40 protein-coding genes and 1 pseudogene (1 of these 41 running past the window's edge) are annotated in these 57,671 nt (G+C 43.2%); 21 read left to right on the top strand and 20 right to left on the bottom strand.

Annotation, left to right across the window (positions count from 1 at the left end):
• The 14 genes from AAEY72_RS13240 to AAEY72_RS13305 form a co-directional block, all read left to right on the top strand.
• On the top strand, positions 1–2,738 hold a 2,738-nt coding region (locus AAEY72_RS13240; RefSeq protein ID WP_352310869.1), incomplete at its 5' end, for an Ig-like domain-containing protein.
• Between the two features lie 155 nt (positions 2,739–2,893).
• Positions 2,894–7,075, top strand: a complete 4,182-nt coding sequence (locus AAEY72_RS13245) for a Mur ligase family protein (RefSeq protein ID WP_352310871.1) — start codon at positions 2,894–2,896, stop codon at positions 7,073–7,075.
• A 236-nt stretch (positions 7,076–7,311) separates the two neighbouring features.
• Positions 7,312–8,847, top strand: a complete 1,536-nt coding sequence (locus tag AAEY72_RS13250; RefSeq protein WP_352310873.1) for a TolC family protein — start codon at positions 7,312–7,314, stop codon at positions 8,845–8,847.
• A 147-nt stretch (positions 8,848–8,994) separates the two neighbouring features.
• Complete coding sequence (locus AAEY72_RS13255; protein WP_352310875.1) at positions 8,995–11,319, top strand: type I secretion system permease/ATPase; 2,325 nt, start codon at positions 8,995–8,997, stop codon at positions 11,317–11,319.
• A 2-nt stretch (positions 11,320–11,321) separates the two neighbouring features.
• Positions 11,322–12,491 (top strand): beta-barrel domain-containing protein, encoded by a 1,170-nt coding sequence (locus AAEY72_RS13260; RefSeq protein ID WP_201591805.1) that lies wholly within the window; start codon positions 11,322–11,324, stop codon positions 12,489–12,491.
• Positions 12,492–12,927: 436 nt separating this feature from the next.
• Positions 12,928–13,542 carry a YceI family protein gene (locus AAEY72_RS13265; protein ID WP_352310877.1) on the top strand — a complete coding sequence of 205 codons (615 nt, stop codon included), beginning with the start codon at positions 12,928–12,930 and terminating at the stop codon, positions 13,540–13,542.
• A 118-nt stretch (positions 13,543–13,660) separates the two neighbouring features.
• Positions 13,661–15,058, top strand: a complete 1,398-nt coding sequence (locus AAEY72_RS13270; protein WP_352310879.1) for a c-type cytochrome — start codon at positions 13,661–13,663, stop codon at positions 15,056–15,058.
• 353 nt (positions 15,059–15,411) lie between these two features.
• Positions 15,412–17,028: a flavin monoamine oxidase family protein gene (locus AAEY72_RS13275; RefSeq protein WP_352310881.1), complete on the top strand. Its 1,617-nt coding sequence runs from the start codon at positions 15,412–15,414 to the stop codon at positions 17,026–17,028.
• A gap of 82 nt (positions 17,029–17,110) precedes the next feature.
• On the top strand, positions 17,111–17,773 hold the full coding sequence (locus tag AAEY72_RS13280) for a c-type cytochrome (protein ID WP_352310883.1): 663 nt from the start codon (positions 17,111–17,113) through the stop codon (positions 17,771–17,773).
• A 141-nt stretch (positions 17,774–17,914) separates the two neighbouring features.
• Positions 17,915–19,591, top strand: a complete 1,677-nt coding sequence (locus AAEY72_RS13285; RefSeq protein ID WP_352310885.1) for a phosphoethanolamine transferase — start codon at positions 17,915–17,917, stop codon at positions 19,589–19,591.
• Positions 19,592–19,662: 71 nt separating this feature from the next.
• Complete coding sequence (locus AAEY72_RS13290; RefSeq protein WP_352310887.1) at positions 19,663–20,352, top strand: response regulator transcription factor; 690 nt, start codon at positions 19,663–19,665, stop codon at positions 20,350–20,352.
• A 129-nt stretch (positions 20,353–20,481) separates the two neighbouring features.
• The gene (locus tag AAEY72_RS13295) at positions 20,482–21,828 is read left to right on the top strand and encodes a sensor histidine kinase (RefSeq protein WP_352310889.1); all 1,347 of its coding nucleotides are present in this window, start codon (positions 20,482–20,484) and stop codon (positions 21,826–21,828) included.
• Positions 21,829–21,959: 131 nt separating this feature from the next.
• Positions 21,960–22,433, top strand: a complete 474-nt coding sequence (locus AAEY72_RS13300) for a diacylglycerol kinase (RefSeq protein WP_502945381.1) — start codon at positions 21,960–21,962, stop codon at positions 22,431–22,433.
• A 22-nt stretch (positions 22,434–22,455) separates the two neighbouring features.
• Positions 22,456–23,181 (top strand): PAP2 family lipid A phosphatase, encoded by a 726-nt coding sequence (locus AAEY72_RS13305; protein WP_352310891.1) that lies wholly within the window; start codon positions 22,456–22,458, stop codon positions 23,179–23,181.
• 21 nt (positions 23,182–23,202) lie between these two features.
• Here AAEY72_RS13305 and AAEY72_RS13310 read toward each other — a convergent pair whose 3' ends face one another.
• Positions 23,203–24,897 carry a phosphatase PAP2 family protein gene (locus AAEY72_RS13310; protein WP_352310893.1) on the bottom strand — a complete coding sequence of 565 codons (1,695 nt, stop codon included), beginning with the start codon at positions 24,895–24,897 and terminating at the stop codon, positions 23,203–23,205.
• Positions 24,898–25,359: 462 nt separating this feature from the next.
• Here AAEY72_RS13310 and AAEY72_RS13315 point away from each other — a divergent pair, with 462 nt between their 5' ends.
• Positions 25,360–25,992 (top strand): DedA family protein, encoded by a 633-nt coding sequence (locus AAEY72_RS13315; protein WP_240215823.1) that lies wholly within the window; start codon positions 25,360–25,362, stop codon positions 25,990–25,992.
• A gap of 344 nt (positions 25,993–26,336) precedes the next feature.
• Entirely contained in the window at positions 26,337–27,620 is a 1,284-nt protein-coding gene (locus AAEY72_RS13320; protein WP_227669942.1) for an adenylate/guanylate cyclase domain-containing protein, read from the top strand.
• Positions 27,621–27,713: 93 nt separating this feature from the next.
• Here AAEY72_RS13320 and fdx read toward each other — a convergent pair whose 3' ends face one another.
• The 8 genes from fdx to AAEY72_RS13360 form a co-directional block, all read right to left on the bottom strand.
• Positions 27,714–28,052, bottom strand: a complete 339-nt coding sequence (gene fdx, locus AAEY72_RS13325; RefSeq protein ID WP_010199366.1) for an ISC system 2Fe-2S type ferredoxin — start codon at positions 28,050–28,052, stop codon at positions 27,714–27,716.
• A 92-nt stretch (positions 28,053–28,144) separates the two neighbouring features.
• The gene (gene hscA / locus AAEY72_RS13330) at positions 28,145–30,025 is read right to left on the bottom strand and encodes a Fe-S protein assembly chaperone HscA (protein WP_352310895.1); all 1,881 of its coding nucleotides are present in this window, start codon (positions 30,023–30,025) and stop codon (positions 28,145–28,147) included.
• 248 nt (positions 30,026–30,273) lie between these two features.
• Positions 30,274–30,855: a Fe-S protein assembly co-chaperone HscB gene (gene hscB / locus AAEY72_RS13335; protein ID WP_352310896.1), complete on the bottom strand. Its 582-nt coding sequence runs from the start codon at positions 30,853–30,855 to the stop codon at positions 30,274–30,276.
• A gap of 149 nt (positions 30,856–31,004) precedes the next feature.
• The gene (gene iscA, locus AAEY72_RS13340) at positions 31,005–31,325 is read right to left on the bottom strand and encodes an iron-sulfur cluster assembly protein IscA (RefSeq protein WP_025653020.1); all 321 of its coding nucleotides are present in this window, start codon (positions 31,323–31,325) and stop codon (positions 31,005–31,007) included.
• A 395-nt stretch (positions 31,326–31,720) separates the two neighbouring features.
• Positions 31,721–32,131, bottom strand: coding sequence for a Fe-S cluster assembly scaffold IscU (gene iscU, locus AAEY72_RS13345; RefSeq protein WP_010199375.1), 411 nt, complete (start codon positions 32,129–32,131; stop codon positions 31,721–31,723).
• A 169-nt stretch (positions 32,132–32,300) separates the two neighbouring features.
• Complete coding sequence (locus AAEY72_RS13350) at positions 32,301–33,527, bottom strand: IscS subfamily cysteine desulfurase (protein ID WP_010199377.1); 1,227 nt, start codon at positions 33,525–33,527, stop codon at positions 32,301–32,303.
• Entirely contained in the window at positions 33,524–34,033 is a 510-nt protein-coding gene (locus tag AAEY72_RS13355; protein ID WP_010199379.1) for an Rrf2 family transcriptional regulator, read from the bottom strand. Before AAEY72_RS13355 ends, AAEY72_RS13350 begins: the two co-directional genes overlap by 4 nt.
• Positions 34,034–34,515: 482 nt before the next feature.
• Complete coding sequence (locus AAEY72_RS13360; RefSeq protein ID WP_189584330.1) at positions 34,516–35,160, bottom strand: hypothetical protein; 645 nt, start codon at positions 35,158–35,160, stop codon at positions 34,516–34,518.
• A gap of 510 nt (positions 35,161–35,670) precedes the next feature.
• Between AAEY72_RS13360 and AAEY72_RS13365 the strand changes: the two genes are divergently transcribed.
• Together AAEY72_RS13365 and AAEY72_RS13370 are read left to right on the top strand one after the other, a co-directional pair.
• Complete coding sequence (locus AAEY72_RS13365; protein ID WP_045445077.1) at positions 35,671–35,943, top strand: HU family DNA-binding protein; 273 nt, start codon at positions 35,671–35,673, stop codon at positions 35,941–35,943.
• A gap of 407 nt (positions 35,944–36,350) precedes the next feature.
• Positions 36,351–38,225, top strand: coding sequence for a SurA N-terminal domain-containing protein (locus AAEY72_RS13370; protein ID WP_352310898.1), 1,875 nt, complete (start codon positions 36,351–36,353; stop codon positions 38,223–38,225).
• 216 nt (positions 38,226–38,441) lie between these two features.
• Here the strand turns inward: AAEY72_RS13370 and purH are convergent, their stop codons facing one another.
• From purH to mrcB, 6 genes are all read right to left on the bottom strand, one after another.
• Positions 38,442–40,022: a bifunctional phosphoribosylaminoimidazolecarboxamide formyltransferase/IMP cyclohydrolase gene (purH, locus tag AAEY72_RS13375; protein ID WP_352310900.1), complete on the bottom strand. Its 1,581-nt coding sequence runs from the start codon at positions 40,020–40,022 to the stop codon at positions 38,442–38,444.
• 152 nt (positions 40,023–40,174) lie between these two features.
• On the bottom strand, positions 40,175–40,420 hold the full coding sequence (locus AAEY72_RS13380) for a helix-turn-helix domain-containing protein (protein ID WP_189585244.1): 246 nt from the start codon (positions 40,418–40,420) through the stop codon (positions 40,175–40,177).
• A 306-nt stretch (positions 40,421–40,726) separates the two neighbouring features.
• Positions 40,727–41,875 (bottom strand): DUF3426 domain-containing protein, encoded by a 1,149-nt coding sequence (locus AAEY72_RS13385; protein WP_352310902.1) that lies wholly within the window; start codon positions 41,873–41,875, stop codon positions 40,727–40,729.
• A gap of 197 nt (positions 41,876–42,072) precedes the next feature.
• Positions 42,073–42,999 carry a 50S ribosomal protein L11 methyltransferase gene (prmA, locus tag AAEY72_RS13390; protein ID WP_352310904.1) on the bottom strand — a complete coding sequence of 309 codons (927 nt, stop codon included), beginning with the start codon at positions 42,997–42,999 and terminating at the stop codon, positions 42,073–42,075.
• A gap of 198 nt (positions 43,000–43,197) precedes the next feature.
• A complete protein-coding gene (locus AAEY72_RS13395; protein WP_352310906.1) occupies positions 43,198–44,043 on the bottom strand; it encodes a tetratricopeptide repeat protein in 846 nt (281 codons plus the stop codon).
• A 33-nt stretch (positions 44,044–44,076) separates the two neighbouring features.
• Positions 44,077–46,554, bottom strand: a complete 2,478-nt coding sequence (mrcB, locus tag AAEY72_RS13400; protein ID WP_352310908.1) for a penicillin-binding protein 1B — start codon at positions 46,552–46,554, stop codon at positions 44,077–44,079.
• 404 nt (positions 46,555–46,958) lie between these two features.
• Between mrcB and AAEY72_RS13405 the strand changes: the two genes are divergently transcribed.
• Complete coding sequence (locus AAEY72_RS13405) at positions 46,959–49,808, top strand: heavy metal translocating P-type ATPase (protein WP_352310910.1); 2,850 nt, start codon at positions 46,959–46,961, stop codon at positions 49,806–49,808.
• A 225-nt stretch (positions 49,809–50,033) separates the two neighbouring features.
• On the opposite strand, the gene AAEY72_RS13410 is transcribed toward AAEY72_RS13405, so the two are convergent.
• Positions 50,034–50,756 (bottom strand): Bax inhibitor-1/YccA family protein, encoded by a 723-nt coding sequence (locus AAEY72_RS13410; protein ID WP_010199412.1) that lies wholly within the window; start codon positions 50,754–50,756, stop codon positions 50,034–50,036.
• Between the two features lie 331 nt (positions 50,757–51,087).
• Here AAEY72_RS13410 and AAEY72_RS13415 point away from each other — a divergent pair, with 331 nt between their 5' ends.
• Both AAEY72_RS13415 and AAEY72_RS13420 read left to right on the top strand, forming a co-directional pair.
• Entirely contained in the window at positions 51,088–52,092 is a 1,005-nt protein-coding gene (locus AAEY72_RS13415; protein WP_010199415.1) for an NAD(+) kinase, read from the top strand.
• 38 nt (positions 52,093–52,130) lie between these two features.
• The gene (locus tag AAEY72_RS13420; RefSeq protein WP_010199419.1) at positions 52,131–52,442 is read left to right on the top strand and encodes a YeaC family protein; all 312 of its coding nucleotides are present in this window, start codon (positions 52,131–52,133) and stop codon (positions 52,440–52,442) included.
• Between the two features lie 104 nt (positions 52,443–52,546).
• Here the strand turns inward: AAEY72_RS13420 and AAEY72_RS13425 are convergent, their stop codons facing one another.
• The 4 genes and pseudogenes from AAEY72_RS13425 to alaS form a co-directional block, all read right to left on the bottom strand.
• Complete coding sequence (locus tag AAEY72_RS13425; protein WP_352310912.1) at positions 52,547–52,921, bottom strand: HopJ type III effector protein; 375 nt, start codon at positions 52,919–52,921, stop codon at positions 52,547–52,549.
• 201 nt (positions 52,922–53,122) lie between these two features.
• Positions 53,123–53,290, bottom strand: a pseudogene (gene csrA / locus AAEY72_RS13430) (carbon storage regulator CsrA); the annotation flags it as partial.
• A gap of 360 nt (positions 53,291–53,650) precedes the next feature.
• Positions 53,651–54,937, bottom strand: a complete 1,287-nt coding sequence (locus AAEY72_RS13435) for an aspartate kinase (RefSeq protein WP_352310914.1) — start codon at positions 54,935–54,937, stop codon at positions 53,651–53,653.
• A gap of 310 nt (positions 54,938–55,247) precedes the next feature.
• A protein-coding gene (alaS, locus tag AAEY72_RS13440; protein ID WP_352310916.1) for an alanine--tRNA ligase crosses the window boundary here: on the bottom strand, positions 55,248–57,671 show its 3' portion. 249 nt of this gene lie beyond the right edge of the window; the window shows 2,424 of its 2,673 coding nt (coding positions 250–2,673); its start codon lies off the right edge, out of view; it ends in the stop codon at positions 55,248–55,250.

Here is a 57,671-nt window from a genome sequence, read left to right on the forward strand (position 1 = left end):
ACAGTGGTGGCACCTTACCAGCCCCCGTGGTCAATGCCACCGATGGCACACTCGACAGTGCGTCAACGACCGGCACAGTACCAACAATCATTGTGCCACCGCTCGTCGCTCGTAACGATTCAGATGATCTAGATCTAGGTAGTTTACAAGTCACTTATTATGATCCAATCAGTGATTCAGATTTAGATATACTTGGTGTTGCTGAAGGTACTGGTGGCGCAGATAGTAATCTTAACTTTACAGTGAGTGAAGGTGCGAGTGGTACTGTCAGCATTGAAGTTAAACAGACAGCGTTAGTCGCAGTAGCGGATGCAGTTAATATAGAGATTTATAATAGTAATGGCGAACGTGTTTACGTTGGTACTACTGGTGACAATCCACTGGTAGGTGATGTAATAGGTCTAGAGTTATTAGGACTAACTGGTAACGATACATTGACCGCAACAGTATCTGGTTTAGAGCCGGGTGACTATACGATCGTGGTACGTAATGATCGTAGCGTTCTAGAAGCTCTGGTCGCCGATATTACGTTAACGGAGTTGGGTGAGGCTGGCGTTGTTTTGGGACCTGATAACCAAGCGTCAGTTCTAAGTGCAGTAGAGACTGCACTGAACTCTGATTATCCTATTTTGCAATTAGGAACCACCGTTAGGGGCATTCTTGAAGTTGCATTACAGGCAACTGATGAATTAGGTGCTGGTGAATTGGTCGGTTTGCTTCAAGGAAATGTATTATTAAATACATTACTTGGCGGGGTGATTGATCCTGTGCTCGATGCAGTAGCCGAAGCACTACTGAGTAATACTTTGACATTACTCCAAACGACGGATATCACTGCTACAGTGACTGAGTTCGATTATGCTAATGATACTGTAATAACAGGCAATGTCATTGATCCTGATTCATTGGTCACAGATGAGCCAGGTGAAGATACGATTACTTTTAATACAACAGTTACTGACATAGACAGTAACAGCAATCCGTTAGTGCCGACAATTGAGGTAGTCGATGGCATAACGGTATTTACGATACAGGGTCAGTATGGTGTCTTAGTTATCGATGAAAATGGTGACTATACTTATACTGCAAACGGTGATTTTGCATCATCAGGTCAGTCAGAGACATTTACTTATACTATTTCTGATGGCGTCACTAGTGATACGGCAGAGTTGGTGATCAATATCGATACTGTCATTGATACGACTCCACCAGATGCTCCAACGATCGATGATCCTATTGCTGGCGATAACATCGTTAATGGTACTGAGGCAGCGGCAAGTTTTGCGGTAACAGGTACAGGGGTTTCAGGTGATACTATCACATTGACTGACGGCTCGAATAATGTCCTAGGTACGGCCATTGTTGATGCTGCTGGTAACTGGAGCGTGAACGTTGATAGAGCAGAAGTTAACGCAATGGCTGAGGGTGCTGAGCAATTGAGCGCTACAGCAACTGACTACGCTGGTAACGTAAGCGTTGCTGCGACTGCAACTATCACTGTGGATACGACTGTGCCAGTGGCTATTGATAATGAAGTTGCACTGGATATAGGTTTCCAGACATCAACTACTAATGCCGCTCTACAGAGTACTTCTGTAGGCGGACTTCTCAATGTTGGTGTTCTTGCGGGCACAATTGACGTAAGTCTACTTAGTGGTGGTAATGCACTTTCTTTCAACATAGCTGAAAACACAACTCGGCAGGTAACGGTGGATGGTAGTGGCTCTGCTCTCTTGAGTCTATCAGTTGTTTTAGGTCTAGGAGATATCGATTTTGATCTTCTAGTCTATAGAGTAGAAGAAGGTAGCTCTCAGGCCATACTTGTTTATGAACAAGCTAACTGGCTCGATGGAACAGGTATTTTACCTACCACATGGAACGCAAATGATCTACCATTACCAGAGTTTGAAGGTGGTGGAACTTACTATGTCACTCTCGGTAACAACGGTGGACTTTTAAACGCCTCATTACTGAGTGACCTTACGATTCGTACCACGTCTGATGTCATCACAAGCTACAACCCACCTGCAACGGTTAGTGCCTCCGTAAATGGGAATGTCATTACTGATTCAGGTACTGATGGCACAGACGTTATTACAGCCGGAACGGTCGTGTCGGCAGTGAATAATTCGCCTGTAGAGACTGGCGGCAGTATTATCAATGGAACGTATGGCACACTAACCATAAATCCAGACGGTAGTTATAACTATGTTGCCAGTCCTAATTTCACGGGTACGTTTGGTGATATTGATAGCTTCGAGTATACAGTTACTGCACCAAATGGCGAATCATCTACTGCAAGTCTCGATATTACGCTTGACTACAATGCTGATATTGGGGCGTTTTCTGCACGTAGCATGCTGCTAGATGAAAGCTTCACAATTGCTACTGATGACACTATCGAACTTCCTGATACATCCCTAACCACCTCAAGCGATGGTCTCGATACTCTTAGCTTTGAGGGTGCAGATCAAGTTATTAGCCTGTCTGATATGATGCAGCTTGATATCATTGATATCAGCGGCATTGGTGCTAATACTTTAAACGTAGCAGCTAAAGACGTTAATTCCGCTATTTATGTTAGAGGTGATAGCGATGATACAGTCAATCTAGAAGGTGATAGTTGGTCAAATGTTGAACAGGTTACCTCAGACGGTGAGATGTTCAATGTATGGCAAGCAGGTAGTGATATCTCTACACAGATCTATATTGATACTGATATCACTAATATTATCTAATACCAACTAATCTCATTGCAATTTTAAAACGCTTCCGAAATGGAAGCGTTTTTTACAATGTCTATCTGATTTTTTAAGATATAGTGAATAAAGTTAAAAATATATGCTTAATATAAGTGCTGTATGTTTATATTTAAAATATGACAAAGTGAAAGATGCTACAGGACAATAAAGACATGGATGAAGATATAAACTCGAAACTCTTAGTGAGCTGTTTAGAAAAAAATTTACCAGCTATTTATGATAACTGGACGCAATCACATCTCACGAAACTGAATGACGAAAAAGAAAGTGATTTAAACAACATTGCGTCAGATACTTTGGTAAATACCTTTGTATTGTCGGTATCAGATGGTCATAAAAGAGCCAAGACGATTACTTTTATCATTGATGATTTAGTTGAAAGTGATGCCTTGGATAGTATTAATCGCTTTGCTTATTTTGAAAAAATACTGCCCATTATTATTGAAAAAATCAGTACATTATCGCAAAAGTTTGATGCCCCCATTATTTGGCTAAGATTTGAGTGGCTTAATCAAATGTTACCTACTACTTGGTCAAGTTTTCAGCAAAGCTTAAAAGGGTTTAAGAGAAACTATTACCGCTCGGGTATTGCATTTGAAGGAGTGCGCGAGCCTTGGTTGTTGCTTACCGAAATGGAGCTAAATGCTAACGCTTGTTTGTATATGGGCAATACAGTATCTCACGCAGGGGTAAATGTTAAAAATCTGAATGTATATGTAAAGGCGCGTCACGGTAGTAGCCAAATCCCAATTTTCAGCGATGACCTAGCTGTCATTAGCTTTAACACAGCAGGTGTATTTATTGATGCAACCACAGGAGCGTGCCATAACCTCGATACTCAGCCACGTTTTAAAGGTCATCGTAAATTATTGCCCTTATCGGCAAATAGCACACAACCTATTATTGAGCAGGCCACGAACTATCTTGCCAAACAAGTCACGCCTTCGGGTCAATATGTGTATGGGTATTTTCCTTGTTTTGATCGCACCATCGACACTTATAACAGCCTGCGCCATGCCAGTAGCACTTATGCACTTATAGAAGGTTATGAAGCTTGCTATGGTTTTGATGCTACCCATTGTGACAATGCTATCGCAAGCAATGAAGCCGTATCAACAAAAGCAACATCAGCAGAAAAGCTTAGCTTGGCTGATATGAAAAGCAATATTGATAACGCCATGCATTACCTGATCCATGAGCTTATCCGACATTATGATGACAAAGCCTATGTGATAGATACAGGTGACGAGGTTAAGCTGGGTGCTAACGCCGTTGCGATACTGGCACTGGTTAAATACTTACAAGTGTTTGAAGACACGCCGCTCGCTGATGAGTACCATAATTTGGCCGCTAAGTTGGCGGCTGGAATCGAAGCCATGCAACAAGAGGATGGTAGCTTTGTCCATGTATTACATGGCCATGATCTATCACTGAAAGCCAAAAACCGTATCATCTATTATGATGGCGAAGCAGCATTTGCCTTAATGCGTTTATATGGCTTGACCAAAGACGCGCGTTGGCTAAATTGTGTAACACGCGCTTTTGATTATTTTATTGACGCCAAACATCATCAAGCACACGACCATTGGTTATCTTACTGTTCAAACGAGCTAATTATTTATAAACCTGAAAAAAAGTATTTTCAGTTTGCAGTCGATAATATTAGAGGCTATACCGACTTTATCAAAAACCGTATCACCACGTTTCCAACTTTGCTTGAGCTGTCGATGGCGTTTCATAAAATGCTGTTAACGTTAGATGTGTATCCAGAGTTTCATGACGTATTAGATGGCTTTGATGTTCAAGCGTTTTATCAAGCGCTACATGCACGTGCCAATCATTTAATGAATGGTTTTTTCTTTCCAGAGATGGCGATGTTTTTTAAAGCACCGCAAACCATTTTGCATGGTTTCTTTATTCGCCATCACTCATTTAGAGTACGAATTGATGATGTAGAGCATTATTTATCAGGGCTGGTGGCTTATCGAGATTTTTTAGAAAATGCAAATTATCCAAAAATTGTTACTAAACGAAGTCAGCAACATCAAAAAAACAACCAACTAACCAGTACCGATAATTCAGGTAAACCGCAAACAGATAGCACTAACAGGCAGGGTGTAGCGGACTCTGTCTTAACGGCTGATAATCTTATAAGGGCCACTAAAGGTAAATGGTTCGTGCCGCCATCAGATAACTGGCTTGCTACGGGTCTTTGTATTTGGCCGCCCAGTTTCAAATCAGGTCAGCTGATAGTAGCTAGAAGCAAGAGTATGTCAGTAGGCTACTTGTCTAAAGCTGCTGTTGAGTTGTTAATAAAAAAAGGGGCTGCTGCGATTGTCACCGATGATGTATCGGCATATCAAGATTTGGGTGTCCCTGTATTACACGTCCGCAATATACGTCAAGCGACTATCGATATCGGACGTTATACTCGGCAGGTCTTTAATGGTCAAATTATTGGTGTCACGGGTAGCGCTGGCAAAACTACATCTGTAAATATGTTGGCACATACGTTAGATGGTTTTGGTGGTGCTGGTTATACGCAATCTAGCGCGAATCTACCAGTAGGGATTGCATGGAATTTGGCGTGTATGCCGCAGGCTATGAATTACTGGGTATTAGAGATGGCAATTGGCTCTATGTCTGGCAATACCAATTTAGTGCGTCCAGATATAGCATTGATCACCAACATTGCTGCTGCTCATCTTGAGTATCACCATAATGTTGAAACGATTGCCCTCAAAAAATCACGTATCTTTGAAGGTATGGCACCAGGTTCTGTAGCGGTTATTTGCCGAGATATTAAGCAATACAACATTATTGAGCAGCTGGCGCATACTTGGGGTATACACGTTATCAGTTATGGCGAACACAGTGAGGCTATGATAAAGCTGCTAAGCTATGCTCACAAAAATGCGAACGCACAGATAGTGGTTGATGGACAGACTTACACGCTTACTTTACAAGCACGTGGCAAGCATATGGTACTCAACGCCATGGCCATATTGGCAGTAGTAAATCATTATAGCCTATCGATTGACGAAGCTATTGTCAGGCTAGAGAGGTTTGAAGCAGTCGCTGGGCGAGGGCAGGTTCTAAAAACGATCTATAAAAATATGCCAATCACACTTTATGACGAAGCTTATAATGCCAACCCACTATCCATGCAAGCAGCGCTTGAAACCTTTGAGCAACTAGAAATACCTGCTCAGAACAAGCTGGTAATTTTGGGCGATATGTTAGAGCTTGGTAATGATAGCGGTAAATATCATTTACAGCTGATACCGTTGATCGAAAAAATGGCTTTTAGAACTTTAATTTTAGTCGGCAAGCAGAGCAAAGCTGTGGCTGATGCGCTTAAACAGTCAAATATCGAAGTTTATCATTTTCAAGACACGCAATCTTTGACCACTCAGCTTGTGCAGTTTATCAAAAATCATGACCATGTTTTTATCAAAGCATCTAATGGTATCGGACTCAATAAGATATTTCTAGAGTGTCAAAAACCTGTTGCCTACAATAGAATTACTAAAGCAGTTAGAGTAGAAGACTCTATCATGAAAGAGTTTGATACTAACGCTGCTATATTGGTTGAGAGTTTTGAGCTTGAGGACAACAAGATAAGCAATTCTCTCCTGATCATGTCGGTCCAATCAAACACACCAAAAATGATGGCGTCATTGGCCAAGTTGATGACAGTGATGTTGATATGGGATAAAGTAAAGCAAGACAGTATTGACCCTTTGCTGACTTTAATTGAGATGCCTGTCGATTTACTAAGAGGTAGCAGCGAGTATTATAAGTTTTATAAAAAGGGAGAAAAAATACCGTTATCAGTGCTTATTGAGTCTGCGCTAATTGCAAGCTCTAACGAGGCAGCATTTGCTTTGGCATGTTGGCATTCTGGTAATGAAGCGCATTTTGTCACACAAATGGTTCATAAGTCTCATTCAATGGGTTTAACTAACAGTCACTGGAGTAGTTGTTCAGGTCTCAACAGAAATGCCTATACCACAGCCCAAGACATGAGTAAGCTTTCTAAAGTATTTATCAGTCAATATGCTGAAATAGCAGCTTATTGCTCTTTGAGTGCTTTTAAATTTAATGGAAAAAAGGTTTTTAATACCAATAAATTGATGCGCGTACACTCAAATATTTTAGGATTAAAAACAGGTAACTTGGTTGGTATTGGTGCTAATTTAATCAATTACTGGATTGATGACAACACTCACTACATAAGTATTGTTTTAGGCGCTGAGAGTCGAGAAATATGCTATGAGCTGTCTGAAAAATTTATGAATAGCTTTGCTTAAATTTAGTTATTTGCATTATGTAATATGAATTTGATAACAAATGATATTTGAATATGAGCTTTAATAAAGTTACATAACCTTAGTTAGTTAGTTAGTTAGTTAGTTAGTTAGTTAGTTAGTTAGCTTGATTGGCTATATGAATTATTGCCTTACCAACTGAGGTCTAGTAAGATTTTACACAGAAGCGTTGAATACATATTTGAGAGTGAATCAACAAGGACGGTTACTAAAATAACATGAAAAATTCGTCAAATCGTAAGCAGTTACTTTGTAGTATTTCAGTGCGCCATTTTATGACCGCTTTGGCGACTGGTATATGTTTTACAGTGACTTCACACGCAGTAGTAGCAGATTTCCAAATCAATAGCCTAGTGGCGCAGGCAATTCAAACGCATCCTTTGGTGGGATCAGCTCGAGCCAGTCAAGAAGCAACCACAGAAGGTATCAATGCCGCTAAGTTAAATCTCTTGCCGACGCCAAGCGTGAGTTCAGGTTACGATAGAGACAATGACTTTGTCTCACAAGTGACCCTTCGCCAGCCTCTGTGGACAGGTGGCAAGCTCACTGCTGATGTCAATCAAGCCATATTCGATGATAAGGCAGCCGTAGAGTATATCTATGAGCAACAAAACCTAGTGGCAAAAACGACGATTGATGCTTGGCAGAGTTATATTCAAGCCGTCGCAAAACAAAGCGTCCATGTTGAAAACCTGAAAGAACTTAGTGACTTTGAGGCCATGATGCAGCGTCGCGTTGGGCAAGGTGTATCCGCTAGGATTGAACTGGATCTAGTGACAAATCGTATCTTACAAGAGCAGACGGCTTATCAATCTGCGGTCGAACAGCAACGTATCGCTGCTGCTAGGCTTGAGCAAATCATCGGTCAATCATTGTCTCAGATGAGTGCAATGAGTATACCGAACATCAAAGTATTGGTAAATCAAGCCAAACAGCAATCGATCGACTTTGAAAAAATGGCCTTTAATCGAGTGGGTTTTTATAATCCCACGGTCGTCAAAGAGCACTTTCAGATCGAATCTGCCAAGCAAGGCGTTGAAGCACAGCAAGCGGCTCGATATCCAACCGTTTATGCTCAATACGAACATGCTTACTATCACGAAAATAATGAAAATGATGGTAAGTTTTCATTAGGGTTAAGTTATGCCCCAGGCGCTGGTTTTTCCAACTTTGCGCTTGCACGTGCGTCACAGGCACAGGTCAACAGTCTGGTACAAAACCAAGAAGCGGCGCGCCGTAATGTCATAGAAAACATTCAAGTTCAGTATCAGCAGTTTGTGAGTGCCAAGGATAGAGAGACATCACTGGTCGCTGCTGTCGCAGGCGCACAGATTGTGGTCAGCTCTTACCGTAGGCAGTTTATTGCAGGGCGCAAGTCATGGCTCGAAGTGCTCAATGCTGTCCGTGAACACAACGACTATCAAGTACAGCTGGTACAAACTCGGGCGGAGATGCTGGGTGCATTCTATAGGCTGCAAGTGGACTTTGGTATTATGCAGTGGCAACAGTTTTCTAATAATCGCAAGACAGTCACTTTGTTTAGCCCGACAGACTCTGTAAAACAGTGGCTCAATAAGCAAGATAAAAGCAGCGTAAGTCGTGAGTTTGGTTATGGAAAAAACACAGTAGAAGAAGAGTATATCGAGATTAAACTACCCGCGACTGCAGAGCAGAGTCTAAATAATGGAGAGTATCTTATGTTAAATGATGATTACAGTATTACGCCAATAACGAACCAAGAGAATAGGCCCTAAACAAGACGGTCATATAAGAGAGCATACCGCTACTTCTCAAAAATACTGACTAGTATTGGTCTGATATAAGAATAATAGAGGTTTCTCTATTTGCTACTACAGTATCTTGGATACGCAACCATCTCCAATATTCAATAAGTGATTAATATGAGTGCACAATTACAAAAGACAACGTCTCAGTCTGTTGGTCACCATGAGTTGCAATACTCGGAGCAGATTGATCTGACCGAAACGTTGACCGATGCAATTAAGCATTTACTCGGGCAGCAAGGCTATCCGGTAGATAATATACGGCTCCATGATGTCGTCAGGCGGCATAGTGAGCAATCGGACAGACAAGGTCAAAGTATTCATGAGCTAGGCGGTGTCATTGCAGTATTAGAAGGCATCGGCATAACGGACACACCTGAAATATTGGAGCAGCCCGATGCCGCTTTTTTGCCTTTATTGGCTTATCGAACAGATTTGGGTTGGGGCGTAATTGATAGTCAAACCCCGCAAAAGAGCTGGAACCTTAGACAAGCGAATAGCCATGTACAGACACGTGCCGAAGAGCTGTCATTGGTGTTGCGTATCCGCCTAAAAGAAGACCATATCAAGCAGCGTAAAGCCTCATTCTCTGACCTGCTAAAATCTGATTTGGGCAATTATAAAGGCATTTTGGTGGAAGCCGTTATTGCGACTTTTTTAATCAATATGCTGGCATTAGCCGTATCGTTATTTTCTATGCAAGTTTATGACCGCGTCATACCGACGCGTAGTGAATACACGCTCATTATTTTGGCGAGTGGTGTCTTTTTGGTGATTTTATTCGAAGCATTTATGAAGTTTTCCCGATCAAGAATCATGGATAAAGTGGTCGTCGGTCTCGATCAGTATTTGTCTCGGGAAGTGTTTCAACGTTTATTAAAAGTCCGTATCGATCAGATGCCAGGATCGGTCGGTTCTATGGCAGCGCAGTTACGTGGCTATGAGCAAGTGCGTAGCTTTTTTACCGCAAGTACACTCTTTGGCTTGGTCGATTTGCCCATGACCATTATTTTCATCAGTTTGGTGGCTTTTATTGGGTCGCCTTTAGTGGCTGCCGTACCCGTGATCGCGGCAGTAATCGCGATTACGATGGGATTAGTTGCTCGTAAGCGCATTGATGCTATTGCAGCAGAAGGCGCGACAGCTTCTTATTATAAAACAGGTCTGCTTGTAGAAGCTGTGGAAGGCGTCGAGACCATAAAAGCAGGGGCAGGCAGTTGGAAATTTCTCTCGCGTTGGCTTGATGTGATGGACATTACCATCAAAAACGACTTGGATATGAAGCATGCCAATGACAATTTGACGTATTTTACGCAAATGCTGCAGCAAACAAGCTATGTCGGTATTGTGATAGTCGGGGCATTTGTCGTGATGCAGGGCGACATGACGATGGGTGGACTGATTGCCTGCTCGATACTGGGTGGTAGGGTGCTGGCACCGGTTATGGCTATACCAAACTTGCTGGTGCAATATGCTCATGCCAAGGCCGCCAAACTGAATATTGAAAGTTTATTTGCACTGGAGCAGGACAATCAAGGCGTTGCTTATCCATTGTCGCCCACGCATATCAAAGGCGCTTATCAATGTGATGGTTTGATATTTAATTACAAAGACAATGATCGACCAGCCATCAATATCTCACAGCTGGTGATTAAGCCAGGAGAACGAATAGCGATACTTGGGCCTATCGGTTCAGGAAAATCCACCTTGCTCAAGGTGCTGGCAGGATTGTATGCACCCACCAAAGGGCGAGTGCTATTGGATGGTCTTGATATACATCAAATAAGCCGTGAGACATTGAGTGAGCGCTTGGGCTATCTGCAACAAGACCATCGATTGTTTCAGGGGACATTACGAGAAAACTTATTAATCGGTATGGCAGCGCCCAATGATGATGTCTTGCAAGATACTCTAAATAGAACAGGGCTCATAAACTTGGTATCGAGCCATTCAAGCGGTCTTGACCTGCCGATTAGTGAAGGCGGTAAAGGACTGTCAGGTGGACAAAAACAACTGGTGGCGTTCACTCGTTTACTATTGACCAAACCCGATGTATTTTTGTTAGACGAGCCTACTGCGTCTATGGATAATCGGCAAGAACAGCGCTGTTTACAAGTACTGCGTCAGGAGCTGACAAAGGGGCAGACATTTATTGTTTCTACTCATAAGACAGCATTGCTGGACTTGGTTGACCGTTTGATCATTATGGACAATCAACGCATTATCATTGATGGTCCAAAACAGGCGGTACTCGATGAGCTTCGCAAAAACGATCAAGCAAAAAACAAGACCACTGTACAGCAAAAAGATAAAATTATTAACAAAACCAGTCAACCATCAAAAGAAGGTGCTGATGAGACCAAGCCCGTAACGTCTAGGGTCAAAAATATCAGCATAAAAGCTAGCAGTGCTAAAAACTCACCAGACGATCAAGGGAAGTAGGTATGTCAGAGTATAAATATACACCCACCAATCCCAAAGTTAATCGTTCAAGACTGAGTATTTGGATTGCTTTGATTGGTATTATTACTTTGATCGTCTGGGCATCATTTGCCAAAATCGATCAAGTAACTCGTGCCAAAGCAACGGTGATTGCAAGTGCTCGAACACAGGAAATTCAAGCATCAGAAGGAGGTGTATTAACCCAATTAGCTGTCAGAGAAGGTGAGGAAGTAAAGGCGGGACAGTTGCTTGTCGTGTTAGAAGAAGAGCGAGCCAAAGCCGCGGTAGATAACTCTGCTTCCAAGACAGCGGCATTAAAAGCCAAGTTAGCCCGATTGAATGCCGAAATTTTTGAAAAACCCTTGATATTTCCTGAAGAAATACAGGGTTATCCTGAATATGTACAGAACCAAAGAGCGCTGTATAACCGCCGTCGTCAGGCCATCAATGAAGAGGTTTCTTCTCTTGAAAAAATGCTGGTTTTGGCGCGTCAAGAGCTAAGCATGAATGAGCCACTATTAAAGTACGGGGATGTCAGTCAAGCTGATGTCATCAAGCTCAGTCGTCAAGTGGCGGACATTGAAGCGCAAATCAATAACAAGCGCAACAAGTACTTTGAGGAAGCGCAAGCTGAGATGACAAAAGCTCAAGAGGATTTGGATACCGAGCTTGAGCAGCTAAGAGATCGCGTGCAAGTATTAGGTGAAAAGCGTTTGTTGTCACCTACAGAAGGTAAAATTAACAATATAAATGTGACGACTATTGGCGGTGTTGTTAAGCCGGGTGAGGTCATCATGCAGATTCTACCGACCAGTAGTGACCTCATTATAGATGCGAAAGTCAGTCCTGCAGATATTGCTTATATAAAGGAAGGACAAGACGCGACCGTCAAGCTTGATGCCTATGATTATTCAATATTTGGGTCGATGACTGGCACCGTCAATTACATCAGCCCAGATACTTTGATGGAGCAAACACCCAAAGGCGAAGAGCCTTACTATCGCGTGCTAATCGTTATCACTGGTGCTGAATTTAAGGGTCGGGAAGACAAGATAGTCATCAAGCCAGGCATGACGGCTTCTGTTGACATAAAAGCGATGGAGCGCACAGTATTGTCTTACCTCACCAAGCCTATTACCAAAACGCTGTCAGAAGGGTTGGGGGAACGTTAAGTTAAGAGATGCTTCATACTTACTGATAAATGTTGCGCGTATCAAAACGAACCGAACTGGTATCGTCAGAGATTCAACACGTTGAGAGAGTACGACAGTAAAAACGCGCAACTACCTGCCTTAAATTGCTAATGTAATCATCCTTCCTAAACCAAGTTACCGTCTTAACGTTTTCTTAACGGCGCGCTATTTATGATAATAGATATATAGCGAAAATTTAGCCTAAGCAGATATTGCTGCCTTCGCTAAAATAATACTCCTAAGTGTTTGGAAAATAGGGTATAAGTTATTAGAGTGTATTATCAACTAACAAAGTTATCTATGTAGCGATCTTAAAATGGCTAAATTTTTATTAAGTACAAGCATGGATTGCGTCCATCAATAAAAAAGTCAGTAGTATCAATAAGGCTTACAATGCTTACGAAGGAATGTGGCTATGGGCGCTTCAGACAGCGGTCAAAAAAGATCATATGTTTTTGCCTTTCTAACACTGCTATTGCTAATAATAAGTAACATAACGGGCAGTTTTGCCGCTAGCTATGTCATCAATCCTATCAATACAAATATAAGCTTCGGCATTGAGCGTTTCAAAACCTCGACCACTACTGGCGGCTTTTATGATGTCAAAGGTAATTTGCAATATGATCCAAGCTCACAGACAGGTGATATCTCATTAGTTATTCCTATTAGCTCTTTGAATACGGGCAATAAAGCATTCAACCATACTTTGACAGGTCCTAATTTTTTTGATATGCAGCGCTTTCCGTTGGCGCGTTTTGACTCTACCAAATGGTACTTTAATCAGAATAAATCGCTCCCTAAGATTCTAAAAGTGGATGGTAATTTAATCCTGCATGGCGAAACCCATCCTATAAGCTTGACAGCGACTAAGTTTGACTGTTATTTGCATCCCGCATTCAAAAAAGATGTTTGCAATGGTAATTTTACGGCTACCGTTGACCGAACCAAATGGAATATCGATAAATATGCATGGTTTGGACTCACTAAAAACCTCAACTTGGAGATTCAAATTGAGGCCATTAAACAGTAGCTATTACCGATGAATAGTTTTATTTTAGTAGAGTCTGTTTTTAGTAGGATTTATTAGTGAAGAGCAGACAGCTTCTGAAAAGTGATCAAGGATGATTGACTGGTATGATAAGGATACTATGAAGCCACTTTCTATGATGATATCAACACTCGCTCTCAGCGTGCTGAGCATAGCCTCTAACATTGCCATTGCTGACGGCACAGGCATCGGCAATAGCAATCTGACACCATCCAGCTTACCTCCCAGCATAAGCCTGCCTAATGTTAGCCCAATCAATAATGATTTAGCCAATTACGGGGCTTATATTGCACGTACAGCCGACTGCATGGCCTGTCATCGTGAGGACTATAGTGGTGGTGTTCCTATCGAAACGCCTATCGGTAATATCTATTCAACCAATATCACGCCTTCTACGCAGTATGGTATCGGTAATTATACGGAAGCTGACTTTACCAAAGCATTACGTAAAGGTCGCGCGCCAAATCATCAACTTTATCCGGCGATGCCGTATCCGTCCTATCATGGAATGACGGATGATGATATTAGCGCTTTATTTGCTTATTTCCAAACAGTTCCTGTCGTCGATAAGCCACCTGAAAAAACAACGCAACTGCCTTTTCCTCTAAATATTCGTAGCTTAATGCTCGCGTGGAATGTCATCAATGTGCCGTCTACTAAAAACCGTACTGGTCTGACACCAACGCAGCAGCGCGGTGAATATCTGGTGAATAATTTAGAGCACTGTGGCACTTGTCATACGCCGCGCAACCTCACCCAAGGTCTCGATAAAGACCGTTATCTATCTGGTGCGCCGCTTGGTAAATGGTTTGCGCCTAATATTACCCCTGATAACGACACTGGTATTGGGCGTTGGAGTGAGCGTGACATTGTCACTTATTTGCGTACTGGAAAAATTGATAAACGGGCGTATGCAGGCGGCCCTATGGCAGAAGCAGTAGGACATAGTACCCGTTATCTCACCGATGAAGATTTGAGCGCGATGGCTAACTATCTAAAAGTCATTCCTGCGATCAAGACTGATGATTATCTGCTGCCGGTTAATGTTGCACGTTTACCAAATCCCATCAGCTCCTCTATTACTTATGATTTACTAGAGCAAAAGGACTATCTAGCACAGGTTAAAACGAATACTTCTAAAACTAGTAGCAGCGATTCGTCTAAACCCTCAGCTGAATCCTCATCTAAAGCCCTGTATCTTGGTCATTGCGGGAGTTGCCATGGCGTTGATGGGTACGCTCAACCGGATGCCCGCTATGCTGCTATTGTCGGTCTTAGTAGTATTCGCCGTGCTAAACCTGATGCGTTGATTGGCGTTATCGCTTTTGGGGCAAAAGGTGCGTTCAATACTGCACCGAAAATGCCAGGTTTTGAGAAAGACCTAAGCCCTGCACAAATCGCTAGTATTACTAACTATGTGCGAGTCAACTTCGGTGGTCTGCCAAGTAGCGAAGTCAGTGCGGCGGATGTCAAACGCGTCGTCAAAGAAAAAAGTTAAATCTCATCTCCTTAAATTTAAAGAATTGAATCTAAAAATTTGCTTGTTTGATTAGGGTCTGTTGAACATTCAAATATTAGGACTGCTGATCGCTAAAATCGCATCAAACTAGGCGTAAACCGACGATAATGTCGAGACCTTAGCTAGTTTTACAACAACGTTTGGGGTGATTTTAGCATCAGCCTTTCAGGGCAGGACTATTTTTTGCCAATACATGGCGAAATTGTCTAACCTAGAACGACTAGGCGTCAAAAATTTCACTGCGTATTGTCTAAAAAATAGCCACTGCCAGTACCACATTTGAATGTTCAACAGACCCTACTATAAAAACGAATTGTGCCAAGGATAATTAAATGAACGATTTATTGCATTCCCCTACACGGCGACAATTGCTTTCAATGATCGGTAAGACTGCTGGCGCGACTGCCATGTATCAGGCGATGACCACATTGGGGTTTGCATCCGAGTCGAGTTTTAAGCAAGAAATAGATCTCAAAGGTGCTCCTGCTGGCGCGAGCATCGTTATTTTGGGAGCAGGGTTGAGCGGGCTTACAGCAGCTTACGAGTTACGTAAAGCGGGCTATAAAGTCACCGTGCTTGAATATCAAAATCGCGGTGGTGGGCGCAGTTGGACGCTAAATAGTGGCGATAAATATACTGAGCTTGGCGGTGAGGAGGTGACTTGCGACTTTGAAAAAGGCAATTACTTTAACGGTGGACCGTGGCGATTGCCCGTACATCACTATGCGGTATTTCATTATTGCAAAAAATTTAATGTCGCATTGCAGCCCTTTATCCAAACCAATGATCGTGCTTATCTACATCGTACTAACCATTTTAATGGTGCACCGCAGCGCTTAGGCGAAGTACAAAGCGATATCCGTGGCTACGTGTCAGAGTTACTATCTAAAGCAGTCAATAAAGGTAGCTTAGATGATACAGTCACTAAAGAAGATAAAGAAAAGTTACTAGAAGGTTTGAAAGGTTGGGGCGTTCTTGATAATAGCTATCGCTACGTCAAAAGCCATGAAACCAGCAAACATCGCGGCTATAGTGTCTATCCGGGTGGCGGTCTGATGCCCGACGCTAAGCCATCTACTCCTATCCCAATGAAAAAATTATTAGACTCAGGGATGTGGTCTGATCTCTATGCTAATTACACCGTTTACGTGCACCAACCAGCAATGTTTCAACCTGTCGGAGGTATGGGCAAAATAGGCGATGCTTTCACACGTGAATGCCGCGATATGATCAAGTTTAATGCCAAAGTCACCAAAATCAATCAAGATGAGACAGGGGTAACTGTTGATTATATCGACAGCACCAATTCTGCAAGCAATAACCCAGAGGGTAGCGTCAAAAGCGTTCGTGCCGATTGGTGTATCTGTACTATTCCGCTGTCAGTATTAACCCAAATTGACATCAATGTCTCAGAACCAATGAAGCAAGCGATGGCAGCCGTCCCTTATGACAGCTCTTATAAAGTTGGTTTGGAGTTCAAACGGCGGTTTTGGGAGGAGGATGAATGGATTTACGGCGGCATCACTTATACGGATCTGCCTATTACCCAAATCTCTTATCCATCGCAGGACTTATTCACCAAAGGGTCTGGCGTGTTATTAGGTGCTTATGGCTTTGGAGAAACCTCTTATAAGTTCAATTCCTTAACGCCAAAAGAGCGCATCAAGGCGGCATTAGAATACGGCAAGCGTATCCATCCGCAATATCCCAAAGAGTTTCGTTCAGGTACGTCAGTCGCTTGGCATCGTATCCCGTGGTCGCTTGGTTGTTATGGTATTTGGAGTGAATCGAGCCGTGAGCAATACTACGATACGCTTTGCAGCATTGATCATCGGATTGTACTAGCAGGCGAGCATTGCTCACACATTCCGGCTTGGCAAGAAGGGGCCATATTATCGGGGATGGACGCGGCCAAACGCTTACACCAAAAGGCCAAAAAACTTGGCTAGTAGGCCTGTTTTGGCCAGCCCAGCATAGTAACGATCGTATAGTAACAACTATATAGTAACGATTATAAAGGCGATCATAAACATGATAAAACCACGCTCTTTTAACGGTCTTAAACCGTTTATTTCACATAAGACAGTCATATTATTAACGTTGGTAGGCATATTTACCGTGTCAGGCTGTAGTCAATATAGTAACGATAATGCGGTCACTATTGCCAGTCAACAATCCAGCCCCATGATATTTGACGATCAAGCCAGCCGCAATAACGGGGCGTGGGGCGCGGTTTATATGTCCAAAGAAGCGCTGAGCAGACCTTCCATAAATATCGTTGATGTCAATTCGATACCGAAAATAAGCGAAGATGCTGGCTTGCAGAAATGGCTCACCAAATTTGAAGGCAGCTCACAAGGTAAAAGCGGTTTTTTTTCTACTGATGGTAAAAAGCTTTATGAGGATTCTTGTGCAGGTTGCCATATGCAAAAAGGCGAGGGCGCACAAGGAGCAGGCTACTATCCACCGCTAGCGGATAATACTAAGATGGAGTCAAAGTATTATATTATTAGCGTCGTCATGAATGGTCTACGTGGTATGCCATCATTCCACAGCATGATGACCGATCAGCAAATAGCTGCCGTTACCCAGTATGTGCATAGCGATTTGAACAACTATACGGACACGGTTACCACTGCTAATGTCACGCAGCTGCGCCATGACTTTCCACCCGGCGCTGATCCCAGTGAATAGCGCATGACTCATTTTCTAGCATCCTAAATTTCTCATTGTCGTTTAAAGTATTTTTAATTCAAGCAGCTTAACGCCTTCTTAACAAGGTACTTGTTACTTTAATGAATTGGGTCTTCACTCATTCTGTTGAGAAGTATTTGTATGTCAATATCTCAAGCGCTTAGTGCTAGCTTTACCAAAGTTCATGATAGAAAATATGCTATTAGCAAACGCTATCATTTTGAGCTGAATGTTAATGTACTTATCGTCATCACTGCACTATATCTAGTCACTACCGCTAATATTAGTTTTTTTGCACAAGTCTTAAATATCTACCCACTTGATACAAATGTGGGGTTCATTCTTTCACTGGTGGGCTTGTTGTTTGGTTTGCTGTGGCTGATACTTCAGCTGCTTTGTTATCGTTCAACGGCAAAAGCAGTGTTGATTACCATGGTGCTAGTGGCAGCGGTTTGTGGTTATTTTACCGATGCTTACGGCACGATTTTTGATCGTAATATGCTTATCAATAGCCTACAAACCGATCAAGCTGAGGCTATGGATCTAATGGCACCAAGTTTTGCGATTAGAGTGGTATTATTAGGCATCATTCCAGCATTTATTATTAGCAAAATTCGTTTAAAGCGCCTCTCTTGGCAACGCGCAATACTTCAAAAGACCGCAACCTTAGTTGCCTCTATTGCGCTGCTTGCGCTTTGCTTGATACCTTTTGGCGATCAGTACGCTAGCTTTTTTCGTCAGCATAAAGAAGTCCGTTATTATAGCAACCCAATCACGCCCATTTATTCTGTCGTAAAACTAGGAACGGATTATATAGCTGAACAGCAACGCCCCGATACGCTGATACTTCATGCAGCAGATGCCAAGCGTAGCGCAGCTGTGAATAGCACTGCAAAACCTAAGCTGATGGTCTTTGTGGTCGGAGAAACCGTACGTGCTGACCACATTGGCTTGAATGGCTATACACGCAACACTACGCCATTGCTCGCCAAACAAGCGGATATCTATAGCTTTAAGAATGTAACGGCCTGTGGCACCTCTACCGCTTATTCAGTGCCTTGTATGTTCAGCTATGCAAACCAAAGTGACTACGATGTAGATACCGCTGCCTATAATGAAAATGTGTTAGATACGCTAAACAAACAAGGCGTCAAGGTTATTTGGCGAGACAATAACTCTAGCTCTAAAGGCGTGGCAGATCGAGTGGTGTTTGAGGATTACAAAACGCCGGATAAGAACCCCAATTGTGATAGCGAATGCCGAGATATTGGCATGTTGGATGGCTTTGATAAAATGGTTAAGTCGGACTTTAGCCAAAAAGATACTTTGGTTATACTGCATCAAATGGGCAATCATGGCCCCGCTTATTATAAGCGTTATCCTAAAGCCTTTGAAAAATTTCAGCCAGTTTGTATGACCAATGAGCTGTCCAAATGTGATGCACAGTCGGTCATCAACGGTTACGACAATGCGATTGGCTATACTGATTATTTCTTAAATAATGTTATTGAAACATTGAAGCCTTATCAACAAGACTATGAGGTGGTGATGGTATATATTAGCGATCATGGAGAGAGTTTGGGTGAGAACAATATCTACTTACATGGACTGCCGTATAGCATTGCGCCGAATGCGCAAAAGCAAGTGCCGTTGATTGTTTGGTCACCTGCGGGTAACCGTATCAGTAGCGAGAGTCTGACGAGTATGAGCACTCAGCCAGTATCACATGACTTTATCACCCCAACTTTACTAAGCTTTTTTGATATCACCACCGACGAGGTAGCTTCAGCGCCTACTTTTTTTAAGGTCGCCAATTAAACGCTTATTTATGATAGATAAGCGTTTTTAGGCAGTCATATTTAGGCAATCATCTTTAGGTAGTCATAGCCATGTACAAGATACTTATTATTGAAGACAATCCCGATATCGTCGCCAATATCTATGCGTTTTTTGAGCCAAAAGGTTTTGAGCTCGACAACGCTCACAATGGTTATAGTGGTTTGACTTTGGCATCAACCAATCGTTATGACGTTATATTATTGGATGTGATGCTCCCTGGTATGGATGGCACTCAATTGTGCAAGAAGCTCAGAGAAGAGTTGCATGATAAGACGCCGGTATTGATGCTGACGGCTCGCGATACGATCTTGGATAAAGTTGCAGGATTCGATAGTGGTGCTGATGATTATCTGGTCAAACCCTTCTCATTGGTGGAGCTCGAAGCTCGTATCAAAGCGCTCATACGTCGCCATCAAGATGAGCACTTTCGGCATAGTATAGAGGTCGGTAAACTGTCTCTAAATACAGATGAGCACACTATTCAGCGCGAGGGTATCTTTCTAAAATTGACCCCAACTGGGTTTAAGATACTCGCCACGCTGATGAACGCCGCTCCTCGAGTGGTCAGCAAAACGGAGCTTGAGGAAAAAGTTTGGGGACGAGATATCCCAAGTAGTGATGCTTTGCGCACTCATCTTCATAGCGTAAGGGCACAGGTCGATAAACCATTTGCTCAACCGATGATAATGACCATACCAGGCGTTGGCTATCAGATCGTCGACCCTGATAATTTGTCATAATTTGTCTCGCAGATCATTTTTTATCATTTTGTGAGCCATTTAACGGTCAATAACGATAAACTGGTCGGGCGTATTTATATCCCTGATAACCTATACTTATCTTCTGCTACTATCAAGTAAGCCCATGCCATGTTTAATATAGATTCTATAGCCAATAAGTTTCGTGTGTCCTACCTCTTATTTGCCTTGTTACTGTGCGCCACTTTTGTCAGTATTTTTTTGTATGCCGAAATGCGAATAGAGCAGGATTTGGTTAAAGCTCGTCTGTTACAGCAGCTAGAGCTCAGTCAGAAAGAGTATGGTGACCAGACGGTTTATACGGCAGAACCAGGGATTAAAATTTATCGTTATGATAGTGCACCGGAGAATTTAAAAGCCATAGCGACTGAAACGGTACAAGAGATTTCTGTCACTGTTGATAAGGGCGCAGACAAAACGAACACTGAACTGCATTTCTTTCACTATCACCGCGACCAACAAAATTACATTTTGACCTACCTAGAAAACACCGATATGGTGATGGAAAATTATCCTGTTTTGGCAATCTTTGAGCATTTAGAGGACATATTTGCGGCTGCCTTGAAAGCTGCTGTCATTTTAAGTTTATTGATTGCTATTGTCTTTTCTCAATTGTCTTCCAAGCAAATCATCAAGCCTTTACTGGCTTTAAAGCGGGCAGTGGAAACAGACCATCGTAACTTGACAGAGTTGACCCATTTGCCGTCGGAAGTCGGAGTGTTGGCTCGAGCGATTGATGAAAAAAACCATAAACTGGAGCAGTATCTAAAACGCGAGCAGCTGTTTACAGGTGATGTCAGCCACGAGCTACGCACACCATTGACAATCATTATGGGCGCGTCTGAAGTGTTGGCCTCACAGTTAGAACATGACAGCCGCTTGAGCGAATTTACCAATCGTATCAGCAATACTGCCAAAGAGACCTCTGAAATTATCACGGCTTTATTATTGCTTTCGCGTGCGCCTGAAAAATTGGATGCGCCGCTAACATCCATTAATAGCATTGCAGTCAATGAAATTGAACGTTTAAAGTATTTGCTGCGTTATAAAACAGTGACCTGCACAGTGGTAGCAGAACAAGAATACACTGCCTATGTGCGACCTGAGTTACTTAAGATGGCGTTGGGTAATTTGATCAAAAATGCGTTTCAGTATACGGATGATGGAGAAGTCATTGTCACTATCGATGCTAAAAAAATAACAGTGACGGACACTGGTCTGGGTATTCCTGAAGTTATGATGCCTCTGCTTTATGAAAGGTTTGAGCGTCTAAATCACAGTGATACCGACAATCAAATGGATAAAGATCTATCCCCTAACTTTCATTCTGTTTATAAAGTAGAAGGTACGGGGCTAGGGCTTAGTATCGTGCAGCGTATCATGACTCATATGGGCTGGCAGTTAACCCATCACCCCAATGAAAGTGGTGGTAGTACGTTTAGTATTTATTATCAATAGCACTCATCAATGCGAGGCATTAAAAAATGTCCATAATTTTTTAATGCTTTCTTAACGTTGTCTTAACCTTTGCTATCTTATACTCAACACTTGCAGGATATCCTACTATTCATGAGTATAAAGAGTTCAATATGAGCAAAGTCACACCCTCTCACTTTGACTATAAAAAGCCCGATTTTGAGCCTACAGGCCAACCGGTTCCTATCCCATTACTTGCAATTGATAGTTATGCCAGTAACGCGAAAGGTAAAAAAGGTCTTGCCCGTATCGTCAAAGCCACCAGTTACTCTATAGATGGTTTTAAAGCAGCTTACCAATTTGAGGCGGCCTTTAGACAGGTTTTGTGGCTCAACTTTGCCTTACTCATGGCACTCATCTTCACGCCTTTTGATCTCAGTATAAAAATGCTGCTGATAGTCGCCTCTTTCTTGTCATTGATCGTTGAGCTATTTAATACGGGTATCGAAGCCAGTGTTGACCATGCTTCGACAGAGCAGCATCCACTGGCCAAAATAGCCAAAGATGTCGGTTCTGCTGCACAATTTTTGGCATTACTGCTTTTGACCCTGCTATGGCTGATAGCGCTATCTAGCACTTTCTTGTGAATCCTATCTTTTGGGTGTATCAATGACTGTAAAAACCAATTCCGCTGATTGGGCTTGGCTCAAACTCTTGTGCCTCACCCTCATTGCGACACTGACATTTGAGCATAGCCAATTGGACCTTCGTATCAGTGAGCTTTTCTATGCAAATGGTCGGTGGCTGATAGATAAAGGTGCGCAGCCTTACGCGTTTATATTTTATGATTTACCTAAATTATTGCTGATTTTGCTCGGCATTTACTTAATAACCGTGTTAATCATCAAGTATAGACAGCCCTTGATTAAAACCTCTCTGCCCAATAAATCAAAATTTGATAGATTCCTTACTCCTTTATCGGTGCGTGAGATAAGTTATCTTTTGAGCGTATTGATTATGGTGCCGTCTACCATTGCTATGCTCAAAGGTGTGACCCACGTCAGTTGCCCCAATCACTTGATGGTTTTTAAAGGTGACTTACCATACCTTAATCTTTGGCAAAACATAGTGGCTATGACACCCGCCAAGTGTTTTCCAGCAGCACATGCTAGCGCAGGATTTTCTTTATATGGCTTGGCGTTTTTACCGACGCTACGACAATATCGCTATAGAATCTTTGAGACAGTCACTGTCTTAGGGTGGACGATGGGAGGGTACAAAATGCTCTTTGGCGACCATTTTTTTAGTCATACCTTGGTATCGATGCTGCTGTCTCTGACAATTGCTTGCGCACTCGCAACAGTATGCTTCAAAAAAAGAGAGCTCATATATTGATGATATTTCCTTAATGCTTGTTCAAGCATTTTTAGCCAAGACCCTAACCTTATCAACGAGGGACTTGGGTAGATAATCGTCATTGACATGCGCTTTTGGATACTGCTCGTTGATCCAAGTAACGTAATTATCGGTAGTCAGTTGTCCTCGATATATCAGATATAAAGCGTGCAGGGCGACACTACGGGATAGTCCCATTACGCATTGGAAGTTGATAAGGATTGTTTTGCTAGGCAGCTTTTTTTTAGTGATATTAGTCGCTATATCAAGGGCTGTTAATGTGTCTATCTGTTTAAACAAATGAATAAAGTGTTGAGTATCAATCTCTCCTAACGACTGTAAGTCTAATAGTGGAAAATAAAGATATCTCATCTGAACAGCAGCAAATGATGGATGAAAATCGCAGGATAATGAGCTGTCATGATTAACGTCTAAATTACTGACATCTAAATGACCAGCGTCTAATTTTTGTGCTTGCGCGTAGATATGGTGGGTATGCAATGCTTGTTTTAAACTCAAACTATGACTGTTGGTTTCCACAGCCGAGTCAATCACAATAATCATCGCAAAGTTAGAAAAGTATGAATAATGCTCATCGCTCATTTTAGATAAGCCAAATAATTTTGGGGTAGCAACTACATATACCGAGTCTGCTATTTTATGTGTTGGACATCTATCAGTATGGTTCAATGAGCCAAAATCTGACTTTGTATGTTGAGTGAGCTGATACCGTTGCCCGACATACCACATCAGCCGGTAACCTAATAGTAAGGGTGCAAACTTCAGCCAAGTAGATAGGAGCAAGCGCCCTTGCTCATCCTTTGCAAACCAACGTTTGTCGCGAGGTTGATTCGGATATTGATAAGCCCAAGCTAAGACAAAAAAACTTAACATCCAGTACGTGGCGACTAAACGATATAACCCTGCAAAAGTGATAGAGGTCATGCTTCTATTGAGCATAAACCCTGCTATCGATAGGATTAAAAATCCCGATATTGCCACTGTCAGATACTTTAAAACCAAATTGTTTTGCAGCTTATTGGTTATTACCAGTATCAACGCTGCCAGTAACAACCCACCAGCAATATCTAGTAGATGATGCTGGTAAGTCAGAACGGTGGATATGATGATGAGACTACAGATACAGCAGAGCGTCAGGCGATAGAGCGCAGATTTTGAAAGTTGCCATAATGACGTCCCTAGTAATACAGCATATGTCACATGCAAGGAAGGAAACTGATTAAAAGGTTTGTCTGTTATATGCAAAAACTGATAGCCATAGTGTGTCCAGCCTAAAACTGTAGGGCGCTCAAAAGTGAATTTGGCGGGAAACACATAAAAGATAAAACAAGCAAAAAGGGTAGCTAGGATTAACTTGCGCGTTAATAAGGAGAGTTGTGCTGGCATTTTTACCATAAAGAAACTGGCGCAAAATAGCATGATAGACCAGCTATACGGCACAATCATCAGCGCAACAAAGGGAATCGCTGTGTCAATCGGTGTGGCTAGTATATGAACTTTCTTGGGCCATATAGGGTTAATGCTACTTAGCTTAGAAAGCTGAGTACCATAAAGCTGAGTACCATAAAACTGAGTATCATAAAAAAGTATTTGTGCATAGATATTAGTCAATGAGTACAGAAGAGCAAAGACCCCTAACGCGCACGCTAAGGAGATCCATCTGGATGTCATTGAAATAGGCGAATTACTGGTCATAGGATTTGTCTAATCGTTACCATAGTGCAAGTGCTATAAATAGCATAAAACAGGATGTTTTGACATAAATGAGGTTGAGACTAGGGTCTATTGAACATTCAAATATTAGGACTGCTGATCGCTAAAATTGCTCCAAACCTTTTATCAAATCAGGCGTAAACCGACGATAATGTCGAGACCTTAGCTAGGTTTACAACAACGTTTGGGGTGATTTTAGCATCAGCCCCAAGTATACAAGCAGGGGCAGGACTATTTTTTGCCAATACATGGCGAAATTGTCTAACCTAGAATGACTAGGCGTCAAAAATTTCACTGCGTATTGTCTAAAAAATAGCCACTGCCAGTTCCACATTTGAATGTTCAACAGACCCTAATAGCAATGTTTGGATAGTTACATTTTTAGGTTTACTCAAAATTAGAAAAATAAATCGTCTATAGTTTTAATAAGGGGAGGCAGTAATTATGAATCAAATCAGCGAATGGGTACTCAGTATTATGGCAAAGTTTGGCTATTTTGGTATTGTGTTTGCCATGTTTGCCGAAAACGTCTTCCCGCCGATACCCTCTGAAGTCATTATGCCAGCGGCTGGTTTTGCCGCGTCAAAAGGCGACTTAAATTTAATGCTGGTTATTGTTGCCGGTACACTAGGTGCCTCACTTGGCGCGTTGCCCTTATATTATTTAGGTCGTGTATTTGATAAAGAACGTTTGGTCGCGTTTACCCAAAAATATGGCAAATACGTTTTCGTTAAACCCGATGACGTTACCTCTGCAAATGATTGGTTCGATAAACACGGCAAAACAGCCGTGTTCTTTGGGCGTATGGTGCCTGGCGTTCGCTCGCTCATCTCTATACCTGCTGGCATGAACAAGATGCCGCTATTGCCTTTTTTAGTATTGACAGCGTTAGGTGCCAGTATTTGGACTACCGTATTAACGTTAGCGGGATATTATCTCGGACAGAACTATGAGGTCATCGAAGGCGTATTGGCCCCTTATTCTAAAGGGTTTGGCATATTGGCTGTGATAATTATCATCGGTTGGCTTATCAAGCATCGTCGGCAAAATAAGTACCGTAATTCCGATTTAAAATAGATTCAAGGTAAAATAAGTGATAGGTGGTATACTTTTGGTTATATATGACATAGTTTTTAACATACTTAAAAAGTATAATATCAATTATAATATAGTGATAACTGACTAATATCCGACTTGATAATAGAGGTAGTTGATGCACCTGTGCTATCTTCGTAGTCTTTTAGTCTTTCCAACCATCTGTTTTGCTTAAGCGAACACTTTATATGCCTTTTTTAGACACGCTGAGACCAAATCGCCCTTCAAAAAATGAAGGGGTATATCGATGTGACTATCCAGAAGTCTTCGTCTTAATTCTCACGGTCATACTCCTCGCGTTACATTTTGATTTTAGATCTACCTCAATGGCACTTCTTGTTATTGTTTGTCTGCCAAGCTTAATGATACTAATCTACAATTATCGTCGCCCAAAAAGTTTTTGGACGTCTAATATTGTCATTATTTTATTGTCTGCGGTCATCGGATCAGTACAGTTCTGCATCATTATTTCGCTGAGTTTAGCTGCGCTCATAGGTCTCAGAATTATCATTAGTGGCTCTGAAAATAATTTAAAGCTGATCGCCAGCTCAATCATAACGGTCATTGTTTTTTATTATGTTAGTGTCACTTTGGCCATAGCTGAGATAGATTGCTATGAAGGCTGGACAACACCAATCGTGTTATTGGCAAGTATGGCGGTTATTCTGTGTCAGTTTCAGTATATGTATCAAGAATATCTCGGTTATGAAACGCGTGCTAATCAAGCAGTCGGGCGTCTAAGCAGGATGGTCTCCGTTATTAATAAGTTAACACGCTTCATACCACCGCAAATTTGGGAACCTATTGTCAAATCTGATAGCCCAGTCATCGTTTCTAATAAGCGTGCTAAGCTGACGATTATGTTCTCAGACATCGTTGGTTTTACCGAATTGTCCGATAGTTTGAGCGCTGATAATTTGGCTGACATTTTAAATACCTATATGCACTGTATGACTTTAATAGCCAATAAACATGGCGCCGTGCTTGATAAGTTCATTGGCGATGGCATGGTGTGTTTTTTTGGTGAACCAAAGAGCCGCGGTGCTCGCCAAGACGCGCTAGACTGTATCGCAATGGCGATAGATATGCGTCGTGAGATGCGCACTTTAAGACAAAAATGGCGGCTCATGGGTTTTGAAGGACTGTACATACGCATTGGAATTACGACAGGTTACTGCCATGTTGGTAATTTTGGCAGCAACAATCGTCTCAGCTATACCTTGATCGGTAAAGAGGCCAATTTAGCAGCCAGACTTGAAGCGAGTGCTGGTAAAGATGAAATATTAGTTAGTGAGAGTACCTACGACTACGTCTGCCATAATTATGAGTGTCAGCACGCTGGTGCATTTCAGCTAAAAGGCTTTGATGATCAAGTAAATGCTTGGCAAGTGCTTGATCCTGATGCCGATAAGGGTCATCTCTCTAAATGGGTTGATCACACGCTGCCAGGTTTCAACTTGCATTTGAACTTTAAAGATATGAAAGATAATGATTATCAAGATATCAGGGCGCGCTTAAATTTTGCGCTTGAGCGGGTTGAACAAGAGGAAGAAAAGTTGGCAACTGATATAGCAGCAGAATGCAAACGTGACAACAATGGTCATAAATAATCGTCTAAAAGCAATATCTATAATATTAAGCACAAAAAAGCCAGCTATCATGACGATAGCTGGCTTTTTTAACATAACAGTAAGATAGGTTGTTTAATGGTTTTCTTTGGCATGGTTGAGCGTATATTTAGGAACCTCGATGGTCAAATCCTCATCATCGAGCATAACCTGACAAGATAGGCGTGAGTCAGGCTCTAAGCCCCAAGCACGATCTAATAAATCGGCCTCAATGTCGTCCATCTCATCTAAACTATTAAAGCCTTTGCGAACGACCACATGACACGTAGTGCAAGCTTTTGACATCTCACATGCATGTTCAATTTTAATGCCTTTTTCTATTAGCGCCTTACATAGGTTGCTACCAGCTTCTAGCTCGACTTCGGCGCCTTCAGGGCAAATTTCATGATGCGGTAATACAGTAATTTTTGGCATAAATCGTCTTTCCAGTGCTAATCAATTAAAAAAATAAAAATATAAGAGATGAGCTTAGTATGATCGCTAAGCAGCATTCTTAAACGTATCTGCTACCAATCTTGGGCATTCGTACCTGCCATGCTGGCTTTGACGCTTTGATTCATAATACGGGCAGCAAAGGCATCGCTATGAGGCTTGAGCTGAGCCTGCTTAGTTTCGATAAAGCTCAAGTCATTAGTGTCGAGTGCGGCTGCTAGAGCTTTGATTTGCTCTGCTAAAATGCTTTGTTCTTCAGAGGATAGTAATGTTGAAAACTCATTGAGTGCAGATTGTAGAGCGAGTACTTCACGCTCTGCTTCTACTTTTGTTTCGATTAAAGAGCGTGCGTTCTTATCTTCCTCTGCATACTTAAATCCAGCCACCAATAATTGCTCTTTTTGCTCGTCAGATAAACCATAAGAAGGCACAATCTCAATCTTACTTTCTGTTTTGGTGGTGGTCTCTTGCGCACTGACAGTTAGCTGGCCATTGGCATCAATACTAAAGGTCACTTCGATACGGGCAAACCCAGCTTTCATCGATGGAATGCCATATAACTCAAAACGTCCCAATGAGCGGCAGTTGTCCACCGTCTCGCGCTCACCTTGTACCACATGAATCACCATGCCTGTTTGACCATCTTGGTACGTGGTAAATACTTGGCGTTTTTTGACTGGGATAGGCGTATTACGTGGAATCAGTACTTCAACTAAGCCGCCCATGGTCTCAAGACCGAGCGATAATGGCGTTACGTCCAACAATAATAAGTTATTGTCGCTATCACCGTTGACCAACTGATGCGCTGTCTGTGCTGCGCCCAAAGCAACCACTTCATCTGGATTCAGACGACACAGCGGCTGCTTGGCAAAAAATTTAGTGACAACTTGCTGCACAGCAGGCATACGAGTAGAGCCACCGACTAAGATAACTTCATCTAGGTCTGAGGTAGATAGCTTGGCATCACGTAGTACTTGTTCGCAGACGCTTATCGTGCGGCGGCTAACAGGTTCTGTAATAGCCAGCAAATCTTCACGGCGCAACACACCTTGATAAGCCTGCTCATTCACAGTGATATCGATATCAACTTGTTGATCGTCAGTCAATGCCTGCTTATAAGCTTTGGCTTGTTGCGCCAGTATTGATTTGTCATGACGACTCACATCTTTAGGATCGATGTTTAATTGTTTGATAAGCCAATTGGTTATCAGACGATCGATATCATCACCACCTAACGCACTGTTACCGCCAGTTGCCAATACTTCAAAGACGCCATCATTTAGCTTCAAGATAGAAACGTCAAAAGTACCACCACCCAAATCATAAATTAAGTAATAGCTTTCTTTATCACCATTTTGCGTAGCTTGGTCGAGACCATAGGCGACTGCCGCAGCGGTAGGCTCATTTAATAGACGCAGCACATTGATACCGGCTGCTTGGGCGGCATCTTTGGTCGCTTGACGCTGAGCTTCATCGAAGTAAGCGGGAACGGTAATCACCGCACCTTCAATACTGTCTGCAGGCAATGCAGTGGCGGCACGTTGTTCAAGCGTTGCCAATATCCGCGCTGATACCTCAACAGGCGACACTTCGCCTTGAGCAGTCACGAATGCTGGCATATCATCTTTATTGCCACTTAATTCATAAGGATGAGAGAACTTTATATCAGCTTGGCTACGACCCATAAAGCGCTTAGCCGAGACGATCGTATTTTTTGGATCATCCGCCAAGTGGGCTAGGGCATCGTAGCCGACAAGCGGGTTGCCTGTGCTTGGATAATAGACCACAGAGGGTAATAGAGTATCGTTAGCTGCGCCTGCTTCTAACACTTGCGCCTTGCCTGAGCGCACCACGGCGACCAATGAGCGCGTGGTACCAAGATCAATCCCTAGGCCAAAACGATGCTGATGGGGTTGGGCACTTTGATTAGGTTCGGCAATTTGCAATAAAGACATAAGATAACTCAAAGATAAAATGAATAAGTGAAATGTGGCAAATACAACATAGGCGCTATGACAGTCAACGGCTGCGATTCTTCTCTAACATAGAAGAGAGTAGCGTTTAATAGTGCTTAAAATAAGGGATTATACGGTATCGTTGGGACTATTTTAACTATCGTTTTAAATATAGCTTTAAATAAGAGCAATAAATTAGAAAAGCGTGTATACATTATTAATAATACAAGCGTTTAAATATTCATTATCTAAACGTATAAATCATCATCATCTGAATGTTCAGACGTCGCGACCTCATCAAGCCCTGTCGTCACGTCAGCATTTAACTTGACCAAGAATTTCAGTTTTTGTGTCGCATCAATCGCCGTTTGCCAGTCCTTGCTTTGGTACGAGTCACTAAAACGCTTAGACTGTTTCGTCAAACGTTCGGTAATCTGCGGATGTAATTGCTGTAAGGTTGGGCGATTTTTGTCTTCAATCGCTTCATCTAATTCGATACGCATCTGCATCGCATCTTCTAAAAAGTCTAAATCTGCGATTGAGTGTTCTAGGTTCTGTGCTTGTCCTGCCATATCTAACAGATAGCTCGCACGGCTATCAGGCGCACTCAACGCTTGATAAGCTTGGTTAATCAATGCTGACGCTTGCTCAGACTGCTGTTGCGCTTGTGCAGCGTCTGCCAAGTTCTTGGCGACATTGTCAGGGTGGTAACGTTTTTGTAGCAGACGTAGATGTTGATCGAGACTACTTTGATTGACGTCAAATTGTACAGGCTGCTCAAACAGGGCAAAAAAGTTATCAAACTGTGCTTCTTGAGTAATATCTGTCATATCATACGCCTTGCTTTTTCTATTTATTTTTAAAGTGTTGTCAATATCAGAATAGGTTTGCTATTTGGTCGACCACACTGACTTAATTGTGGCAGCATTCTTTTATCATTGCTTAAGAGCAAAGTCAGCACCCTTAAGCCCTTGAATCATTAAACGGTAAATGACTCACCACAACCACATTCGCCTTTTTGGTTGGGGTTAGTGAACTTAAAGCCTTCGTTCAATCCTTCTTTTTCATAGTCCATCAATAAACCATCTAAATAGACCAAGCTTTTAGGATCAATAAAAATACTGACATCACGGCTTTCATAACGCGTGTCATTTTCGTCAGGGGTATCTACGAACTCTAAAACGTAAGCCAAACCTGAGCAACCCGCTGTGCGGATACCCACTCGAATGCCTTCACCTTTACCGCGATTGTCCAAAAAGTCTCGAACATGCTGAGCGGCGCGTTCTGTCATTTCAATCATGCCAACTCCCATTGACTATTAATTATAAGTATCAATAAAAAATCTGTATAGACTGGCAACTGGAATCACAAGTTTGCCAAAATAATATGATAGGGCGTGTCATCAATTAGCACATTAATACATTTAGTGGCCTTAAAATGGCTAAATTTTGCTAAACATCGTCAGAAATCTTGTCAATATGTTCATATTAACGGCAATTTCTTCCTTGTTTATCTACAATTTTTCTCATTTTAAGACTCACAATCTAATTAATGACACGCCCTAGCGGCTATTAGAAAATAAAAGGTGACAATTACATAAGTGTCATTGTCACCTTTTTAGCATCAGTAGCTGCTTAACGTGTTGCTACTTAGCACTGCTAATTCTACGCAGCGCACAGGCCAGTAGGTTTAGCCTTAGATAACAGCTTCTTCGGTTACTGCTGCTGCGCCGTGCTTATCTTTATAGTCGCTAATAGCAGCTTTGATAGCATCTTCTGCAAGTACAGAGCAATGCACTTTTACTGGTGGTAATGCCAATTCTTCAGCAATGTGACTGTTCTTAATTTCACCAGCTTGATCCAAGCTCTTACCTTTTAGCCACTCAGTAACGAGCGAGCTTGAGGCAATTGCTGAACCACAGCCGTAAGTTTTGAAGCGTGCATCTTCGATGATACCGTTATCATCGACTTGGATTTGTAGACGCATCACATCGCCACAAGCTGGGGCACCAACCATACCAGTACCAACGTTTTTGGCATTTTTGTCAAGATTGCCGACGTTGCGTGGGTTTTCGTAATGATCAATAACTTGGTCACTATAGGCCATGGGGTTTTCTCCTAGTTAGATGATGAGCAGTGGCTTCTAAAAGTTGAAACACTACCCACTCATCGATAATTGGGGTCAAACATTTAGTTAATAAAAATGGTATTTATAACTGTCTGATCAATCGTTTAATAAATCTGTTTGATGTTTATATCGCTATATATACTTAAATTTAGTGCTCAGCCCATTCGACTGAATCTAAATCAACACCTTCTTGGTACATATCCCAAAGTGGTGATAGGGCACGTAGTTTATCAACGGCTTCGTGCATTTGCTTGATAATCGTATCGACGTTTTCTTCAGTGGTGTAGCGACCGAAGCTAAAGCGAATAGAGCTGTGTGCCAATTCGTCTGGACGACCGATAGCACGTAGTACATATGACGGCTCAAGTGTCGCTGACGTACAGGCTGAGCCTGATGATACAGCCAAGTCTTTAAGGGACATCATTAGTGATTCACCTTCGACGAAGTTAAAGCTGATGTTCACAATGTTAGGAACGCTATGCTCTAAATCACCGTTTAGGTAGATCTCTTCGATATCTTGTAGACCATCCCACAGTTTTTGGCGCAGTTTGGCTGCATGGGCATTGTCTTCTTTGTAGCTATCATTGGCTAAGGCAAATGCTGCGCCAAGACCGACAATTTGATGCGTAGGTAGTGTACCTGAACGCATACCACGCTCATGACCACCGCCATGTTGCTCTGCTTTTAGGCGAACACGTGGCTTACGACTAACAAACAAGGCACCGATGCCTTTAGGACCATATGCTTTATGACCTGAAAAACTCATTAAGTCGATTTTCATCTCTTGAGTGTCGATAAGAACTTTACCAACAGATTGTGCACCATCAACATGAAATATAACACCAGCTTCACGAGTGATTTCGCCAATAGCGGCTACATCAGTAATAGTACCAAGCTCGTTGTTTACCATCATCAGTGACACTAAGATAGTATCATCGCGTAGCGCTTCTTTGACTTGTTCTGGAAAAATAAGACCAGTACTTGGCTGCGGCTCAAGATACGTAATCTCGAAGCCTTCTTGCTCAAGCTCGCGGCAAGTATCTAATACAGCTTTGTGTTCGATTTTACTGGTAATGATATGTTTACCGCGAGACTGATAGAAGTGTGCGGCACCTTTAATTGCTAGGTTATCAGACTCAGTCGCACCAGAAGTAAAGACGATTTCGCGTGGATCAGCGTTGATGACTTCTGCCACTTGCTGACGCGCTGTTTCTACTGCTTCTTCTGCTTGCCAGCCGTAGCCATGCGAGCGCGAGGCAGGATTACCAAAGATGCCATCTACCGTCAGATATTCGCTCATCTTAGCTGCAACTGACTTAGCAACTGGGGTGGTGGCGGCATAATCTAAGTATATAAGGTTGTTATGTTGGCTCATGCTGGGTTTGCCTCGCTGGTCGATAGGGTAATAGTATTGATGTCTTTTATTGAAATATCTTTGGTAACGGTCTGCTGACGGTCTGAGACTGACTGCACGTTTTCCATGTCTAATAATTGCGCTAATGTTATATTTTTCAAGTACTGTTCGATATGATTGGACAATGCACACCATAAATCATGGGTTAAGCACATTGTACCACCTTGGCAATCACCGCGTCCTTCGCACTGCATCGCATTCACAGATTCATCGACAGCGGAGATAATACTCATCACATCAATTTCGTGCAATGGCTTGGCCAAATGATAGCCACCTGCTGCACCGCGGATGCTCGTGACTAAGCCACGTTTACGAAGCTTAGAAAATAACTGTTCGAGATAAGAGATAGATATGGATTGCCGCTTAGCAATATCGGATAGCGATACCGCTGTCTCTTGTTGGCTAGTCTGTAACGCCAGATCTAATAACGCAGTAACGGCATATCTGCCTCGAGTAGTCAAACGCATATGTTATCTCCCAACTTCTCAGTTATAAGTGTATTTAACAACGATCTTAGTCAAGTAGTTTTGGTAAAAGCGAACTTTTGCCTCTGTTAATTATCTATCAACTAAGTGTGTCTTATCGCTATTAAACAACAGATGGTGAACCCGATGTGTGCAACGATAGAGTAATTATACTTAATCCCGAGTAATTTAGTCAAGATTAAAGTGTGGTTGAATGGTTAATCCAATTGATTACTATGATTGATAAAAACAATGGTGGTTGAGATGCGGCGTAGAAGGGCTTCAGAGCGCATATCGTAAAATATCTGCATCCATTTTAGATTTTTTTCGAATTCACAATGAGTAAATTAAAGCGATAAAAAAGCGTTTGGTAGCTTATTAAAGCTATCAAACGCTTAATGGTCATTAAAGCAATCATCTAACAGGTGCATTATTATTTATGAATAAGTATGTTTATCAATAAACATCACCATCATTAACAAAAACTAGTTCATCAATAGTGCTATGACTGAACCAATCATAATGACAAGCGCCATAATAGTCACAATCATCAATGTCTTCTGTTTGCTCTGCAACTCTTTTACCGTGGTTTCAAGCTCACGGTTTTTAGTCGTCAATGTACTGATTTGTGTCTGTTGCTCTTTGATACGGAGCTTATAGTTGTCCTTCTTTTCGGCCATTTCCGCGTCAGTAGGCTTAGACTTACCTTTGCCGCCTTTTATCTTTTTGATAAGACCCTGAATCAAGTTGCCGAGACCGAGCTGCATGATAAATTGCTTAACCAATTGCACTTGTACTGACTCACCGCGCATTTGTAATTTTTCGGTTGTTTCGCTATCGTGAGTGGTGATTGCATTGATGACTTGGATACTGTAAGCATTGATAACCACATCCGGCTCACTACGGCCAATAGGTAGCTGAGCATCTAATAACACGCCTTTGGTACTAAAGGTGGCAAAAATTTCTACATGCGGTAAGTACAGGCGAAGTGCGACGACGGTGCCTTGCTTGGCAAGCGGATAAGCGGCTTTACGTAGCTCGGGATCTAAACGTAACAGTAGTGTCAGAGCCGACTCAATGAACACCAGAATAATATTAAGAAAAGAGTGAGACAACGTAGAACGCTTCATGTAAATAATCCGTTTTTTATTTAGCAAATTAAAATTAAAGTTATCGAATCAACTCAAGTTGATTTTTACTAAAAATTTGCAGTGATATTTTGCTTATAGTAACGCCTTTATAATAAAAAGTAACGCTAGTTTCTGTCAGTAGCAAAATTATTACAGTACAATTTAGCAGTCGATAAAGACACCACTATTTATGACTGGCAATGCACAGACACCAACTGACCAAGGTTTTCAAAGCCTAAAGAGACATGCAGAGGGTGTTTTGAGCTAAAGTAGTTGGCTTGTATAGACGTTGCAGATGTTTTGCGTAACATTGGGTGTCAAATACGTAGTACATGGCACAAAAATATGTAAAATCGCTTGCGCTCCTTATGCTGCCTTGATATAAAGACGATAACAAAGCGAAACCTGTTAATACGCCAGTCAGGTAGTTTTTATTGCGTAAGTGCTATGAGAGCGTTACAATGCTTGGCGTGAGCGTTTATTACCCCCCTTAAACTTGAAGGAAATTTTATGAATAAGTCAGAATTGATTGATAGCATCGCAGACAAAAGTGGTCTAAATAAGACTCAAGCTGGTGATGCCTTGAATGCTGTTATGGAAAGTGTTGGCGAAGCTTTAGAAGCTGGCGATAGCATCTCACTAGTTGGCTTTGGTACTTTTAGCGTAAAAGATCGTAAAGCCCGCACTGGCCGTAACCCTAAGACTGGTGAAGAACTTAGCATTCCAGCAAGCAAAGTACCAAGCTTCAAAGCCGGTAAAAACTTAAAAGAGCGCTTAAACTAAGCCGTTATCTTTAAGTTACTCTATTATAGACAAGCGCTGCATAATGACTCGCAAGACGAATAAAAACAGCGTTTGTTGGCAGTTAAGTAATAGATGGTCGCTGATAGTTTAGCGCACATTCTAAGCGCTAGCCGAAGCAGCAAAAAAGCACCTAAATATTAGGTGCTTTTTTTGTAGCCATAGTTTGTATCGTACCACGTGAATATTTTGAGTCTACCGTAAAAATCACGTATCATAGGGCGCGCGATAGATGTGTTGTTTGAGTAAGGCTTTTTCACTCAGCCCTATACTCCTCTATAAAATGCACATGTTCTTCTTCTTACCATTGCCGGCTTAGATAGCATTGATATTAATAATAGTATTACAATGGTTTTTCATCAATATAGGTTAATAAAGCAGAGATAACTATGGATAAATTGCGCGATTTCTTAAAAAGCTGGCCAGGTCGCATTTTATTGATTTTATGCCTATCGCCGCTCGCTCTATTGGGTGTCGAAAGCTACTTTGGTGGTGGCGTTGATCCCAACCAAATTGCACAGGTAGGTGAGGCAAGTGTCGGATTATCAGAGTATCAGACTGCTGTCAATAACCGGCGTACTGAGACATTAGAGCAAATTGATGATGCCAGCTTATTAAATGAAGATGTGCTGCATGAGCAGGTGCTAAAGGGCTTGATTGATCGGACCTTGTTAGAGCAACAGGCTGGTAAGCTTGGTATGACGGTGTCTGATGACACGATAAATCGTCTGCTGCGTCAAGAAGAAGTTTTTCAGGATGCTGATGGTAACTTTTCAAATGACCAGTTTTCAAACTTTTTGCGTCAACGCGGCATGACCAAAGACCAGCTATTTACAGAATTTCGTAACCAGTTAAGTCTTGATCAGCTCAATGCCAGTATCGTTGGTACGGCAGTGTATCCGATGCAAGCGGTCAGTCAGTTGATCGATCTGCAGCTAGAGTCGCGCAATATTTGGTTGCACCGCTTTAATTGGCAGGATTACCAAGAGCAAGTGAAGCTGAGCAAAAACGACATACAAGCTTACTATGATGCCAATAAAGACACGCTAAAAAGCGCGGCAATGGTAGACTTGGCTTATCTGCAACTGAGTCCTCAGACCGTTCCAGTGACTGATGTCACAACAAAAGATTTGCAACAGCAATATGAAGCCTATAAGCAACAGCTGGCTGTAGTCGATGAGCGCAAAATCAGTCAAATTTTATTGACAGGTAAAGATGCAAAAGCTCGCGCAGACAAAGTGAAAGCCCGTTTGGACAAAGGCGAGGCTTTTGGTAAGCTTGCTAAAACACAATCAGATGACCCATCAAGAGAGACGGGTGGCGATATCGGCCGCTTTAACCCTTCTGTGTTTGGTAATGACGCAGCAGCAGTTGAGAAAGCTCTGGAAGGGCTGAGTGTCGGCGATGTGAGCGCACCAGTTAAGACCAGCTTTGGTTATCAGATATTTACGGTCACCGAAGACAATGGCAAGAAGATCCCAAGCTTAGAGAGTATGCGTGATGAGCTAACCGCTAAAGCAAAAGAATATAAGCGTCAGGAGATGTATGCCGATAAAGTGACTGCGATTAACGACTTGGCAGCAGATGGTTTTAGTATCGAAGATATCGCTCAGCAAGAGAATGTGACGCTAAAACGTCTCAAGGATTATCGTAAAGAAAACAATCAGTCAGCATTGTCGCAACCGGCAGTTATTAAGCAAGCCTTTGATGAGTTTACGATTCAAGACCAAGCGGTTACCGCCGGTATTGAAGTTGGTAATGGCACGGTATGGGTACAGCCAAGCAATTATCGTCCTACTAAAACACTTGCTTTAGCAGCGGCTACGCCACGAATCACACAGACATTACGTCAGAAAAAAGCCACGGCATTGGCATTAAAAGATGCTAAGAAACTGGCGACTGGTATTAAAACAACGGCAGATATTGCTAAACAACCAGTCAGTTTTCAAGCCTTAGGTGAAATAAACCGTCAAACCACACGATTGACAGAAAAAGAGCGAGGTTTGGCGTTTAGTCAGCAAGCGGCCAATAATGGTGTCGTTGCGATTGCGAGCGAAACAGAGATGGGTGCGACGTTATTGGTCGGTGATCGTATCAAGACCGAGCAACAGTCACCACTGTCTGATATGCAACGCGCGCAAACTGCCTCCATTATCCGTGATAACTTGGGTCAAGATCAGCTACAAGATTACTTAGAGTATCTACGTCTAGTGTATAAAGTCGAGATCAATGAGACTAATATGGCTAATGCGCAAGGGCGCTAGAGATAAAGGTGTTGAAATAAGAGTATTAAGGGAAATATGACGTAATTGCTAAATCGTTTTTTCTAAATACTTTTATTAAATTTGACCTATAAAAAAGCCACTATTTATAGTGGCTTTTTTAATGGATATTGCTTTTATCCTAAGAATGTAGCATTAACAGCGATATACAATTCAATACGGCTGTTAATGCCAGTTTTCAAAGTGATAAGACACAGTTTAATGGCGGAAATGACGCATACCTGTAAATACCATTGCGATACCATGCTCATTCGCCGCAGCAATCGTCTCGTCATCACGCATAGAGCCGCCTGGCTGAATGATCGCAGAGATACCTACTTCAGCTGCGTTATCGATGCCATCACGGAAAGGGAAGAAGGCATCTGATGCCATTACTGCACCTTCAGTGGCAAGTCCTGCATGTTCCGCTTTGATAGCCGCAATACGTGCTGAATTGACGCGGCTCATTTGACCTGCGCCAACCCCGATAGTGCGCTGACCTTTGGCATAAACGATGGCGTTCGATTTGACGTATTTTGCGACGTTCCAGCTGAACAGTAAATCAGCAATCTGCGCTTCAGTTGGTTGCACGTCCGTGACGATTCTTAGGTCGCTGGCAGTAATCAAACCTAGATCTTGCTCTTGTACGAGTAGCCCACCGTTAACACGCTTATAGTCGAGCTGGCTTTCGCGCTGCTCAGGCGTTGGTAGCTCGCCACATACCAAGACACGCACGTTTTTCTTAGCAGCAGTCGCCTCAAGCACACCATCTTCGATACTAGGTGCAATAATCACTTCTACAAACTGATTGTCGATAATCGCTTTTGCAGCAGCAACGGTCAATGGGCGGTTAAAGGCAATGATGCCACCAAAAGAAGATTCAGGATCCGTGCTAAATGCAGTGTTATAAGCCGCTACTTGGTCGGTATCGACCGCGACACCGCAAGGATTGGCGTGCTTAACGATAACACAGGCAGAGGCGCTGAATGCTTTTACGCACTCAAGCGCCGCATCAGTATCAGCGATATTGTTATAAGACAGTGCTTTACCTTGTAATTGCTTCGCCGTAGCAATAGAGGCTTGCTGACTTTTTAGTGGATGGTTTTCGGTATAAAAGGCCGCGTTTTGATGTGGGTTTTCGCCATAGCGCAGGTCTTGGGCTTTTTCTAGCTGTACGTTAAAGGTACGTGAAAAGTTCTCTGGCTCTTGAGTCTCATTGACTCGGCTACCTAAGAAGTTGGCAATCATACCATCGTATTGTGCAGTGTGCTCAAAGGCTTTAACTGCCAAATCGTAGCGTAAAGCAGTGGTCAGTTCTGTACCATCGCCTAAGGCAATAAGCACGCGATCATAATCCACTGGGTCAGTAATAATACCAACGTGAGCATGGTTTTTGGCAGCAGAACGTACCATGGTAGGGCCGCCGATATCGATATTTTCAATCGCATCGTTCATCGTTACATCAGCACGAGCGATGGTTTCCGCGAATGGGTAAAGGTTTACCACGACTAGATCAATACGCTCAATTTGATGATCGCTCATAACAGCGTCATCAGTGCCACGGCGCCCTAGAATACCACCATGAATTTTAGGATGCAGCGTCTTAACACGGCCATCCATCATTTCAGGAAAACCAGTGTAATCTGATACTTCGGTCACCGCAACGTTATGCTCTGTCAGTAGTCGATAAGTGCCGCCAGTCGATAGCAGAGCAAAACCTGCTTTAATGAGGCCTTGAGCAAATTCAACGATGTTAGACTTATCGGAGACCGACAGTAGGGCAAGTGGGGCTGTACTCATAAGAACTTTCCATAAAAAAAGCCTGACGTAAACGTCTGGCAAGGTGATAATGGCATTCGCTGTAGACGTTATCACTATAGATAAAGTCATGAACGATACACTGCCATACATAATGAGGGTTAATGACGATCGATAAGCTCATATAGGTGAGGCTACATCAAGTTATAAGTTTTGAGTTTTTTGCGTAACGTACCACGATTGAGACCTAAAATTTGCGCACATTTGGTCTGATTGCCTCGTGTTTGTTCAAGAACGACAGACAGTAGCGGCTCTTCGATTTGTTTTAAGATGAGCTCATACAAGTCGGTAGGTATCTCATCACCCAACATCACAAAATACTGACGTACCACGCGTTCTACATTCACACGTAAAGGTTCATGAGTCTGGATATGGCTCATACGGTTATCTGAAGGCTCTAAATTGTGAATTGAATGCTGATAGTTGTCGTCATTATAATCGGCAAGATGCTCAGAGCTTTGGGCAAACCGATTGGCATTATGCTGTGCATGAGGTGCCATAAGATAATGTCCTTGGGATTAAAAAGAGTCAAACTATAGGGGTTAGAGGAATATTATAACAAATTAATATCGGCTAGCACTGACAGATTAGACGTTATCTTAGTGGTGATACCATGAAACTAATGTCATCACTAAGATCATTTAATCTAAAATCATCTTATGAAGCCCTATTTATTAAAGTTTTGCTTAATAAACGGGACTGACACTGACTTCACGAATTTGAGCATTGGCAATGGGTATCGTAAACAGTAACTGTCTGCGACTGTCAGCGGCTATTTGGCTTTGGGTGCTCAATAGATAATCATCTGGCGCTGCAATAAACTCTCCGAGGAGGGCAGTTGCACCGTAAACGCTGACCTTAACACTAGGGTAGAGCTGTGCTTGTACGCTTTGGTTATTTAGCGTCGCACTTACTTCACTAAAAGTACCCGTTGTTTTAATTTGGCTGGGTTTGTGACTGAGTTCAGTGATTGTCAAGGCAGCCAAGTCGGCACTAGGTAGGCTGCAAGCAGCGATCGTACAGAGGGTTTGTAATCGTTCCGCATGAGCAGGATTTTTTACCAAGGTTTCCAAATTAAAAATAACGTACTGGGCAAAAAGCAGTAGCACCAAGACCAAACAGCCTAATGTCCACAATAACGAGGCAATCGAACGTCGCGCTGGTGTCGGAGTGAATTTTGCTTGTGCCTCCATTTTTTTGACCCGCTCTTCATGCGTGCGGTCTTCGTCTTTGAAGGGCACACCCATGCTGAGCAATAGCTGTGATAAGTCCGTATCCTCTTGGACGGTATTATCATTTTTGTTTTGCTCTTTGAGCAAATCTTCAAGCCATGCGTTATCAGTCGTATCATCAATATTTGCATGAATATTATTAGCTTCGGCTGAACTAAGCGCAACCTGAGCTGCTGATTCGTCACTTTTATCAAGATTATTGTGCTGCTTACTGGTTATCGAGGTGGTATGACTGTTGCTATCTGCTTTGCTTAGCCAAGCATCCATGCTGGCTAACGAGTCATACTCCAAATTGTTTTCATCCGACTCTTCAATATCCATATCGTCATAAATTAAGCCGTCATGAATTAAAGTATTAGAGAATACTGTTGAAGATGGCTTGTTACTGGATGGTTTGGCATTGCTTGTATTATTAGGATTGGTTGTCGTGCTATCTGTAAGATTTGGCGGCGTATCGGTGGTGACGATAAGATGTCTATTGACCAAAAAACTCTGCTGACACTGATCGCAGCAGACGGTTGCATTCACTTTATTTAACTGCGTTTGTTTTAACTTGAAGCAAGCTTGGCAATGAGGGCACTGAGTTTTTATTGGCGTGGTCATAGGGTCGAATCCAAAAAAGTATGGTTATCAATACCGCGTAGCCACTCACCAATAGTTGCCTGCAACGCTCAGGCTTCCACAGTAAACACTCATCGTTAAATGTTTGATACATATATGAGTGATAGATAAGGACAGAGTGGCGTCAAACACATAACATTTGACTGCCTCTCTATCGTAACAGATGTAATTACATGTTGCTAGCCTGTAAATGTACCAGACAAACGCTGCCAATGTTGGTCTTCTTGCGCTGTAAAAGCGTGCTTCGGATCGAGCGCAAAGTAAGGCTGATAAGCAGCAGTCACTTCTTCAGTTTGTGACTCGATTAAGCCAGCTAACACGATACGACTTTTTGGTGCCATTAAGGTGACAAAGTAAGGTGCTAAGCCAATCAGTGGCTTGGCTAAAATATTGGCGACCATCACTTCTACAGGTTTAATGTCGTTTTGTTTCCAATAATCAGTAAACTCCTCTGGCAAAAATGCTTGCAAGCGATCATCGACATGATTACGTACGGCATTTTGGTTGGTCGCCAGCACGGCTTGTGGGTCGATATCGACAGCATAAACGTGACGTGCCCCCAACAACAACGCCCCAATGCCCAAAATACCCGAGCCGCAACCATAATCAATCACGATTTTATCGGTCAGATCTTGCTCTGTTAACCAGTCGAGACAGAGGCGAGTGGTGGCATGATAACCAGTACCAAAAGCCAAACCAGGGTCCATAATGATATTGGTCGCCTCAGGATTAGGCGGCGTTATCCAGTTAGGCACAATCCATAAATTGTTGGCACATGGTATAGGATGGTAATTGCTCATCCATTCGCGTTCCCAGTCTTTATCATCTACCGCACTTAGCCAAATGCGACTGGCGTGTACCTGTGCGCCAATTTCGTGACTTAACTGTTCAACCGCATGACGACTACCAATGTCTGTTGTGGCATCGAACAATCCTGTCAGAATGACCTCATCCCACAAGGGTGATTCGCCAGGTAATGGTTCAAATAGAGGTTGATCCCCTGCGTCGTCTAAGGCGATTGATAATGCACCTGCTTCTAGTAACAATGCCTCGGCGAGATCGACGTTTGCTTTTTCACATTGTAAGTGCAGTTGTTGCCATGCCATAACGATAACCTTAATCTAGAGTAAAAATGAATGGGTGTTCTGGATAAATCCCAGCTTGTAGTAAATAGTGAATGAGCAGCCTACTTAAAGTGAACAGTTTGCATGCCTTGCTTGGCTCTTTTAACTTTTATAAGTATTTAACAGTCACGAACTTTTGATGCTTGTGAATGCAGTCCTGCTCATTTAGATGCTAACTAACTAACGCAATGCTCGCTTTGCTTCGCTGACTACGCGTGAATTGCTTTGAGCTTGTCCTGATTGCAAAATGACTTGCCAGAGTGCCCGTCTACGATTGGCATTTTGCGAGACGGCAAGACCACGGCGCGCCATTGCTTCTGCCTTGCGCGGCTGGTTCTTTTTGAGGGCAACTTGTGCCAAGTAAAAGTATACCGCCGAGGATTTTGGTGCAAGTCGCTGGGCACGGGTAAAGCTACTCTCAGCACTGGTCAATTTTCCTGATTTTAACTGACCGATTCCCGTTTGCATGAGATTACGAAATGCTGGCAAATCACTGTTATTAGTGGCCACTTGCTGACTTCTTTGCTGCGAATTTTGGCGCGCGCGCTCCAACAGTTCATTGTGTGACGGCACTGAGGGTTCGGATATCATATAGTCATCAGGAGAAGGCGTAATAATCGCGGCGTCGGGCGTTGTAAATACGGGACTAGGCGGTGTGTTAGGCTCTGTAAATACTGGGGTCTGCTGCGTCAATGGGTTTGTCGCTGAAGATGATTCGGACGGCGTATAAGGGTCGACAGGGTAGTTGTTTTCGTTATCATTGTCATAGCCCCTGCTATCAATGATTGGTGCTTGAGTCGCAGGCGTTATCTTGGTAACCGATGAGGGTGCTTTTGGATCTTGCGTTGCTGGCACCGTTTGAACAGGCGTTGTGTTCGTCGCATTAGGCACCGTCTGACAGGCGCTCAAGCTCATCATGCTGACGAGCGCACTGACAGCAAGGACAGAGTTCACTAGCGTGGTTTTTTTAGTCGCGCGCATAAAGTATTGCTTGACGGATACGCTCTGCTGTATAGATGACACCATGTTAGAACCCTCTTTTAAGTTTTAAAAACAATTTTAGAACCATTCAACCGCACGGTCGTACCAAGTGTCAGCACCGTTCTGCGCATCACTATCATTTTGGTTGTCAGTATCAACGGCTTCGCCATTTGGAATGTCTAAGCCTTCGCGGCGGCGTTGCTGATTGATAGCGCCTTGCTCACTCTGTTCTCGAGCGCTATCTTGTTGATACAACCCAATGGCGCAACTGCTGGCTTCTTCGGGTAAATGCGCAGACATCACTGGTAGATAGCGTGCATCAGCACAGCGCTCATTTGACAGCTTGCCAGAATTGTTTTCAAGCCATAACCATTCAATACCTTCAGGCTCAGGTAGTGATACCGGTGTTAACTTTAAGCGACTCATATAGTCGACCCATACTGGTAATGCACCCGTACCGCCGCTTAGACCAATTGGTTTGTTATCATCACGACCGACCCAAACCACGCTGACATAGTTACCACTGTAACCAGCAAACCAAGCATCGCGGTAATCGTTTGTGGTGCCTGTTTTACCCGCGAGATTTAGGTTACTACCAAGTGATTGTGCTCGTTTAGCCGTTCCGCTGGCGACCACTTGCTGTAGCGCGTAATTGGTCAAAAAGTTAGTCTCAGGTGGAATGCTACGCTGCGTATTAAGTCCTGTACGCTGTAAAATACGACCGCGATCATCAATGACACTACGAATGCTGTGAATAGGTGTCCGAAAGCCACCCGTAGCAAATACTTGATAGATACCAAGCATATCCATGGGGCTAAGATTGACAGAACCTAGCAAAGCAGAAGGATAGGGCGATATTTTCTCTTTAATACCCATACGCTGTAGCTGCTTGGCAAAAGTATTGATCCCAAATTCCATGCCTAAGCGTACCGCTGCTTGGTTATAAGACTGAGACAGAGCGGTGGTGAAGGGGACATAACCATGATCGCGATTGTCATAGTTTTTTGGATTCCATTTCGTACCGTCATTTAGATTGACCGTAATCGGTGAATCATCGACGGAACTCGCCAAATTATAGCGACCACTTTCGAGCGCTGTCATATAAATGATTGGCTTTAACAAAGAACCGACTTGACGTTTGGCATCGACAGCACGGTTAAAGCCGGTAAATTCACTGCCGCTACCGACTACGGAGACCAGCTCGCCAGTCTCTGGATTCGCACTGACCAAGGCCCCTTGTAAGTCTTTGGTTTTGCTGCTACTACGACGTAGCTCGCCCAGTTTTTTATCGACTGCTTTATCAGCAGCTAGTTGGGCAATAGGGTCGAGCGTACTGATAATCGTCAGACCTTCGTTTTTGAGGTCATCAGAATAATAGACGGTATTCAATTCACGTTTGACGATATCGAGAAAATCAGGAAACTGGCTTTTACCTTCGACAGGCTTATCAACGATACCCAGCGATCTCTCTATGGCTTTATCATAGTCTGCTTGACTGAGCGTACCCATCTCTAGCATGTTGCTAAGAACAATGTTACGACGTGCTTTTGAATCGTTTGGATGGCGACGTGGATTATAGACACTTGGGCCTTTTGCCATACCGACGAGCAAGGCTTGCTGATCTAAACGCAGCTCGTTCAGCGGTTGATTGAAATAAAACTGTGCTGCCAAACCAAAACCATTGATAGAGCGGTTGCCGTTTTGTCCTAAGTAAATTTCGTTTAGATACGTTTGCAGAATTTCATCTTTGCTATAATGGAGCTCAAGTAGCACAGCCATCAAGGCTTCATTGGCTTTGCGTTTTAGGGTGCGATCTGAATTTAGATAGAAGTTTTTAATTAGCTGCTGGGTGATGGTCGAACCACCTTGTCTCGAGCCACCAGAGAAGTTATTGATGACTGCGCGAGCGATACCACGTATCGATACCCCTTTATGCTCATAAAAGCCGCGATCTTCTGTGGCTATTAACGCATCAATTAATGGCTGTGGCACCTCATCTAAAGAGACGACCATACGATCTTCATTGCTGTCTGGGTAAATGCCACCGATACTAACTGGCTCAAGGCGAATAATGCCGCTCTTAGCTGGTAAAGTGCTTTGAATCGACTCAATTTTATTACCGGCAATCGTCATTTTGATGACTTGCTCAGTGTCTATATCGCTAGAGCTATAGGTAAAACCGCGGGTATGGATAAAATAAGTATTGCCGGACTTACGATAAGTACCAGTGCGATCATACGCCTTATTGCTTTGATAATTAAGCAGCTCAAGCCATGTCTTAATCGTGCTGTTATCGACATTGGCACCTTGGTAAAGCTCAAGCGGCTGCGAGTATACCTTGGCAGGAATATCCCAACGCTTACCTTCGAACTTGTGGGTAATGGTGCGATCAAGCTTGATCAAATACAGCGCCAGTAGCACCATGCCAGCAATAATGACAATTAATAAAATACTACTAAACACCAAGCCGCGCTGCTGAGAGGGTAGCGTGCTGACAGAAGGCGTAGATGGCGAAGAGAGCTTGGCGTTTGGTAGCTTAGAATTATATTTTTGCACGGATGATGCACCATTTAGGGATAAAAAACTGCCTCATAATGACGCAAATTGACAAATTTTTCAATCTATCATCATCAACGCAGGCATTCATTGGGATTACACTGTGAGGGGTTATACTACTCACAGCACTGGCTTATAGTATAATCGATCTGTTGACGGCTATGTTTATACGAAAACACAGCGCGCTTTTAATTTGCTCTGTGGATGCCATATAAGATAACAATTTACGATTATTCTAACGATGTTTTTTTTATGAATTAGCGGTTGATTCTCCCTCTGTGCTAGCAGTGCCGAACCTATTTAAAATAGCTGTTTTAAGTAAAAGTAAGCACGTTTGATGATAGCAAGTTTACTCAAAGCGAATTAGGTTCGAGCAAACCTGTCTAAAGGAAGTAAGCGCGATTATGTCTAGTGCCCCCTCACCAATGCCAACCTCCAGCCATCATTATGAAGACAACTCTATCACAGAAGGGTTGGTGCTGCCCCTTGCTGGTCATTGTTTTCACTGCGGCGATCCAGTGCCGCAGCCGCCATTTTATGCCGATATATTGGGTAAATCCCGTGAGATGTGTTGCATGGGTTGTCAATTGGCGTCTCAAAGCATCGTTGAAGCTGGGCTTGAGCAATATTATCTCGATCGCTCGGAAATCAACCGTACGGCAAGTTTGCCCACCCAGCTGACGCGGCTCGAAGCCTATGATCACGATGAGATAAAGTCACAGTTCGTCTATGCTCAAGATGGTCTGTCGGTGGCAGAATTGTCCGTTAATAACTTGCGCTGTGCTGCCTGTACATGGCTCATCGAATCGCGTCTTTATGAGATTGATGGCATCAGTAAGTGTCAGGTCAATTTGACCAATCAGCGTATGCGCGTCATTTGGGACCAGAATAAGCTGCCTATCAGCCGTATTCTAGCCGTTATCAATGAAATAGGCTACGAAGCCAAGCCTTACCGTCAAGATACCCATGAAGCAATGCTGGCTAAGCACAATAACAAGATGCTGCTACGCCTAGGAATTGCTGCTCTTGGCGCGATGCAAGCAATGATGTATGCGGTCGCATTATATTTTGGTGAATATAGCGGGATGTTGATATTACAGCGCGACTTTTTGCGTTGGGTGTCGTTATTCGTCAGTATTCCCGTGTTCTTTTATGCGGGCATACCGTTCTTTACGTCTGCATGGTCGGCAGTTCGCGCGCACCAAGTCAATATGGATGTACCGGTCAGTATCGCCTTGATTGTCACTTTTTTCGCCAGTTTGTACGCCACCATTACTGGACATGGTCAGACCTATTATGATTCGGTCAGCATGTTTATTTTCTTCTTATTGGCAGGGCGTTATATCGAGCATAATGCCCGTCTAAAAGCGGCGACGATGGCCAATGACTTAGTAGTGGTGGAGCCAGTTTTAGTACAAAAAATTGCTGAAAACAAAGAAGACGCTGCGCTCATTTTGCAGCAGTTACAACAAAATGCCTTTGATAAAGTAGATACGAGTACTATTAATCAGGCAGTTCATGAGACAGGTGTTAAAAGTCCAATCAGCGCTGTGGCAAGTGCTCCGACAAAGTACACGCCCAATTTTATGCAGAGTATGGACGCCAATGTCCATCAAATAACCAATCGTATAGCTCAAGACTGGCAACAAACTAGCCGTCAACCAGACATATCAAAGCCAGATTTATTAAAGCCAGATTTATTAAAGCCAGCGTATGGCGCAGAACAAAAACAGATGGTGACCGCTCAAAGCTTACAAGTGGGTGATATCATCATGGTTGAGGCTGGGTCTGAGATTATAAGTGATGGTATTTTGCTTAGTCCAACTGCGACCGTCTCCCAAAGTCTGCTGACGGGCGAAGGTGATTTAATCATCAAGACCCAAGGCGACTATATCGTCGGCGGCGCGCAAAACGACAGTCAGCCGTTTGAGATGCTGGTCACGGCACTGCCAGAAGACAGTCAGATTGGGCTGATTGATCGGCTGATGAACCGTGCCATGAGTGAAAAGCCCAAACTGGCACAGCAAGCGGATAAGCTGGCTCGTTGGTTTGTGGCGCGGATTTTAGTGTTGTCAGCATTTGTGTTTATCGGCTGGTATTTTGTCGATCCAAGCCAAGCTATTTGGGCAACTGTCGCGGTATTGGTCGCTACTTGTCCTTGCGCTCTGTCACTAGCCACGCCGATTGCTTTGACTGTCTCTACCAATCGATTGGCCAGCTATGGATTTTTGACCACGCGTGGTCATACGCTGCAAACTTTAGCAGAGATTACTCATGTGGCCTTTGATAAGACAGGGACATTGACTTATGGCAAGCCAAACTTACTGAACATTGAGCTAATAAAACCGGTCAGCCAAAATGAAAACGCTGACTCAAGCGCATTGCCTTTGCAAAAAGACCGTTTTTTAGGTATAGCGGCTGCCTTAGAAGTAGGCAGTCGCCATCCGATTGCTCATGCGCTACTGACTGCCGCTTATCAATTACATCTGCCACCCACTCAAGCCTTGCAGCATTATCCAGCAGGCGGGGTAGAAGCCATGATTGATGGCGTTCTATATCGTATTGGTCATATGGATTTTGCTTTGGATAAAAGCGCCACTGGTGAAAATGTAGACAATGATTTAACGATTGATTTACTGAGCCATCGTGCCAGCTCAGCGGTTGTGTTGTCTTGTCAAACAAGCTCCTCAAGTGGATGGCAAGCGCTGGCGTGTTTTTACTTTAGCGATAAAGTGCGTGATAACGCCCGCTCAATGCTGGATACGCTCAAAGACTTAGGGATTGAGTCTGTGATGCTGACGGGCGACCCCAGTCCACAGGCGCTGGTCATGGCGGAGAGTTTGGGCATGCAGTCGGCATATAATGGTTTGTCGCCAACGGATAAGGTCAATCATATCCAGCAGCTGCAAGCGCAAGGGTCAGTCGTGCTGATGGTTGGTGATGGTATCAATGATGCGCCCGTGTTGGCAGCAGCAGATGTGTCGACTTCGATTGCTGGCGCAGCAGATTTGGCGCAAGTGTCGAGTGACAGCATCATCCTTAATGGACAAATAGAAGCCATTACAGCTGCCAAGCGTATCGCGGATAAAACGGAACGTATCATCAAACAAAACTTCCGCTGGGCATTGGCTTATAACAGTATTGTATTATTGCCTGCCGCGTTCGGTTATGTCCCACCTTGGCTTGCCGCCATCGGAATGTCATTGAGCTCGTTATTCGTGGTATTAAATGCACTGCGTCTAAAACGCGCTTAGTATCAGCCTTTCAGGGCAGGGCTATTTTTTGCCAATACATGGCGAAAGTGTCTACCCTAGAATAACTAGGCGTCAAAAATTTCACTGCGTATTGTCTAAAAAATAGCCACTGCCAGTACCACATTTGAATGTTTAACAGACCCTAGTTCCACCCATAAAAAAACCGCCTTTAGCAAAAGACGGTTTTTTTATTTTACGTGTCATTATTATTAGATAGGTTTTACATTAGTCTTGTAGGTAGCTGAGGAGACGCATAAATTCGATATACATCCATACTAGCGTCGCAAGAATACCAATACTAAATAACCATTCGTAGTCTTCAGAAATACCAGCTGCTACGCCGCGATCAATGTTATCAAAATCAAGTAATAGCGTAAAAGAAGCGATAACAATCACAAATAAACTGAAGCCAATAGCGATAACGCCACCTTCAAATAAGAAAGGTAAGCTCGAACCGAAAGCTAAAGAAAGTACCCATTGCGCAACATAAACGAGCATGATGGCAATAAGCGCTGAGGTGACGATAGAGCGGAATTTCTGCGTTACCTTAACGAGACCAGAGCGATATAGCCCTAGCATAACGGCTGCTGTCACAAAGGTTGCACACATTGCAGTTACTGGCACGCTTGGATACATTCTCATAAAGAATAGCGAGATGCCACCCAAGAAGATACCTTCTAAGAGTGCATAAGGGACGGCAAAGGTTTTGGCCTTTTGCGGTTTAAAAGTGATAAAAATCGCGAGACCAAAAGCGGCAAACATACTACCGAAGGCTGCCATGGTGATAAAGCTTTGTGATAGACCTGCCATCAGCGCATAAAAGAAAAAGCCGATACCAGTGATAGCAGATAAACCAAGCAACAAGCTGGTCTTTTGGATGACACCTTTGACGGTCATCGGCTGACCGCCGATCGCAAGCTCTGCGCGACTGACAATAGGATTGGCCATACATATGTCCTTAATTAAAAATGATATAAATTACTGCTACTTTAGCAAAAGCTCGGTTATTGTCAACTGTGTTTGCGTGACGGCTGTCGAGGCCTGATGCAGCTACGGTATGACTTATTTGTGTTTGATGGGCAATGATGCTCAGTAGCGCTGTAAACACGCTATAAAGGGGCTATAAAGGGGCTATAAAGGGGCTATAAAGGGGCGTGTAATGGTAGATATATGGGGTCGATTACGACAGTTAACAACGATAATTGATAAAACATGCTAGTTTAAGCGCTCATTTATCGCTATCATTACTCTGTAATTTACCGTTATTCCGAGTCGTTTTATGGAAAACTCCGCGCAGTCCGAAAGATTGCCACACTTACATGAATCAGAGCTGTTCCACGCCATCAAAAACCCTGCGTTTCGGCGTATTGGGCTAATGGGGCGCGCAGGCAAGCGCAGCGTCACCCAAAGTCTGGTGCAGATTGCCCAAACGATCAATGAGATGAATCTCACCTTGATCATGGACATGCAAACCGCCCATCTACCAACCTTGGATCTCACTGAGATCGAAAAAGTCAAAATCGTTAAGCGTAGCTTGATTGGTGAGATTTGTGATTTGGTCATCGTCGTCGGTGGTGATGGTTCCATATTGCATGCTGCTGAAGCACTGGCACGTTATCGCGTACCTGTGTTGGGTGTCAACCGTGGTCGTCTTGGCTTTTTGGCCGATGTTAAACCTGATGAAGCTGCTTTTAAATTGCGTCAAGTATTGATGGGCGATTATCAGTTGGATCATCGGTTTCTACTGACGATGGAGATACGAGAAGGGCGCAACATCATCCATGAAGATATGGCGCTCAATGATATCGTATTGCATGCGGGTAAGTCGGTACATATGATTGATTTTCAATTGAAAATTGATGGTCATGATGTCTATAGGCAACATAGCGATGGCTTGATTGTTGCGACGCCTACTGGCTCGACAGCCTATGCACTCTCTGGTGGTGGGCCTATTATCCATCCGAGTATGGATGCGATATGTTTAGTGCCCATGCATCCGCATACCTTATCCAGCCGTCCAATTGTGGTCAGTGGTAATAGCGAAGTTTGTATTCGTATCCATGAGGACAATCGCACGCAACCGATGGTTAGTGCAGATGGCAAACCAAGCATACCACTCGATCAAGAGCAGCGGCTTTATATTCGTAAGCACCCTGATAAGCTGACGCTGCTGCATCCACCAGGGTTTGATTTTTATGAAGCCTGCCGTACCAAATTACACTGGAATGTCCATGCCGAAGAATTCAGTCTTGATATCGATGATGATATTATGGATGATGAATAAAAGCAGTTGTCGTATAAAAAATAGTAGCGGAGAATAATATGGACAAGCAAACAATATTAGCAACACTAACGCCTGACATGGTCGATAAATTTCGTATGGCTATTGAGCTTGGCAAATGGCCGGATGGTCGCAAATTAACGGCTGAGCAGCGCGACACCTGTATGCAAGCAGTGATGGTTTGGGAACATGAGCATCTACCTGCTGCCGAGCGTACCGGTTATATTCATAAACCCGTAAAAGACAATGGCTCCATCGTCGGTGCTGAATGTGATGTGGAGCACGAGCATCATTATCCCAATATGCCCAATCCTAAAGGTGCTATCCAGCCGGTTAAATTTCTTGATAAATAATTTTTGTGATATATAAGCAAGAGTATCGCTAATCACAGCCGTAGTTGCTCAATAAAAAAGCCACGCTATATAATAGCGTGGCTTTTTTGCATGCTCAAAAATAATTAAAGTGCAGTGGTATCAACACTAGGGCGAACGGTCAATGGATTTTTTTGCATCAAAAACCCTTGCCAACCCCAATGTAAAAAGTTGCGAATATTGGCGTGGTCAGTACCGTTAGGCGTAGCTTGAACCTTGACATAGTGTTCGCCGAATAGCTTTAGCGTGTCCAACTGATTCAGACCATGGTGCTTAGCAAAACCAAAAATCTTCGCACTGCCTTCATTTTCACCCGCTGCATTATGCACCATACCATTAACGAAAGGAGCGGGCGCATAGCGATAAAAATCATCAATAAAACTGATGACATCATTGAATCCAATGGCTTTTTTATTCAAACCATTAAGTAGAGCCGATACATCTGATTGGCGGATACTCATAAATAAATGACCTCAGAGCAGATTAAAAAATCAAAAATACAGTATTTGTGTACACTGCTTATAAAAATATAATGCTTATATATATTCAATAATAATTATTGATTAAGCGTTAACTGTTATAGCTTAGCGATTGAAATAGTCTTCGTCATCAAATGAAGGCGCAAAACTGCCTTGCTCAAGATGCTGCATTTGCGACTGTACAGAACGCTCATGCTGAATACGTTGATAAATTTCTTCGCGGTGTACGGCAATGTCTTTTGGTGCATTAACACCGATACGCACCTGATTGCCTTTAACGCCCAAGACAGTCACACTGACCTCGTCGCCAATCATTAACGTTTCGCCCACGCGGCGTGTCAAAATTAACATGCGTCACACTCCTTATGTCGCATCAACAGATTATTACTCATCAGATTACATCTCAATTGCAGGACATTACCATCGCACTAGACATCTCTTGTATTTAACTTACAAGCTACTATGTCTAAAGTTAGGCGAATAGCGGTAATGATAGGTAGATTCATTTAGCCCAAATGAAAGCCCCATTATAGGGGGCATAACAGATACTGTCACGGGTTTTCACAAAACTATTAGCTATATACGAACCAGAGCAATAATAAAAAATAAAAATAGGATCTAATAAGACCCTATTTAATTAAATTTTACTAAAAGTAATCAATAGCTTTTTAATTGATAACTACTAACTCTGGCATATGCTCGTTATAGCATTTATAGCCCAGCGATTTTGCTTTCACCATCTTCACGATCAAGGCCAAATGCGGTGTGTAATGACTTAACGGCTTTTTCCAAGTGTTGGTCTTGAATCAGCACAGACACTTTGATTTCGCTGGTCGATATCATTTGAATATTAATGTTGTTTTCGGCTAAGGTTTGGAACATTAGGCTGGCAACACCTGCGTGTGAGCGCATGCCAACGCCAACCAATGAAACTTTAACAACTTCGCTGTTGCCTGATATCTCTTTGGCACCAATTTCATCTTTGACTTCTTCATTAAGCACTTTTAGCGTCTTATCTAAGTCAGTGCGATTAACCGTGAAGGTAAAGTCGGTAGTACCATTATCCGAAAGGTTTTGGACGATCATATCGATTTCGATATTGGCACGACCAATTGGGCTTAAGATAGCAGAAGCGATACCAGGGTGGTCAGGCACGCCGCGTACTAAGATTTTTGCTTCGTCTCTATTGAACGCGATACCTGAGATGATTGCCTGTTCCATATTGTCTCCTTCGTCTATCGTAATTAGGGTGCCCACGTTGTCTTGAAACTCTTGGTCAAAGCTGCCGTCAGTATTTTCATCAAAGCTAGAAAGTACACGTAGTGGCACGCCGTATTTACCAGCAAACTCTACTGAGCGAATCTGTAGAATTTTAGAGCCAAGACTTGCCATCTCAAGCATTTCTTCAAAGGTGATTTTTTCAAGCTTTTTGGCTTTTGAGGTAACGCGTGGATCAGTGGTATAGACGCCATCGACGTCGGTATAAATCTGACACTCATCAGCACCCAAAGCCGCTGCAATCGCAACGCCTGTCGTATCAGAGCCGCCGCGCCCTAGTGTGGTTGCATTGCCTTCGTCGTCGATACCTTGAAAGCCTGCCACAATAACGATATTGCCAGCATCTAGCTGCTCGCGTATGTTTTTATCATCGATACTTTCGATACGCGCTTTGTTGTGCGAGCTATCGGTCCTGATCGGCACTTGACGACCAGTAAATGAACGGGCGCCAATACCAAGCTCTTTAATCGCCATGGCCAGCAGTGAGATAGAAACCTGCTCACCCGTTGAAACCATTTGATCGTATTCACGAGGGTCAGGCTGAGAGCTAATTTGGCGGGCCAGATCAATCAAACGGTTGGTTTCGCCGCTCATGGCAGAGACCACGACAACCACTTGATGACCATTGTCATGCCAGCGTTTGACTCGTTTCGCGACGTTTTTGATGCGGTCGATACTGCCCATTGAGGTGCCGCCATACTTCTGTACTATTAACGCCATAAAAATCTACCTATTATTCAATAATGACCTTTTATTATCATCGATAAGAGTCAACACGATACTCGTCAATGTTTATATAGATAAAGCCAGATTATAAGAGTTACGCCCTATGTCTTTCATTCATATAGTGGTATTTGCTTCAACCTCAGTGAATGAGTAATATCTTCAAACGTCGACCTTTATACCATATCTACAGCGTAACTTTAAGTCTCAGTACTGCTTAGATATATGGCGATTGGTTATAATGGTTATAACCAATCACGTATTCTATGCGTTATAGATCAGCGTGAAGCTCCGTGTTTTTGCTAGCTTAGCTAAGCTGGGCTTCAATCCAAGCAGGTAGCGCATTGATAACCGCTGCACTGTTACCAGATTTTGGTGCGCCGCCTTGTGCGTAGTCAGGCTTACCGCCGCCTTTACCGCCAAGCTCACCCGCCAAATGACGAATGATATCACCGGCTTTCACTTTGGCAGTAACAGACTTTGCCACACTTGCAGCTAATGCCAATTGCTCATCTTTATCACCAATCAATACAATGACGCTATCAGGCAGTTTTGACTTGATATCGTCCATCAGCGTACGAATTGATTTGCCATCGATACCGCTTAGGGTGCTGATAAGAACTGGCGTACCTGCGATAGTCTGTACGTCGTCGAGTAAGTTGGCTGCTTGTGCGCTGGCTATTTTTTGCTGCAAGCGCTCTAGTTGTTTTTCTAGATCACGTTGCTTATCTGCCATGGTACGGACACGCTGAGCGACTTCAGGGCGTTTTACTTTGAGCTGACTGGCAAGCTCGCTCAATTGTTGTTCGCTTTGCTGAATGTTTTTGACCGCGTTCATACCAGTGACGGCTTCAATACGGCGGATACCAGCTGCAATACCTGATTCGCTAGTAATTTTAAGCACACCGATATCACCAGTACGCTGTACATGTAAGCCACCACATAGTTCGATAGAGAAGGGCTTGCGTTGACCATCAACGATAGTGTCTGTACCCATGGTCAGTACACGAACGTCACTGCCGTACTTTTCGCCAAATAATGCCATTGCACCGTTTTTCATGGCGTCATCAATCGACATATTCTCAATACGGGCAGGAGTGTTGGCTTGGATTTGTTCATTGACGAGACGTTCGATACGGCTGATTTCAGCAGTACTAACGGGCTTGTCATAAGAGAAGTCAAAACGTAAGACTTCGCTTGAAACCAATGAGCCTTTTTGCGTGACCGCGTCGCCCAATACTTCTCTTAGCGCTGCATGCAATAGATGTGTGGCGGAGTGGTTTTTGGCACTGGCCGCACGGATGCTAGAGAGCACTTGTGCTTCAGCGGTTTGCTTAGTGCTAATGTCACCCATGGTCACAACACCATAGTGAATGATGGCTTGCCCCGATTTTTTGGTATCTTGTACTTCAAAGACCCCTGATGCAGTGCGGATTTCACCAAGCTCACCCACTTGACCACCACCTTCAGCATAAAATGGCGTGCGATCAAGTACCACAACGCCTTCCATACCTTCCGTCAAGCTGTCTGCTGGGTTGCCGTCTTGATAAAGCGCGTCAACAGTCACGCCATCTTCTTCAAGCTGCTCATAGCCGATGAATGTCGTTGGCGTCTCTACTTGGATAACGCTGCTGTAATCGACATCGAATTTGCCAGCATCACGCGCACGCTCACGTTGTGCTTGCATATGCTCGTCAAATTCCGTTTCATCAATCACAATACCACGCTCACGAGTGATATCAGCGGTCAAATCAAGCGGGAAACCATACGTATCATAGAGCTTAAAGGCGGCTTCACCAGAGAGCGTATCGCCATCTTGTAACCCTTCAAGTTCGCTGGCAAGCAAACGCAGACCTTGCGCCAAGGTTTTAGCAAACTGTGCTTCTTCTTTTTGAATGGCGTTTTCGATGACGCTTTGTTTGTCTTTTAGCTCAGGGTAAGCTGTGCCCATTTCAGCCACGAGCGGCGCGACCATCTTGTAGAAAAAGTCACTATCAGCGCCCAGCTTGTTGCCATGACGTACGGCGCGGCGAATCACACGGCGCAGCACATAGCCACGCCCTTCGTTGCTTGGCATGACGCCATCAGCGATTAAGAATGACACGGCACGAATATGATCTGCGATGACTTTTAAGGATGATTGTTGCTCATTGTTAATCTCTAAAATCTCAGCAGCAGCATCCATCAAATGAGTGAATAAATCTATCTCATAGTTGCCATGCACGCCTTGCATGATGGCACTAATACGCTCCAGCCCCATGCCAGTATCGACACTTGGGGCTGGTAGCGGTAACAATGTACCGTCCTTTTGACGGTTAAACTGCATAAATACGCAGTTCCAAATCTCGATATAGCGATCGCCATCTTCTTCAGGCGTGCCAGGCAAGCCACCTTCGATATCGGCACCGTGGTCATAAAAGACTTCGGTACAAGGGCCACAAGGACCCGTGTCGCCCATCGTCCAAAAGTTATCAGAGGCATAAGGCGCGCCTTTATTATCGCCAATACGGATAATGCGCTCACTTGGAATACCGATGTTCTTATTCCAAATATCAAAGGCTTCGTCATCGGTTTCATAGATAGTGACATACAAGCGGTCTTTATCAATCGCTAGCCATTTATCTGACGTCAAAAACTCCCAAATGTATTCAATACCTGCTTGCTTGAAATAATCACCAAAGGAGAAGTTGCCAAGCATTTCAAAGAAAGTATGATGACGGGCGGTATAGCC

The organism is Psychrobacter sp. W2-37-MNA-CIBAN-0211 (assembly GCF_040309405.1).
In the GTDB taxonomy this organism is placed as follows: Bacteria; Pseudomonadota; Gammaproteobacteria; order Pseudomonadales; family Moraxellaceae; genus Psychrobacter; species Psychrobacter glaciei.

Bases quoted from the DNA above. Each gene is read 5' to 3' on its own strand.
- AAEY72_RS13245 (WP_352310871.1), top strand. From the start codon at position 2,894: ATGCTACAGGACAATAAAGACATGGATGAAGATATAAACTCGAAACTC.
- AAEY72_RS13250 (WP_352310873.1), top strand. From the start codon at position 7,312: ATGAAAAATTCGTCAAATCGTAAGCAGTTACTTTGTAGTATTTCAGTG.
- AAEY72_RS13255 (WP_352310875.1), top strand. From the start codon at position 8,995: ATGAGTGCACAATTACAAAAGACAACGTCTCAGTCTGTTGGTCACCAT.
- AAEY72_RS13260 (WP_201591805.1), top strand. From the start codon at position 11,322: ATGTCAGAGTATAAATATACACCCACCAATCCCAAAGTTAATCGTTCA.
- AAEY72_RS13265 (WP_352310877.1), top strand. From the start codon at position 12,928: ATGGGCGCTTCAGACAGCGGTCAAAAAAGATCATATGTTTTTGCCTTT.
- AAEY72_RS13270 (WP_352310879.1), top strand. From the start codon at position 13,661: ATGAAGCCACTTTCTATGATGATATCAACACTCGCTCTCAGCGTGCTG.
- AAEY72_RS13275 (WP_352310881.1), top strand. From the start codon at position 15,412: ATGAACGATTTATTGCATTCCCCTACACGGCGACAATTGCTTTCAATG.
- AAEY72_RS13280 (WP_352310883.1), top strand. From the start codon at position 17,111: ATGATAAAACCACGCTCTTTTAACGGTCTTAAACCGTTTATTTCACAT.
- AAEY72_RS13285 (WP_352310885.1), top strand. From the start codon at position 17,915: ATGTCAATATCTCAAGCGCTTAGTGCTAGCTTTACCAAAGTTCATGAT.
- AAEY72_RS13290 (WP_352310887.1), top strand. From the start codon at position 19,663: ATGTACAAGATACTTATTATTGAAGACAATCCCGATATCGTCGCCAAT.
- AAEY72_RS13295 (WP_352310889.1), top strand. From the start codon at position 20,482: ATGTTTAATATAGATTCTATAGCCAATAAGTTTCGTGTGTCCTACCTC.
- AAEY72_RS13300 (WP_502945381.1), top strand. From the start codon at position 21,960: ATGAGCAAAGTCACACCCTCTCACTTTGACTATAAAAAGCCCGATTTT.
- AAEY72_RS13305 (WP_352310891.1), top strand. From the start codon at position 22,456: ATGACTGTAAAAACCAATTCCGCTGATTGGGCTTGGCTCAAACTCTTG.
- AAEY72_RS13310 (WP_352310893.1), bottom strand. From the start codon at position 24,897: ATGACCAGTAATTCGCCTATTTCAATGACATCCAGATGGATCTCCTTA.
- AAEY72_RS13315 (WP_240215823.1), top strand. From the start codon at position 25,360: ATGAATCAAATCAGCGAATGGGTACTCAGTATTATGGCAAAGTTTGGC.
- AAEY72_RS13320 (WP_227669942.1), top strand. From the start codon at position 26,337: ATGGCACTTCTTGTTATTGTTTGTCTGCCAAGCTTAATGATACTAATC.
- fdx (WP_010199366.1), bottom strand. From the start codon at position 28,052: ATGCCAAAAATTACTGTATTACCGCATCATGAAATTTGCCCTGAAGGC.
- hscA (WP_352310895.1), bottom strand. From the start codon at position 30,025: ATGTCTTTATTGCAAATTGCCGAACCTAATCAAAGTGCCCAACCCCAT.
- hscB (WP_352310896.1), bottom strand. From the start codon at position 30,855: ATGACAGATATTACTCAAGAAGCACAGTTTGATAACTTTTTTGCCCTG.
- iscA (WP_025653020.1), bottom strand. From the start codon at position 31,325: ATGATTGAAATGACAGAACGCGCCGCTCAGCATGTTCGAGACTTTTTG.
- iscU (WP_010199375.1), bottom strand. From the start codon at position 32,131: ATGGCCTATAGTGACCAAGTTATTGATCATTACGAAAACCCACGCAAC.
- AAEY72_RS13350 (WP_010199377.1), bottom strand. From the start codon at position 33,527: ATGAGCCAACATAACAACCTTATATACTTAGATTATGCCGCCACCACC.
- AAEY72_RS13355 (WP_010199379.1), bottom strand. From the start codon at position 34,033: ATGCGTTTGACTACTCGAGGCAGATATGCCGTTACTGCGTTATTAGAT.
- AAEY72_RS13360 (WP_189584330.1), bottom strand. From the start codon at position 35,160: ATGAAGCGTTCTACGTTGTCTCACTCTTTTCTTAATATTATTCTGGTG.
- AAEY72_RS13365 (WP_045445077.1), top strand. From the start codon at position 35,671: ATGAATAAGTCAGAATTGATTGATAGCATCGCAGACAAAAGTGGTCTA.
- AAEY72_RS13370 (WP_352310898.1), top strand. From the start codon at position 36,351: ATGGATAAATTGCGCGATTTCTTAAAAAGCTGGCCAGGTCGCATTTTA.
- purH (WP_352310900.1), bottom strand. From the start codon at position 40,022: ATGAGTACAGCCCCACTTGCCCTACTGTCGGTCTCCGATAAGTCTAAC.
- AAEY72_RS13380 (WP_189585244.1), bottom strand. From the start codon at position 40,420: ATGAGCCATATCCAGACTCATGAACCTTTACGTGTGAATGTAGAACGC.
- AAEY72_RS13385 (WP_352310902.1), bottom strand. From the start codon at position 41,875: ATGACCACGCCAATAAAAACTCAGTGCCCTCATTGCCAAGCTTGCTTC.
- prmA (WP_352310904.1), bottom strand. From the start codon at position 42,999: ATGGCATGGCAACAACTGCACTTACAATGTGAAAAAGCAAACGTCGAT.
- AAEY72_RS13395 (WP_352310906.1), bottom strand. From the start codon at position 44,043: ATGGTGTCATCTATACAGCAGAGCGTATCCGTCAAGCAATACTTTATG.
- AAEY72_RS13405 (WP_352310910.1), top strand. From the start codon at position 46,959: ATGTCTAGTGCCCCCTCACCAATGCCAACCTCCAGCCATCATTATGAA.
- AAEY72_RS13410 (WP_010199412.1), bottom strand. From the start codon at position 50,756: ATGGCCAATCCTATTGTCAGTCGCGCAGAGCTTGCGATCGGCGGTCAG.
- AAEY72_RS13415 (WP_010199415.1), top strand. From the start codon at position 51,088: ATGGAAAACTCCGCGCAGTCCGAAAGATTGCCACACTTACATGAATCA.
- AAEY72_RS13420 (WP_010199419.1), top strand. From the start codon at position 52,131: ATGGACAAGCAAACAATATTAGCAACACTAACGCCTGACATGGTCGAT.
- AAEY72_RS13425 (WP_352310912.1), bottom strand. From the start codon at position 52,921: ATGAGTATCCGCCAATCAGATGTATCGGCTCTACTTAATGGTTTGAAT.
- AAEY72_RS13435 (WP_352310914.1), bottom strand. From the start codon at position 54,937: ATGGCGTTAATAGTACAGAAGTATGGCGGCACCTCAATGGGCAGTATC.